Annotated in this window: 49 protein-coding genes and 1 other RNA gene (1 of these 50 running past the window's edge); 29 read left to right on the top strand and 21 right to left on the bottom strand. The window is 64.7% G+C overall.

Going from position 1 to position 56,924, the window contains the following annotated elements; translation table 11 throughout:
- Window positions 1-294: 294 nt before the first annotated feature.
- Window positions 295-1,506, bottom strand: coding sequence for a tyrosine--tRNA ligase (gene tyrS / locus XpruCFBP8353_RS17585; protein ID WP_101364372.1), 1,212 nt, complete (start codon window positions 1,504-1,506; stop codon window positions 295-297).
- A 170-nt stretch (window positions 1,507-1,676) separates the two neighbouring features.
- Between tyrS and XpruCFBP8353_RS17590 the strand changes: the two genes are divergently transcribed.
- Both XpruCFBP8353_RS17590 and XpruCFBP8353_RS17595 read left to right on the top strand, forming a co-directional pair.
- Window positions 1,677-3,095 (top strand): M23 family metallopeptidase, encoded by a 1,419-nt coding sequence (locus XpruCFBP8353_RS17590; protein ID WP_101364373.1) that lies wholly within the window; start codon window positions 1,677-1,679, stop codon window positions 3,093-3,095.
- A gap of 367 nt (window positions 3,096-3,462) precedes the next feature.
- Window positions 3,463-4,596: an anhydro-N-acetylmuramic acid kinase gene (locus XpruCFBP8353_RS17595; protein WP_101364374.1), complete on the top strand. Its 1,134-nt coding sequence runs from the start codon at window positions 3,463-3,465 to the stop codon at window positions 4,594-4,596.
- Window positions 4,597-4,637: 41 nt separating this feature from the next.
- Here the strand turns inward: XpruCFBP8353_RS17595 and XpruCFBP8353_RS17600 are convergent, their stop codons facing one another.
- The 3 genes from XpruCFBP8353_RS17600 to XpruCFBP8353_RS17610 form a co-directional block, all read right to left on the bottom strand.
- Complete coding sequence (locus XpruCFBP8353_RS17600) at window positions 4,638-4,865, bottom strand: hypothetical protein (RefSeq protein ID WP_101364375.1); 228 nt, start codon at window positions 4,863-4,865, stop codon at window positions 4,638-4,640.
- A gap of 58 nt (window positions 4,866-4,923) precedes the next feature.
- Complete coding sequence (locus XpruCFBP8353_RS17605) at window positions 4,924-6,219, bottom strand: AmpG family muropeptide MFS transporter (protein WP_162301104.1); 1,296 nt, start codon at window positions 6,217-6,219, stop codon at window positions 4,924-4,926.
- 316 nt (window positions 6,220-6,535) lie between these two features.
- Window positions 6,536-7,336 (bottom strand): exodeoxyribonuclease III, encoded by an 801-nt coding sequence (locus XpruCFBP8353_RS17610; protein WP_101364376.1) that lies wholly within the window; start codon window positions 7,334-7,336, stop codon window positions 6,536-6,538.
- Between the two features lie 118 nt (window positions 7,337-7,454).
- Here XpruCFBP8353_RS17610 and pyrE point away from each other — a divergent pair, with 118 nt between their 5' ends.
- The 9 genes from pyrE (at window position 7,455) to XpruCFBP8353_RS17660 (ending at window position 14,601) form a co-directional block, all read left to right on the top strand.
- On the top strand, window positions 7,455-8,114 hold the full coding sequence (gene pyrE, locus XpruCFBP8353_RS17615; protein ID WP_101364377.1) for an orotate phosphoribosyltransferase: 660 nt from the start codon (window positions 7,455-7,457) through the stop codon (window positions 8,112-8,114).
- Window positions 8,115-8,136: 22 nt separating this feature from the next.
- Entirely contained in the window at window positions 8,137-8,817 is a 681-nt protein-coding gene (locus tag XpruCFBP8353_RS17620; protein WP_101364378.1) for a hypothetical protein, read from the top strand.
- Window positions 8,818-8,932: 115 nt separating this feature from the next.
- Window positions 8,933-9,730 (top strand): ParA family protein, encoded by a 798-nt coding sequence (locus XpruCFBP8353_RS17625; protein ID WP_101364379.1) that lies wholly within the window; start codon window positions 8,933-8,935, stop codon window positions 9,728-9,730.
- Window positions 9,730-10,659, top strand: a complete 930-nt coding sequence (locus XpruCFBP8353_RS17630) for a ParB/RepB/Spo0J family partition protein (RefSeq protein ID WP_010374720.1) — start codon at window positions 9,730-9,732, stop codon at window positions 10,657-10,659. Before XpruCFBP8353_RS17625 ends, XpruCFBP8353_RS17630 begins: the two co-directional genes overlap by 1 nt.
- 35 nt (window positions 10,660-10,694) lie before the next feature.
- Entirely contained in the window at window positions 10,695-11,003 is a 309-nt protein-coding gene (locus tag XpruCFBP8353_RS17635) for a helix-hairpin-helix domain-containing protein (RefSeq protein WP_101364380.1), read from the top strand.
- A gap of 204 nt (window positions 11,004-11,207) precedes the next feature.
- Entirely contained in the window at window positions 11,208-12,173 is a 966-nt protein-coding gene (locus XpruCFBP8353_RS17645; RefSeq protein ID WP_101364382.1) for an SDR family NAD(P)-dependent oxidoreductase, read from the top strand.
- A 378-nt stretch (window positions 12,174-12,551) separates the two neighbouring features.
- Complete coding sequence (locus XpruCFBP8353_RS17650; protein ID WP_101364383.1) at window positions 12,552-13,274, top strand: glycosyltransferase family 2 protein; 723 nt, start codon at window positions 12,552-12,554, stop codon at window positions 13,272-13,274.
- On the top strand, window positions 13,274-13,615 hold the full coding sequence (locus tag XpruCFBP8353_RS17655; RefSeq protein ID WP_005914402.1) for a lipid-A-disaccharide synthase N-terminal domain-containing protein: 342 nt from the start codon (window positions 13,274-13,276) through the stop codon (window positions 13,613-13,615). Before XpruCFBP8353_RS17650 ends, XpruCFBP8353_RS17655 begins: the two co-directional genes overlap by 1 nt.
- A gap of 452 nt (window positions 13,616-14,067) precedes the next feature.
- Window positions 14,068-14,601 (top strand): hypothetical protein, encoded by a 534-nt coding sequence (locus tag XpruCFBP8353_RS17660; protein ID WP_101364484.1) that lies wholly within the window; start codon window positions 14,068-14,070, stop codon window positions 14,599-14,601.
- Window positions 14,602-14,711: 110 nt separating this feature from the next.
- On the opposite strand, the gene XpruCFBP8353_RS23495 is transcribed toward XpruCFBP8353_RS17660, so the two are convergent.
- The 3 genes from XpruCFBP8353_RS23495 to coaBC are packed head-to-tail and all read right to left on the bottom strand — an operon-like array spanning window position 14,712 to window position 18,812.
- Window positions 14,712-17,060, bottom strand: coding sequence for a phosphomannomutase/phosphoglucomutase (locus tag XpruCFBP8353_RS23495; RefSeq protein WP_101364384.1), 2,349 nt, complete (start codon window positions 17,058-17,060; stop codon window positions 14,712-14,714).
- Window positions 17,061-17,073: 13 nt separating this feature from the next.
- The gene (dut, locus tag XpruCFBP8353_RS17670; protein WP_101364385.1) at window positions 17,074-17,541 is read right to left on the bottom strand and encodes a dUTP diphosphatase; all 468 of its coding nucleotides are present in this window, start codon (window positions 17,539-17,541) and stop codon (window positions 17,074-17,076) included.
- Window positions 17,538-18,812 (bottom strand): bifunctional phosphopantothenoylcysteine decarboxylase/phosphopantothenate--cysteine ligase CoaBC, encoded by a 1,275-nt coding sequence (gene coaBC / locus XpruCFBP8353_RS17675; protein WP_101364386.1) that lies wholly within the window; start codon window positions 18,810-18,812, stop codon window positions 17,538-17,540. Before coaBC ends, dut begins: the two co-directional genes overlap by 4 nt.
- A gap of 96 nt (window positions 18,813-18,908) precedes the next feature.
- Between coaBC and radC the strand changes: the two genes are divergently transcribed.
- From radC to XpruCFBP8353_RS17700, 5 genes are all read left to right on the top strand, one after another.
- Entirely contained in the window at window positions 18,909-19,586 is a 678-nt protein-coding gene (gene radC, locus XpruCFBP8353_RS17680) for a RadC family protein (protein ID WP_101364387.1), read from the top strand.
- A gap of 87 nt (window positions 19,587-19,673) precedes the next feature.
- Complete coding sequence (argS, locus tag XpruCFBP8353_RS17685) at window positions 19,674-21,362, top strand: arginine--tRNA ligase (protein WP_101364388.1); 1,689 nt, start codon at window positions 19,674-19,676, stop codon at window positions 21,360-21,362.
- A 180-nt stretch (window positions 21,363-21,542) separates the two neighbouring features.
- Window positions 21,543-22,424, top strand: a complete 882-nt coding sequence (locus XpruCFBP8353_RS17690) for an SPOR domain-containing protein (RefSeq protein WP_101364389.1) — start codon at window positions 21,543-21,545, stop codon at window positions 22,422-22,424.
- A 6-nt stretch (window positions 22,425-22,430) separates the two neighbouring features.
- A complete protein-coding gene (locus tag XpruCFBP8353_RS17695) occupies window positions 22,431-22,964 on the top strand; it encodes a hypothetical protein (protein ID WP_101364390.1) in 534 nt (177 codons plus the stop codon).
- Between the two features lie 39 nt (window positions 22,965-23,003).
- Window positions 23,004-23,759 (top strand): SDR family NAD(P)-dependent oxidoreductase, encoded by a 756-nt coding sequence (locus tag XpruCFBP8353_RS17700; protein WP_101364391.1) that lies wholly within the window; start codon window positions 23,004-23,006, stop codon window positions 23,757-23,759.
- 170 nt (window positions 23,760-23,929) lie between these two features.
- Here the strand turns inward: XpruCFBP8353_RS17700 and XpruCFBP8353_RS17705 are convergent, their stop codons facing one another.
- The 4 genes from XpruCFBP8353_RS17705 to speA form a co-directional block, all read right to left on the bottom strand.
- Window positions 23,930-25,057 (bottom strand): acyltransferase family protein, encoded by a 1,128-nt coding sequence (locus XpruCFBP8353_RS17705; RefSeq protein WP_101364392.1) that lies wholly within the window; start codon window positions 25,055-25,057, stop codon window positions 23,930-23,932.
- Between the two features lie 137 nt (window positions 25,058-25,194).
- The gene (locus XpruCFBP8353_RS17710) at window positions 25,195-26,526 is read right to left on the bottom strand and encodes a glycosyltransferase (RefSeq protein WP_101364393.1); all 1,332 of its coding nucleotides are present in this window, start codon (window positions 26,524-26,526) and stop codon (window positions 25,195-25,197) included.
- Window positions 26,519-30,517, bottom strand: coding sequence for a non-ribosomal peptide synthetase (locus tag XpruCFBP8353_RS17715; protein ID WP_101364485.1), 3,999 nt, complete (start codon window positions 30,515-30,517; stop codon window positions 26,519-26,521). Before XpruCFBP8353_RS17715 ends, XpruCFBP8353_RS17710 begins: the two co-directional genes overlap by 8 nt.
- Before the next feature lie 897 nt (window positions 30,518-31,414).
- Window positions 31,415-33,301 (bottom strand): arginine decarboxylase, encoded by a 1,887-nt coding sequence (gene speA, locus XpruCFBP8353_RS17720; protein WP_101364394.1) that lies wholly within the window; start codon window positions 33,299-33,301, stop codon window positions 31,415-31,417.
- Between the two features lie 237 nt (window positions 33,302-33,538).
- Here speA and speE point away from each other — a divergent pair, with 237 nt between their 5' ends.
- Window positions 33,539-34,396: a polyamine aminopropyltransferase gene (gene speE, locus XpruCFBP8353_RS17725; RefSeq protein WP_101364395.1), complete on the top strand. Its 858-nt coding sequence runs from the start codon at window positions 33,539-33,541 to the stop codon at window positions 34,394-34,396.
- 383 nt (window positions 34,397-34,779) lie between these two features.
- Here the strand turns inward: speE and XpruCFBP8353_RS17730 are convergent, their stop codons facing one another.
- Window positions 34,780-35,391, bottom strand: coding sequence for a PH domain-containing protein (locus XpruCFBP8353_RS17730; RefSeq protein WP_101364396.1), 612 nt, complete (start codon window positions 35,389-35,391; stop codon window positions 34,780-34,782).
- Window positions 35,392-35,584: 193 nt separating this feature from the next.
- Entirely contained in the window at window positions 35,585-36,400 is an 816-nt protein-coding gene (locus XpruCFBP8353_RS17735; protein ID WP_101364397.1) for an outer membrane beta-barrel protein, read from the bottom strand.
- Between the two features lie 560 nt (window positions 36,401-36,960).
- Here XpruCFBP8353_RS17735 and XpruCFBP8353_RS17740 point away from each other — a divergent pair.
- Window positions 36,961-37,617, top strand: coding sequence for a protein kinase family protein (locus XpruCFBP8353_RS17740; protein ID WP_162301105.1), 657 nt, complete (start codon window positions 36,961-36,963; stop codon window positions 37,615-37,617).
- Between the two features lie 142 nt (window positions 37,618-37,759).
- Here the strand turns inward: XpruCFBP8353_RS17740 and XpruCFBP8353_RS17745 are convergent, their stop codons facing one another.
- Together XpruCFBP8353_RS17745 and XpruCFBP8353_RS17750 are read right to left on the bottom strand one after the other, a co-directional pair.
- Window positions 37,760-39,745, bottom strand: coding sequence for a beta-N-acetylglucosaminidase domain-containing protein (locus XpruCFBP8353_RS17745; protein ID WP_101364398.1), 1,986 nt, complete (start codon window positions 39,743-39,745; stop codon window positions 37,760-37,762).
- A gap of 500 nt (window positions 39,746-40,245) precedes the next feature.
- Window positions 40,246-40,584 carry a P-II family nitrogen regulator gene (locus XpruCFBP8353_RS17750; RefSeq protein WP_101364399.1) on the bottom strand — a complete coding sequence of 113 codons (339 nt, stop codon included), beginning with the start codon at window positions 40,582-40,584 and terminating at the stop codon, window positions 40,246-40,248.
- Between the two features lie 190 nt (window positions 40,585-40,774).
- On the opposite strand from XpruCFBP8353_RS17750, the gene ubiK reads away from it, so the two are divergent.
- The 3 genes from ubiK (at window position 40,775) to XpruCFBP8353_RS17765 (ending at window position 43,424) form a co-directional block, all read left to right on the top strand.
- Window positions 40,775-41,053, top strand: coding sequence for a ubiquinone biosynthesis accessory factor UbiK (ubiK, locus tag XpruCFBP8353_RS17755; protein WP_064632685.1), 279 nt, complete (start codon window positions 40,775-40,777; stop codon window positions 41,051-41,053).
- Window positions 41,054-41,068: 15 nt separating this feature from the next.
- Complete coding sequence (locus tag XpruCFBP8353_RS17760; RefSeq protein ID WP_101364400.1) at window positions 41,069-42,589, top strand: YifB family Mg chelatase-like AAA ATPase; 1,521 nt, start codon at window positions 41,069-41,071, stop codon at window positions 42,587-42,589.
- A 325-nt stretch (window positions 42,590-42,914) separates the two neighbouring features.
- Window positions 42,915-43,424 carry a lipocalin family protein gene (locus XpruCFBP8353_RS17765; RefSeq protein ID WP_101364401.1) on the top strand — a complete coding sequence of 170 codons (510 nt, stop codon included), beginning with the start codon at window positions 42,915-42,917 and terminating at the stop codon, window positions 43,422-43,424.
- A gap of 161 nt (window positions 43,425-43,585) precedes the next feature.
- Here XpruCFBP8353_RS17765 and XpruCFBP8353_RS24000 read toward each other — a convergent pair whose 3' ends face one another.
- The gene (locus tag XpruCFBP8353_RS24000; protein ID WP_010374782.1) at window positions 43,586-43,762 is read right to left on the bottom strand and encodes a hypothetical protein; all 177 of its coding nucleotides are present in this window, start codon (window positions 43,760-43,762) and stop codon (window positions 43,586-43,588) included.
- A gap of 380 nt (window positions 43,763-44,142) precedes the next feature.
- Here XpruCFBP8353_RS24000 and XpruCFBP8353_RS17775 point away from each other — a divergent pair, with 380 nt between their 5' ends.
- Window positions 44,143-45,705, top strand: coding sequence for an EAL domain-containing protein (locus XpruCFBP8353_RS17775; RefSeq protein ID WP_101364402.1), 1,563 nt, complete (start codon window positions 44,143-44,145; stop codon window positions 45,703-45,705).
- 64 nt (window positions 45,706-45,769) lie between these two features.
- On the opposite strand, the gene XpruCFBP8353_RS17780 is transcribed toward XpruCFBP8353_RS17775, so the two are convergent.
- Window positions 45,770-46,891: a fatty acid desaturase family protein gene (locus tag XpruCFBP8353_RS17780; RefSeq protein WP_101364403.1), complete on the bottom strand. Its 1,122-nt coding sequence runs from the start codon at window positions 46,889-46,891 to the stop codon at window positions 45,770-45,772.
- 9 nt (window positions 46,892-46,900) lie between these two features.
- Window positions 46,901-47,977, bottom strand: a complete 1,077-nt coding sequence (locus XpruCFBP8353_RS17785) for a ferredoxin reductase (RefSeq protein WP_101364404.1) — start codon at window positions 47,975-47,977, stop codon at window positions 46,901-46,903.
- Window positions 47,978-48,069: 92 nt separating this feature from the next.
- Between XpruCFBP8353_RS17785 and fabR the strand changes: the two genes are divergently transcribed.
- The 5 genes from fabR (at window position 48,070) to XpruCFBP8353_RS17820 (ending at window position 53,548) form a co-directional block, all read left to right on the top strand.
- Entirely contained in the window at window positions 48,070-48,717 is a 648-nt protein-coding gene (gene fabR, locus XpruCFBP8353_RS17790) for an HTH-type transcriptional repressor FabR (RefSeq protein WP_005989260.1), read from the top strand.
- Window positions 48,718-49,452: 735 nt separating this feature from the next.
- Window positions 49,453-49,528, top strand: a non-coding RNA gene (locus XpruCFBP8353_RS17795) — sX9 sRNA.
- Between the two features lie 610 nt (window positions 49,529-50,138).
- Window positions 50,139-51,263: a slipin family protein gene (locus XpruCFBP8353_RS17810; protein WP_101364406.1), complete on the top strand. Its 1,125-nt coding sequence runs from the start codon at window positions 50,139-50,141 to the stop codon at window positions 51,261-51,263.
- A 54-nt stretch (window positions 51,264-51,317) separates the two neighbouring features.
- The gene (locus XpruCFBP8353_RS17815) at window positions 51,318-52,541 is read left to right on the top strand and encodes an RtcB family protein (RefSeq protein ID WP_101364407.1); all 1,224 of its coding nucleotides are present in this window, start codon (window positions 51,318-51,320) and stop codon (window positions 52,539-52,541) included.
- 206 nt (window positions 52,542-52,747) lie between these two features.
- Complete coding sequence (locus tag XpruCFBP8353_RS17820) at window positions 52,748-53,548, top strand: hypothetical protein (RefSeq protein WP_101364408.1); 801 nt, start codon at window positions 52,748-52,750, stop codon at window positions 53,546-53,548.
- Between the two features lie 256 nt (window positions 53,549-53,804).
- Here XpruCFBP8353_RS17820 and XpruCFBP8353_RS17825 read toward each other — a convergent pair whose 3' ends face one another.
- The 3 genes from XpruCFBP8353_RS17825 to XpruCFBP8353_RS24005 all read right to left on the bottom strand — a co-directional run bounded on the left by XpruCFBP8353_RS17825 (window position 53,805) and on the right by XpruCFBP8353_RS24005 (window position 56,018).
- Complete coding sequence (locus XpruCFBP8353_RS17825) at window positions 53,805-54,674, bottom strand: alpha/beta hydrolase family protein (RefSeq protein WP_101364409.1); 870 nt, start codon at window positions 54,672-54,674, stop codon at window positions 53,805-53,807.
- Window positions 54,674-55,768, bottom strand: coding sequence for a DUF3182 family protein (locus tag XpruCFBP8353_RS17830; RefSeq protein ID WP_101364487.1), 1,095 nt, complete (start codon window positions 55,766-55,768; stop codon window positions 54,674-54,676). The genes XpruCFBP8353_RS17825 and XpruCFBP8353_RS17830 overlap by 1 nt, the downstream gene beginning before the upstream one ends.
- Before the next feature lie 85 nt (window positions 55,769-55,853).
- The gene (locus tag XpruCFBP8353_RS24005; RefSeq protein ID WP_165786174.1) at window positions 55,854-56,018 is read right to left on the bottom strand and encodes a hypothetical protein; all 165 of its coding nucleotides are present in this window, start codon (window positions 56,016-56,018) and stop codon (window positions 55,854-55,856) included.
- Window positions 56,019-56,428: 410 nt separating this feature from the next.
- Here XpruCFBP8353_RS24005 and XpruCFBP8353_RS17835 point away from each other — a divergent pair, with 410 nt between their 5' ends.
- Together XpruCFBP8353_RS17835 and XpruCFBP8353_RS17840 are read left to right on the top strand one after the other, a co-directional pair.
- Window positions 56,429-56,710, top strand: coding sequence for a hypothetical protein (locus XpruCFBP8353_RS17835; RefSeq protein WP_101364410.1), 282 nt, complete (start codon window positions 56,429-56,431; stop codon window positions 56,708-56,710).
- A 52-nt stretch (window positions 56,711-56,762) separates the two neighbouring features.
- On the top strand, window positions 56,763-56,924 hold the 5' portion of the coding sequence (locus tag XpruCFBP8353_RS17840) for a hypothetical protein (protein ID WP_101364411.1). 114 nt of this gene lie beyond the right edge of the window; 162 of the gene's 276 nt are visible here — the first part of the coding sequence; the start codon lies at window positions 56,763-56,765; the stop codon falls past the right edge of the window.

Genomic DNA, 56,924 nt, shown 5'->3' on the forward strand with positions numbered 1-56,924 from the left:
CATAGCCGGCTTTTTCGTTTCGTCAACACCTCAATTCCGAGGAGTTTTCGAACCCTTTCGCTCTGGTTCCGCGTTTGCGGAGTCCGTTGCGTCGGGGGAGGCGAACTATATGCCCGCGAAAGAATTTTGGGAAGCCTTTTGTGAAAAAAATTTCACGGAGTTGCCAAATGCTTGCGTTGGCACTCACTTGGTCTCGTAGGACATGCATGCAGACCGATCCGGCTGCTGCTGCACTCTATATAGAGCGTCACAACAGCGAGCCGGCGTTGCGGCTATGCAGCACCAGCCGAAGACTCAACCAGTGATCAACACCACACGGGCGAAATTGCGTTTGCCGACCTGGATGACTGCCTCGAATCCTGGAGCGAACACGCGGCCGGCGTCCTCGATCACCTCTCCGTCGATCTTGACTGCGCGCTCCTTGAGCTTGCGATTGGCCTCCGAATTGCTCGGCGTGAGTCCGGTCGCCGTCAGCAGACTGGCAATCCGCAGTCCTTCCGCCGGGACCACGACCTCCTGCAGCGGCAACAGACTGGTGTCGCCCTGCCCCGTCACCACGGCGTGCCAGCCGGCGATGGCCTGTTCGGCGGTGGCCGCATCGTGGAAACGCGTCGTCAGTTCGCGGGCCAGGCGTAATTTGACATCGCGCGGATGCAGCTCACCGGAGGCGACCTGCGCTTTCAGGCGAGCCGCTTCGGCCAAGCCGATGTCGAAGGACAACAGATCGATCCAGCGCCAGGTCAGCTCGTCGCCGATCTTCATGGTCTTGGTGACGATGTCGATGGCAGGCTCGTTGATGCCGATGTAGTTGCCTAGCGACTTGGACATCTTGGCAACGCCGTCCAGACCTTCCAGCAACGGCATGGTCAGCACGACCTGCGGTGCCTGGCCGTAATGCTCCTGCAGGCCACGGCCCATCAGCAGGTTGAACTTCTGATCGGTGCCGCCCAGCTCGACGTCGGCCTTCAAGGCCACCGAGTCGTAGCCCTGCACCAATGGATAGAGGAATTCATGGATGGCGATCGGCTGCTGGCCGGCAAAGCGCTTGGCGAAATCGTCGCGTTCGAGCATGCGCGCCACGGTGTGCTGGGCGGACAGCTTGATCATGTCGGCAGCGTTCATCTGGCCGAACCACTCGGAGTTGAAACGCACCTCGGTGCGCTCGCGATCCAGGATCTTGAAGACCTGCTCTTCGTAGGTGCGGGCATTGGCCAGCACATCGTCGCGACTGAGCGGCTTGCGGGTGGCGTTCTTGCCGCTGGGGTCGCCGATCATGCCGGTGAAGTCGCCGATCAGGAAGATGACCTGGTGACCCAGCTCCTGAAACTGCCGCATCTTGTTGAGCAACACGGTGTGGCCCAGATGCAGGTCCGGCGCCGTGGGGTCGAAGCCGGCCTTTACCCGCAGCGGCACGCCCGACTTCAGGCGGGCCTCGAGCTGCTCGAGCTTGAGAATCTCGTCGGCGCCACGGCCGATGAGAGCGAGGGATTCTTCAATAGTGGCCAACCACGGACTCCAGCGGCATTTGCCGTCAACAACGTGAATGATGTTAAACGCGGGTTAATTCCGCGCCAAGTGAAAATAATGAACAGGCTCAATGGTTTGACGCGCTGTTACAGGCTGTCTATGGTACCGGCGATTGGGCTCGCACTTCGAGCCAGCGAGGAAATCCAACGATGCAGAACTCAGAGCAGGGCCGTGCACGCAAGCGGCGCTTCCAAGAACGCCTCCACGTCCTCCACGACACTGCCCTGCATCGCAAGCTCAAAGCGCATCTACCGGCGGCATTCAATGACCGTTGGACGCGCCGTCACTGGATCCACGCCAGCCTGTTCGCGACCATCGGCGCAATGGTGGCGACGATCGTGCCAGGCTTTTCCAACGCCATCGATACCCCCCTCTCCAGCCATTCCACGCTGGCGTTGCCGCTGCCGCCACTGGTGCCCAGCCGCAAGCAGTTGGCGCCGAGCACGGAGTGGGAAATCCTGCAGGTCAAGCCGGGGCAGACGCTGAGCACGTTGTTCGGGGAGCTGGGGATCCCGACCGCGGTGATGTATCAGGTGCTGGCGCATCCTGGCACCAAGGAGGCGTTGACCAAGCTGCGTCCGGGGACCGAGATTGCGTTCGACATGCCGACGCCCGGTGAGTTGCGGGCCCTGCGCTTCGATCGCGACGACAGTCATCGGGTGGAATTGCGCCTGCTGGGCGACAGCGTGCGCGAGAAGGTGACCGAGCGCGCGACGACCACGCGGACCGTGGTGGCCAGCGGTGAAATCAGCAGTTCGCTATACGCATCGGCCGGTAAGTCGGGACTGTCGCCGGCCGCGGTGGCAATCATGACCGACGAGATCTTCAAGTACGACATCGACTTCGACAAGGATCTGCAGCCGGGCGACCGCTTCAGCGTGGTGATGGACGAAACCTGGCGCGAAGGTGAGCGGATCAGCACCGGCGACATCCTGGCTGCGACGTTCACCACCGGCGGGAAAACCTATACCGGCTTCCGCTTCGAGCGCGCCGGCAAGCCGGCCGAGTATTACGACATCACCGGCAGGCCGTTGAAGAAGAGTTTCATCCGCATGCCGGTGGCCTATAGCCGGATCAGCTCCACGTTCGGTGCGCGCATGCATCCGGTGCTGGGCACCATGCGCATGCACAAGGGCGTGGACTACGCGGCCGCCTCGGGTACGCCGATCATGGCGGCCGGCGATGCGCGGGTGGTGTTTGTCGGCACCCAGCGCGGTTACGGCAACGTGGTGATCCTGGATCACGGCAAGAACTACAGCACGCTCTACGGGCACATGTCGCGCTTCGGCAAGATCAAGGCCGGACAGCACATCAACCAGGGCACGGTGATCGGCTATGTCGGCATGACCGGCATGGCAACCGGTCCGCATCTGCATTACGAATTCCGCGTGGCCGGGCAGCAGCGCAACCCGATGTCGGTGACGATGCCGCCACCGGAGCCATTGCAGGGCGCCGAACTGGCGGCCTTCCGGGCACAGACGGCGCCAGCCATGGCCCGCATCGAAGGTATGGAGAAGCTGATCTACGCCGATGCGGGCAAGCCTGCCAAGAGCAAGCCGCGCGGATGAGGGCTTGCGGCTGGATAACTGCGCTAGCCTTTGAAGCGGTTGGACAGCGCAGGTCCGCAGAAGCCGACATCGCATGCGGTGATGCCGTGCAGGATTTTGCTGCACCCCACTCTGCGCAGTGACGTCCGCGACTTCACACACCCGGCGTTCGGCCTGCCCTGTCGCCGCGTATGCCGTGGACACGATCCTCAGAAATGTCTGCGGCTTGCGGGCAAGCTCGAAGCCTCCCTGCTCGTCGGCAGCGCACGTAGCGAAGTTACCGGTGCAGCGATGATTTCCCGCTGCACATCTGCTGCGAGAGGCAAGACCAGTTGACGGACCTGGCCCAGCTGCACAAGCTGGCCGACCGTGCATATCTGGCTTCGGCATGCCTGCCCTGGAACACCTTGATTCCCTTCTTTATCTGGGCCTGATGTCAGGCACCAGCGCCGACGGTATCGATGCCGCACTAGTGCGCTTTGCCGACGACACGCACCGCCGCTGCGAATTGGTGGCCGGGACGACGATGGCGTGGGAGCCGCAGTTGCGCGAGACCTTGGTGGCACTCGGCCAGGGCGCCGAGACCGTGGCCATCGATGCGCTGGGCCGATTGGATGCACAGGTGGGGTTGGCATTCGCGGCGGCGGCCAATCAGTTGATCCGCGACAGTGGCGTGGAGCGCCGACAGATTCGCGCGATCGGCTCGCATGGGCAGACCATCCGCCACCGGCCCAAGGCCGACCCGGCGTTCACCTGGCAGATCGGCGATGCCAGCCGAATTGCCGAGCACACCGGCATCACCACGGTGGCCGATTTCCGCCGTCGCGACGTGGCGGCCGGCGGCCAGGGTGCGCCGCTGATGCCTGCCTTCCATCTGGCCATGCTGGGCGCAGGCGACGAAGACCGCGCCGTGCTCAATCTGGGCGGAATCGGCAACCTGACCTTGATTCCACGCAATGGCGCGGTGCGGGGATTCGATACCGGCCCGGCCAATGCGCTGCTGGATAGCTGGTGCCAACGCCATCACGGTACGCGGTTCGATGCCGAGGGTGCGTTTGCCGCCACCGGGCGCGTCGATGCGGCGGTACTGCAGGCGCTGTTGGCGGACCCATGGTTTGCGTTGCCACCGCCCAAGAGCACCGGGCGCGAGCAATTCCATCTGGACTGGGCCCTTCAGGCAATGGGCAGCGCGAGGTTGGATGCAGCCGATGTGCAGGCGACCTTGCTCGAACTCACCGCAGCCAGCGTGGCCGATGCGCTGCTGCGGCTGCAGCCAACCACGCGCCGCGTGCTGGTGTGCGGCGGCGGCGTGCGCAACCCGGTGCTATTGGCGCGACTAGCGGCGCGACTGCCGGGTGTGGTGGTGGAATCCAGCGCGCGACACGGGCTGGACCCGGATTATCTGGAGGCAATGGGCTTTGCATGGCTGGCAGCCGAGCTGCTGGCCGGACGCGCAGCCAATCTGCCATCGGTGACCGGAGCAGCCGGGTCCCGGCTGTTGGGAGCGATCTATCCGGCGTGAGCCGGTTAGTCCCTTTTGGCCTGGACGGAGCTGCTGCAGCGCTACGGGTTATTTCCCGCCGGCAGCGCCTTGAGCGCGGCAATCGCTTCGGCCAGCGCATCGACCTCCGGGTGATGCAGGCCGCCGGTCACTTCGTATTCGCTGGCGAACAGGCCTTGTTCGAGCAGATGCATGACGGTCTGGTGCTGGGTCCAGCCACGTGCGACGGAAATGCGGCGGATACGGTCCACCACCAGCGGATCGATGTCACGCAATACCAGATCGGTCATGCCCTGCCTCGTGCAATGCGCTGCCCCGCTGGCATCATCGGCAACCTTTGCGGACGTTTCAATCCGGCCGCCGGTCGTGCGCCAACAGCCGCGGCCACAACCAGGCCAGCAGCATTAAGGTGGGAATGACGGTCAGGGCGCTGAGGATGAAGAAGGTGCTGTAGGAGGTCGCATTAATCACGGACCCGGAGACGGCGCCAGCGAACTTGCCCGGCACATTGGCCAGCGAGACCAGCAACGCATACTGGGTGGCCGTGAAGTTGCGGTCGGTCAGCGAGGACATGAAGGCCACCAGCACCGAGGCGGCAAACCCCTGGAACAGGTTGTCGGCGCTGAGCGCCGCATAGAACGCCCAAAGCTTGCCGGGGTTGTGCGCCATCAGCAGGAACGCCAGGTTGGACAAAGCCACCCCCAACGCGGCCACCAGCAGCATGCGGCGGAATCCGAATGCGGCGACTGCGGCACCGCCAGCGAAAGCACCGACGATGCCCATCCAGACGCCGAACAGTTTGGAGACCGTGGCGATATCGGCTTTGGTGAAGCCCGAATCCAGATAGAACGGCCCCGCCATGACGCCGATCACCTGGTCGGGAAACCTGTACAGGCCCACGAACAGCAGCAGCGCGATGCCCAGCGCCAGCCCATTGCTGGAGAAAAAACTGGAAATCGGTTGCCAGAAGGCACCTACGACATCAATGCGACGCACCACGGTCGCCTCGGGACGGTCGGGCTCGCGGCATAGCAAGGTGGTGACGATCGGCACCAGCATCAGTGCGGCCATGCCCACGTACGCCCATGTCCAACCAAGGTATTCGGCCATGTACAGCGCGCCCGCGCCGCCCAGGATCAGCCCGATGCGGTAGCCCAACGTGTAGGTCGCCGCCAACGCAGCCTGCGCGGCATCCGGGGCGACTTCAATGCGGTAGGCATCCACGACCGAGTCCTGGGTGGCACCCCAGAACGAAGCGAACAGCACCCAGCCGACCAGGCCGGCCACACTCAGATCCGGGCGTGAAAATGCCAGCGCGAACAGACCGATGGTGACGCCGATCTGCGCCACCAGCAGCCACGAGCGACGGCGACCCAGAAACGCCGTAAGCGGGAACGCATAACGGTCGATCAGCGGCGCCCACAGGAACTTGAGCAGATAGAAGAAGCTGGCCAGGCTGATGAAGCCGATGTCTTGCAGGTCCAGCCCTGCGTCGCGCAATCGGACGGACAAGGTCTGCGAGGCGATCAGCAGGAACGGTAACCCGCTGCCGAAGCCGAGCAGCGCCATGGTCGCCGCCGATGGCGTGGCGAAGGCGCGCTGGATGCCGCGCCAGCCTTTATAGGTGGGTGCGGGCTTGGTCATGCGTCAAACCGGTGAGAGCGAACGCCAGTGGCTGAGGCGGACAAGGCAGACGGCACCACTGCATGCAGCGCGCCGTCGACCACAACCATCGCCGCCGACGTCATGTCTTCGACGGTGTGTGCGGCACGGCGGCGACGCACGGCCCCGAAGAGGAACGCCTTGCTCGCCATTGACAGGCCGCGTGATGGCGACCGAGGGCCACCGCGCACGCTGTAGTGCCCGAGGCGGAGCCGGGTGACGATGCTGCCAGGAAGGCTCTCGCCCTGTTCATTAAAACCTTGGCGCGCTGTTGCGCAGACCACAGCCTTCGCCTGCCTCACTGCGCGTAATCCACGATGTACGGCGCGTGGTCGGAGAAGCGTTCTTCGCGGTAGATCGAGCAGGCCTTCAAGGTGTCGCGCAGGCCGGGGGTGACCAGTTGGTAGTCGATGCGCCAACCGACATTGTTGGTGCGCGCGGCGCCGCGGTTGCTCCACCAGGTGTAGTCCTGGCCTTGCGGATGCAGCACGCGGTAGCTATCGACCCAGCCGCGGCCTTCGGCGGGGTTAGCGTCATCTGGCGCATCGGCGCACAGGCCGTTGAGCCAGTCGCGCTCGGATGGCAGGCAGCCGGAGTTCTTCTGGTTGGATTTCCAGTTCTTGATGTCCAATGCGGTGCGCACGATGTTCCAGTCGCCGCACAGCACGTACTGGCGGCCACTGGCCAGCCACTCGTCCAGGATCGGCCGTAGCCATTCCATGACCTGGAACTTGTAGCCCTGGCGCAACTCGCCCGAAGAACCGGAGGGGATATAGAAAGACACCACGCTGAGGTTGCCGAAGCGCGCTTCGATATAGCGGCCTTCTTCGTCGAACTCGGGCCAGCCCAGCGCGGTCCGCACCTCATCGGGCTCGTGCCTGCTGTAGATCGCCACACCGCTGTAGCCCTTCTTGGTGCTGGCGTCGCGGAACCAGGCCTTGTAGCCGGTGGGCAGGAAGTCCGGTCCGGCCAGTTGGTGCTCCTGGGCCTTGGTCTCCTGCACGCACAGCACATCGGCGTCCTGAGCGGCGAACCAGGCGAAGAAACCCTTGCTGGCGGCCGAGCGCAAGCCGTTGGCGTTAAAACTGATGATGCGCATAGGCCGGGAATGGGGAGTCAGGAATGGGGAATCGTAAAGCCTACCCCAGCGCAGCGGCGAAGGCTGCCAAGGCGCGATGCGTTTACCATTCCCGATTCTCCATTCCCCATTCCCGTCAATGACCGACCACCGCACCCGTTTCCTGCAGCTGGCCCTGGGCGCCGATGCCTTGCGCTTTGGCGAGTTCACGCTCAAGTCCGGGCGGCTCAGTCCGTACTTCTTCAATGCCGGGCGCTTCGATTCCGGCGCCAAGACCGCGCAGCTGGCGCAGTGCTATGCCGATGCGATCGATGCGGCCGGGGTGGACTTCGACCTGCTGTTCGGCCCGGCCTACAAGGGCATCCCCTTGGCGACCGCGCTGGCGTGCGCCTACGCCGGGCGCGGGCGCGACCTGCCGCTGGCGTTCAACCGCAAGGAAGCCAAGGACCATGGCGAAGGCGGCACCCTGATCGGCGCGCCGCTGGCCGGGCGCAAGGTGTTGATCGTCGATGACGTGATCACCGCCGGCACCGCGATCCGCGAGGCGCTGGGCATCATCCGTGGCGCCGGAGGCATCCCGTCCGGGATCGTGGTGGCGCTGGACCGGCAGGAAATCGCCTCCGAGCAGGACCGCCGCTCGGCCGCGCAAGCGGTAGCGGCCGAGGCCGGCATTTCGGTGATTGCGGTGGCCAACCTGGGCGACCTGCTTGCTTTTGCGGCAGGAAACGCCGACCTTGTGGACTTCCGGGAACCGCTGTTGGCCTATCGTGGCCGCTACGGAACCGACACCACAGGCTGATGGCAGGCGACAGGGGGCTGCGATGATGCCGATACACACACGCTTGGCGTTATCCGCCGCCGTTGCGGCGGCTGTCGCTGCAACATTCGCCGTGGCCGCACCGGCCAGTGCACAAGACAAGACGGCGGCCAAGAAGCTGTATTGCTGGAACCAGAACGGCGCCCGTGTGTGCAGCGATACGCTGCCGCCGGAGGCGGTGAACCAGGCGCGCGACGAATTCAACGTCAAGAGCGGCATGCGCAGCGCCGAGGTGCAGCGCGCGATGAGCAGCGACGAGCGCGCTGCCGCCGCGGCCAGCGAGCAGCAACGCCAGGCCGATCTTGCCGCCGAGCAGATGCGCCAGCGCACCGACCAGGCCATGTTGATGTCGTATCAGAGCGAGGACGACCTGCGCCGGGTCTTTAACGAGCGCATCGCCATCGTCGACAACAACATCCACACTGCGCGCTTCAACGTGACCAGCCTGCGTGAAGGGCTTGCCAGCATGTTGCGCGCCGCCGGCGACCGTGAGCTGGCCGGCCAGGCCGTGGCCGACAAGCTGGCAGCCGACATCCAGCAACGCCATCGCGATTTGATGGCGCAGTTGCGTCTGCAGATCAGCTTCGAGCAGCAACGGGTGGCGCTGGATGGCGAAATCGCCGACATCCTGCAGCGCTACCGGGCCATGAAGGAGCCACCCGGCGGCGCCTCGCCCACCGGCTGAACCGCACGGGCGGCATTCCCGCTCGCCCGATGCGCCGCTGCGGGCGGCATTTCCCGATCCGACGCCCTGCCCGCATAATGGCCGGTCTTACTCTTCGCCCACGAGGCTCTCCCGCATGGCCCGGATCATCGCCATTGCCAACCAGAAAGGCGGCGTCGGCAAGACCACGACCGCAGTCAATCTGGCGGCCGGCCTGGCGCGCGCGCCCAAGCGTGTGTTGCTGGTGGATCTGGACTCGCAGGGCAACGCCACCATGGGCAGCGGCATCGACAAGCGCGATGTGGCCGCCTCCACCTGCGACTTGCTGCTGGGCGAAAACACCGCCGCCGAGATCCGGGTGACCGCACCGGAAGGCTTCGACCTGCTGCCGGGCAACATCGATCTGACCGCTGCCGAGATCCAGTTGATGGACCAGGGCGAGCGCGAGCAGCGGCTCAAGCGCGCACTGACGCCGATCCGCGACGAATACGACTTCATCCTGATCGACTGCCCGCCGGCGTTGTCGCTGCTCACGCTCAATGCATTGACCGCGGCCGATTCGATCATCGTGCCGATGCAGTGCGAGTACTACGCGCTGGAAGGGCTGACCGCGCTGCTGGAAACCATCGAAGCGCTGCGCGCCAATCTCAATCCGGGGCTGGAAATCGAAGGCGTGCTGCGCACCATGTTCGATATCCGCAACAACCTGGCCAATGCGGTGTCGGCGGAGCTGACCGAGCATTTCGGCGACAAGGTGTTCCGCACCATCGTGCCGCGCAATGTGCGCCTGGCCGAGGCGCCCAGCCATGGCCAGAGCATCGTTGGTTACGACCGCACCTCGCGTGGCGGGGTGGCTTACCTTGGGCTGGCCGGCGAGATCGTGCGCCGCCAGAACGACCGCAACAAGGCCGTCCGGCCGGTGGAGACCGTCTGATGAACAAGCCGATGCCCGCAAAGAAGCGTGGCCTGGGCCGTGGCCTGGAAGCGCTGTTGGGACCCAAGGGCGCGGCCGCCGCCGCAGCGCCAAGCGCCGCCAGCGAAGACGCGTTGCAGCCGGGCGACAGCTTGCGCCAGTTGCCGGTGACCCAGTTGCAGCCGGGCAAGTACCAGCCGCGTCGGGAGATGGACGAGGTCAAGCTGGCCGAGCTGGCGGAGTCGATCAAGGCGCAGGGCGTGATCCAGCCGATCGTGGCGCGCGCGTTGGCGCCCGGGCAGTTCGAGATCGTGGCCGGCGAACGCCGCTGGCGCGCCTCGCAGCTGGCCGGGCTGACCGAGGTGCCGGTGGTGGTGCGCGAGCTGGACGATCGCACCGTCATCGCAATGGCGCTGATCGAAAACATCCAGCGCGAAGACCTCAATCCGCTGGAAGAAGCGCAGGCGCTACAGCGGCTGATCGACGAATTTTCGCTGACCCACGCCGAAGCCGCCGGCGCAGTGGGGCGTTCGCGTGCGTCGGTCTCCAACCTGCTGCGGTTGCTGGAATTGCCGGTGGCGATCCGCGTGCTGCTGGAAACCCGCCGCCTGGAAATGGGCCATGCGCGTGCGCTGCTCACGCTGGCGCCGGAATTGGCCAGCAAGCTGGCGCAGGAAGCGGCCGACCAGGGCTGGTCGGTGCGCGAAGTCGAACACCGTGCGCAGCAGTTCGCCGCCGGCAAGGTGCCCGGCTCGCTGCGCAAGGGCAAACCGGCGCCGGTAGCCCCACAGGCCGATATCGCCTCGCTGGAAACCGAACTGTCCGAGTCGCTGGGCACCAAGGTGGTGTTCAATCACGGCCGCGGCGGCAAGGGCAAGCTGGTGATCCATTACACCGATCTGGACACGCTGGACGGCGTGCTCGAACGCCTACGTCTGCAGCGCAGCTGATCGCTGTTGCGCATCCAACTGGATCCTCGCCGGCCATGAATCCCGCCAAGGTGGACCGCCAGCATCTGCTGCAGCTGACCGACCTGCCCAACGTCGGGCCGGCCTGCGAAAAGGATCTACGTCTGATCGGCATCCGCGTGCCTGCGCAGCTACGCGGTCGCGATGCCTACGACATGCATGCACAGCTGTGCCTGCGCACCGGCGTACTGCACGACCCGTGCGTGATCGATGTGTTCCTGTCGATCGTGCGCTTCATGGAAGGCGAGGCGGCGCAGCCGTGGTGGAATTTCAGCGCCGAACGCAAGGCCAAGCTCGCCAGCGAAGCACCGCTCGCCCTGCGGTGAACGAAGACGCATGACGCGCTGTAGCCTTTATTCTGAGCACCGCATGAGCGGCGACCACCGCCAATCGCATCTGGCGCGCTGCGCACCGCAGGCGCATCAACGGCATCAAAACGCCGACGCCGCAGGCGGCCCTGTCTGCGGCGCGCCGCACCTGCAGATCCGTTGGGCCGGCCTTTTGTTTGCGTATTTCCCAGGACCACAGCCATGACCATTCTCGTCACCGGCGCTGCCGGTTTCATCGGTGCTTACACGTGCCGCGCGCTGGCGGCACGCGGCGAGGCGGTGGTTGGGTTGGACAACTACAACAGCTACTACGATCCGCAGCTCAAGCACGACCGCGTGGCGGCGCTGTGCCCCGGCATCGATATCCGCACGCTGGACCTCACCGATCGCGATGGCCTGGCCGCATTGTTCGATGAGATCCAGCCCACCCGCGTGGTGCATCTGGCTGCGCAGGCAGGTGTGCGGTATTCGCTGGAAAACCCGTCTGCCTATGTCGACAGCAACCTGGTTGGCTTCGTCAACATGCTCGAACTGTGCCGACACCGGGGCGTGCAGCACCTGGTATATGCGTCCAGCAGCTCGGTGTACGGCGATTCGGCCACGCCGCCGTTTTCCGAAGACCAGCGTGTGGATCAGCCGCGCTCGTTGTACGCGGCGACCAAGGCGGCCAATGAGCTGATGGGGTACACCTACGCGCAGCTGTACGGTCTGCGCGCGACCGGGCTGCGCTTCTTTACCGTGTACGGGCCGTGGGGCCGCCCGGACATGGCACCGTTGATCTTCAGCCGCGCGGTGCTGGCGGGGCGGCCGATCGAGGTGTTCAACCACGGCAAGATGCAGCGCGATTTCACCTTCGTCGACGACATCGTGTCCGGCGTGCTGGGCGCGCTGGACACGCCCAGCAGCGAGCCGGTGCCGCACCGGGTGTTCAACCTGGGCAACCACACGCCGGTGGAGCTGGAATATTTCATCGACGTGATCGCGCAGGCCGCCGACCGCCCAGCCGAGAAGGTCTACCGGCCGATGCAGCCGGGCGACATGATCCGCACCATGGCCGACACACAGCGCGCGCAGGCGGCGTTCGGGTTCGACCCGGCTACCCCGGTCGAGCGTGGATTGCCGCAGGTAGTGGCCTGGTGCCGGCAGTATTTCGGCGAGCGCGCCTAGCGCTTGTTGGGGGTTGCTGGGACAGGCAGGTCTGCGATTGAGGGCGCGCAGCGGGAGTTTTGCGGCTGCCGTGCGCTGCCGGCTCAAAGGCGTGGCGTCGCATGGACCTCACGGCCATTGCCGCCCGGACAGCCCCTGTGCGCGAGGCGACAATGCAGCGTGCGGTGCAAGATTCCTGCGCTACTGCGCTGAAGAGATCTGGCATGCCTCCTGGTCCGTATGCGGGTCGCCGCCTTCCTGTGCCCGCCGTGCGTGCTACAGGCCGCTTTCCCGCCCCTGCAGTGCGCATAACGCGTGCATGCTTCATGCCTGACTCAGAGAGTCAGGGCACAATGCGCGATCTTTTTCGTTCAGCCTTCATCCGGCCACCCCGCATCTATGAGCCAACCTCAGCTGTCCGTCGTCGTCCCGGTGTTCAACGAGCGCGATAACGTCGCCATGCTGGTGGGCGAAATCGTCAGCGCCTTGCGCGGCGTGGTGGGCTTCGAAATCGTCTATGTCGACGACCATTCGCGCGACGACACGCTCGCAGTGCTGCAGGGTCTGAAGAGCACCACGCCGGAACTGCGCGTGCTGCATCACATGACCCAGAGCGGCCAGAGCACGGCGGTGCGCAGCGGGGTGAAGGCCGCACGCGCCAGCTGGATCGCCACGCTCGATGGCGACGGCCAGAACGACCCGGCCGATATCCCCAAGCTGCTGATCGCGCGCAGCCAGGCCGAGGCGCAGGTGAAGCTGTTCGCCGGCTGGCGGGTCAATCGCCAGGATTCCGGCTCCAAGCGCTGGGCCAGCAAGTGGGCCAACGCGATCCGCTCGCGCATGCTGCGCGACAACACGCCCGATACCGGCTGCGGCATCAAACTGTTCGAGCGCGAGGCGTTTTTGGACCTTCCCTATTTCGACCACATGCACCGCTACCTGCCGGCACTGATGCAGCGCGCCGGCTGGCGCACGGTAAGCGTGCCGGTCAATCACCGCCATCGCACCGCTGGCGTCTCCAAGTACAACAATCTCAATCGCGCGTTGGTGGGCATCCGCGACCTGCGCGGTGTGGCGTGGCTGATCACCCGCAGCAAGCGCACCGTGGTGCAGGAACGCTGATGGACCCGTCCTTTCTCGATCAACAACTGACCTGGCTGTACTGGACCGGCATCCATGTCACCGGTTGGAAGCTGATTGGCTATGTCGGCGCGCTGATGTTCGGCGGCCGCTGGCTGGTGCAGTTCGTCGCTTCCAAGCGCGCCGGCAAGCCGGTGATTCCACGCCTGTTCTGGTACATGAGCGTGGTCGGCAGCCTGATGACGCTGAGCTATTTCGTGTTTTCGGCCAAGCAGGATTCGGTCGGTGTGCTGCAGAACCTGTTCCCGGCGTTTACCGCGTTTTACAGCCTGTATCTGGATGTGAAGCATCGCGGATGGAAGCGGGACCGCGCGGGCCACTGAGGCCGGGATTGGGGATTGGGGACTTCAATCTTTGATCCGTAGCGTCTGGTTAGGACGTTTGTTTGGTGATCGATCGGTGTTGATGGGTGCCTTGGCGTGTTGAGGCAATCCGGGTGCGTGTGTCGATGCGTGGCGCATCGCTAAGCACTTCTCTGGCGATTGATCGTCGTTGACGATTGCCTTGGCGCGTGAATGCGATCCGGGTGCATATGCCATGCATCGCATCTCCGCGACTCGGGTTTTTTGCGTTGTGATCAATCGTGGTTGACGAGCGCCTGAGCACGTTGACGTGATCCGCAGGCGTCGGCAGACGCGCTACGTAGCACCCAGATGCTTGACGATAGCGCTGAGGATTCATGCCTGTTTCCGGACACGCCGCTGCGCGCCTAGCCGACGCGATGATGGGGTGCCCGCCGATGTTGGCCCTGTCGTGTTGCGGCCAGGCTGTGGTCATGTCCAGCGCGTCCTTTCATCGCCCGATGTCGATGCCAACGCGTGAGACAGCGTATTGGCATCTGCGGCTGCCCACGCATCAGAACGTGCCGTTGTTCGCGGACTGGCGCTGCGCCCGCGCAGCAGCTGCCAGCTTGGCGCTGCCACGGCAGTGGCCAAGTGCGCAATTGCTCTGCTGGGTGCTGCTGCCGGACGCATGGTGTGGGTTGCTGCAGGCACCGAGCAAGGCGGTGTTGCTGCAATTGGCCGCGACCGCGCGGCTGATGGCGGCCGATGCAGTCAATCGCGCACGCGGACGTGGCGGAACAGTGTGGCAGCCGCAGATGCAGATTTCGGCGCTACCGCTGCAGGGCGATCATCGACAATTCGCCCGCACATTGGTCGCACTCCCGCTGCGTGCGGGGCTAGCCGAGCAGATCGGCGGGTATCCGTACTGGGACGCAGTGTGGTTGTTGCCTGAAGATCACACTGCCGCACCAATCCACGCGCCACACGCCCCTGCAGAGCTCAGCGGCATCGATGGAACACGGTGAGGACACTTTATGCCGGGCCGGTATCGGTTGACAGGCAAGTGCGCCCCGCGCCGGTCCAGCTGCGCTGCCTCTCACCAGGCAGCGCAGCTGGCGGGCCCCTCATCTGGCAATCAGAACGCCAAGGGGTGCGCAGGCAATAACGCCTGCAGTTCTTCGCGGAACAGCGTGCGAATCCGCTGCAATGCGGCCTCGCTATCGGCTTCGAAACGAAGCACCAGGATCGGCGTGGTGTTGGACGCGCGTACCAGGCCCCAGCCGTCGATGAAATCCGCCCTCAGGCCATCAATGGTCGACAGCCGTGCCGATTCGAACGGCGATTCTTCGCCGGTCTGCGCACGCTCGACAAAACGCGCAACCAGCGCATGCGCATCGCCCTCCACCGGCACCTTGATCTCCGGCGTGGAGACACTTTCGGGCAAGGCGTCCAACACCTCGGACGGGGTCTCCTCGCGCTGGGCGAGAATTTCCAGCAAGCGTGCGGCCGCGTAGATACCGTCATCGAAGCCGTACCAGCGTTCCTTGAAGAAGAAGTGCCCGCTCATCTCGCCGGCCAGTTCGGCGTCGGTCTCGCGCATTTTGGACTTGATCAGCGAATGTCCGGTCTTCCACATCAACGGGCTGCCGCCATTGCGCAACACGTAGTCGGACAGCTTGCCAGTGCACTTCACGTCATAGATGACCAACGCGCCGGGATTGCGCTGCAGCACATCGGCGGCAAACAGCATCAGCAGGCGGTCGGGGAACACCACCGTGCCTTCCTTGGTCACCACGCCCAGGCGATCGGCGTCGCCATCGAAAGCTACGCCGATATCTGCATCGAAGCGTTGCACCATCCTCACCAGATCGTCGAGGTTGTGCGGTTCGCTCGGGTCGGGGTGATGGTTGGGAAAAGTGCCGTCGATATCGCAATACAACGGCACCACTTCGGCGCCGATCGCTTCCAGCAGGCGCGGCGCGATCTCGCCGGCCACGCCGTTGCCGGCGTCCACCACCACCTTGATCGGTCGATCAAGCTGCACGTCGTCGGCAATGCGCTGGATGTAAGCATCGCTGAGGTCGCGCTGCTCCAGCTCGCCGGGCGTGCCGGCGATATGCAGGCGGCCTTCGTTGATGCGCTGGTGCAATTCGGCAATGGCGTCGCCGGACAACGTCTCGCCACCAACCACGATCTTGAAGCCGTTGTAGTCCGGCGGATTGTGGCTGCCAGTCACCGCCACGCAGCTGCCGGCGCGCAGCTCGTAGGCGCCGAAGTACACCACCGGTGTCGGCGCCAAGCCGATGTCGGTGACATTGCAGCCAGCGCGGCGAAGGCCTTCGATCAGGCCATTCGTCAACTCCGGCCCGGACAGCCGGCCGTCGCGGCCGACCACCACATCGCGCAGGCCCTGCGCCTGCATCACACTGCCGATGGCCTGGCCGATCAAGGCGGCAACGCCGGGGTTGAGGTCTTTGCCGACCACGCCGCGGATGTCGTAGGCGCGGAACATCTCGGTGGCGATCTGCACCGCCGGCACCAACACCGGCGGCGCTGCGGGCGAGGTGTCGGCGTCCAGCGCGCGCGCTTCACTGGCAATACTGGCGTCGTGCTGCAGGCTCTGACTGAAGGTGGGTTCGTCGGCGCTGGATAGGCTGGCAACCCGGCGTCGTGGCAAGGCCACCTGCCCCCGGCTGGCCAGCACCAGCAGCACCGCAATGAGTAGCAGCAACGCCGCGACAATGGCGCAACCGACGGCACCCAGTCCCAATGGGCCGCTACCGCCTTGCGGCACCGCTGCGGCCACGCGCAGGCCGCTGGTACCGAGCGGTTTGGCCAGCGTTTCGGCCGCATCGGACAAACCGGCATCCCCCTGCTGGGCCACGTTGTAGCTGCCCTGACGCAGTGCCAGATAGGCGCTGCCGGGCACCGCAATCGCGTCCATCGGGCCGGTCAGGCGCAATAGCGGCAAGCGTGCATACGCCACCGCCGGCTGCCCGCCCAGGCGCACTGCGGCAGCCACGCCCAAACGAACCTGTTTGGCGTCGCGCACCACGCGGACCTGCGCATGGTCGGCCACCTGCGCCGATTCGAGCAGGCTCAGACGCGCGTAACCGAAATCCTTCGGGTTGGCATAGGCCGCGGCAAGGTCTCCAGGCAACAGCTGCACATCCTCGGTGCCCTTGAAGCGCTCGCGGATCGCTGAGGCGGCCGCCAGCGCGTCGCCGCCGGCCAGCGCAGCGACGACCGGCGGCTGCTTGAGCACGGCGTCGAGCTGACTGGCCTGCGTGGCCATCGCCTGGCCGACGTCCTGCACTGCGCGGTCGCGCGCCTGCTCCAGGTCCTGCGCCACCGCGTCTTGGCGCCACTGCGCATAACTGTTCCAGCCGAACCACGCGGCCAGCAGCAGCAATACGCCCCCCAACACCGGACCACTCGTACGCACGCTCGACATCGACTGCCTGCGCTCGTTCGCCTTGCTCATGTGATTTCCCCCGTCAGCGCACGCCGGTGTGGCCGAATCCACCCGCTCCCCGCGCGCTGTCCACGAAAGTATCCACCACTTGCAAGCCCACGCGCACGATCGGCAGGATCACCAGCTGCGCGATGCGGTCGCCCGGCTCGATGGTGAAGGCCTCTCGACCGCGATTCCAGGTGCTGATCAGCAGCGGCCCCTGGTAATCCGCATCGATGAGGCCGGTACCGTTGCCGAGCACGATGCCGTGGCGATGACCCAGCCCCGAGCGCGGCAGGATCACCGCGCACAGCTGCGGATCGGATAGATGGATCGCGATACCGCTGGGGATCAGGGCCGCATCGCCCGGCTGCAGCGTCATCGGCGCTTCCAGCGCGGCACGCAGATCCATGCCTGCGCTGGATTCGGTGGCATAGGCCGGCAGCGGCCACAGATCGCCGAAGCGCGGGTCGAGCAACTTCACCTGCAAGGACTGGGTCGGGGTGCTCATGCCTGCAATCTCTCCGCAATCAGGGCCAGCAGTTGGTCGGCCAATTCGGTCTTGCTGCTACTGGGAAACGCGCGTTCACCGCCCTGCCAATAGGCAGTGGCCGCGTTGTTGTCACTTTCGAAGCCGCCGCCTTCGATCCCCACCTGGTTGGCGATGATCAGATCCAGCCGCTTGGCCGCCAGCTTGCTACGCGCGTAATGCTCCACGTCGTGCGTTTCGGCAGCAAAACCGACCACCAGTTTCAATGCGCCGGTCTGCGCGGCAACCTCGGACAGAATGTCCGGGGTGCGCACCAGTTCCAACGTCAGCGTTTCGCCTGTCTTCTTGATCTTCTGCGACACCACCCGCTTGGGGGTGTAGTCGGCCACGGCAGCGGCGCCGATGTAGATGTCGGCCGGGAATGCACCCAGCACCGCCTCACGCATCTGCGCGGCCGAGCGCACATCAATGCGCTGCACGCCGGGTGGCGTGGTCTGGTGTACCGGCCCGCTGATCAGCGCCACATCGGCGCCCTGCCTGGCAGCTGCGGCGGCCAGGGCGTAGCCCATCTTGCCGCTGCTGCGGTTGCCGACGTAGCGCACCGGGTCCAGGTCTTCGAAGGTGGGGCCGGCGCTGATCACGATGCGCAGGCCCTCCAGCTGCGCGCTGCTGGGCACGAACACCGGCGCAGCGGTGCTTTTGGCAGCGGCCGGTGCAGCGTTTGCGACAGCACCGCCGCCAACCAGCGCGGCAATGATCGCCGCCGGCTCGGCCAGCCGCCCGGGGCCGGATTCGCCTTCGGCCAGCGGGCCGTCGTCCGGGCCCACCACCGTCACTCCGCGCGTGCGCAAGGTGGCGATGTTGGCCTGGGTGGCCGGATGCAGCCACATACGGTGGTTCATCGCTGGGGCTACGATCAGCGGCGCGGTCGTGGCCAGGCACAGCGTGGTGACCAGATCGTCGGCCAGGCCGTGCGCCAGACGCGCCAGCAGGTCGGCGGTGGCCGGGGCGACGATCACCCGATCGGCCCAGCGCGCCAGTTCGATATGGCCCATCGCCTGCTCGGCGGCGCTGTCCCACAGCGTGGTACGGGTGGGTTGCCCGGACAGTGCCTGGAAGCTGAGCGGGGTGACGAATTGCTGCGCGCCGCTGGTCATGGCGACCTGCACCTGCGCACCGGCGTCGCGCAGGCGACGGACCAGTTCGAGCGATTTGTAAGCGGCAATGCCTCCGCCAACGCACAGCAGCAAACGCTGTCCGTCCAGGGGGCGGGCCTGAGTGGAGCCGATCACGTCGGAGTCGTCCTACGGTTACAAGGACAACTAGATTAGCCGATGCCCCCGTCCGGCCTGATAGGCGTGAGCGATGAGCACCGGCAATCTCGCCATATGCACATACACGACTGGCCCACGAATGAACGCCCGCGCGAGAAACTTCTGGCGCGTGGGGCCACTGCCTTGTCCGATGCCGAGCTGCTGGCGATCTTCGTCGGCTCCGGCCTGCGCGGCCAGGACGCAGTACAAACCGCGCGCGACCTGTTGCACCAGCACGGCCCACTGCGCCTGCTGCTGGACCGCCCGGCCAAGACGCTGGCCCGCCTGCCGGGGCTGGGCCCGGCCTCGGCTTGCAAGCTCGCCGCGGCGCTGGAATTGGCCCACCGCCACCTGATGAGCGCGCTGGAGCGCGGCGAGGCGCTCAGCGACCCGCCCAGCGTCGGCCGCTACTTCTCGCAGCGGCTGCGCGCGCGGGCCTACGAAGTGTTCGCGGCGCTGTTCCTGGACAACCGCCACCGCGCCATCGCGTTCGAGGAACTGTTCACCGGCACCATCGACGGCGCCGACATCCACCCGCGCGAAGTGGTGCGACGGGCGCTACTGCACAACGCAGCGGCGGTGATCGTCGGACACAACCATCCGTCCGGCAATCCGGAGCCGTCCGAGGCCGACCGCGCAGTCACCAAACGGCTGCTGGAGAGCCTGGAGCTGGTCGACATCCGTCTGCTGGACCATTTCGTCATCGGCGATGGCCGGCCGGTGTCGTTAGCCGAGCGCGGCTGGCTGGAATGAGCAGTGGTGCGCCGACCTGAACCATCTGCCGGACCGTGTGCCGCGCGGTCGGGTAAAATCGCTGGTTTGGTTCCAAGCAGATCCCACGTGAAAGCCCTACTCCGCGCACTGATCGGCCAAGGCATCGAAGCCTTGCGCGCCAACGGCACCCTGCCCGCCGACACCCTGCCGCCGGATTTTGTGGTCGAGCGACCCAAGACACGCGAGCACGGCGACTTCGCCACCAACGCCGCAATGCTGCTGGCCAAACCCGCGCGCAGCAATCCGCGCGCCCTGGCGCAGGCGCTGGTGGCCGCATTGCCGGCCAGTGAGGACGTGGCCAAGGTGGAGATCGCCGGGCCCGGCTTCATCAATTTCCATCTGGCGCCCACCGCGTATCAGCGCGAGGTGGCCCACGTGATCAAGCAGGGCAACGACTACGGTCGCGGTCTGGCCGGCAACGGCCGCTCGGTCGGCGTGGAATACGTCTCGGCCAATCCCACCGGCCCGCTGCATGTCGGCCACGGCCGCGCTGCGGCGATCGGCGACAGCCTGGCGCGCGTGCTCGATGCCAACGGCTGGAACGTCAAGCGCGAGTTCTATTACAACGATGCCGGCGTGCAGATCGAGAACCTGGCGCTGTCGGTGCAGGCACGCGCGCAGGGGCTCACCCCCGACAGCGAGGGCTGGCCGGAGAACGGCTACCGCGGCGACTACATCGCCGATGTGGCCGCGGCCTATCTGGCCGGCGATACCGTCGACCTGGAAGGCCACCTGGTCTCGGGCACCAAGGACCCGGCCGATCTCGAATCGATCCGCCGCTTTGCGGTGGCGTATCTGCGCAACGAGCAGAACCACGACCTGGCCGCGTTCCGCGTCGACTTCGATATCTATTTCCTGGAAAGCTCGCTGTACAAGGACGGCAAGGTCGAAGAAGCGGTGCAGAAGCTGATCGCGTCCGGCCACACCTACGAGGAAGGCGGTGCGTTGTGGCTGAAGTCCACCGACTTCGGCGACGACAAGGACCGTGTCATGCGCAAGTCCGACGGCACCTATACCTACTTCGTGCCGGACGTGGCCTATCACCTGACCAAGTGGCAGCGCGGCTACGAGCGCGCCATCACCGAACTGGGCGCCGACCACCACGGCTCGCTGACGCGCGTGCGTGCCGGCCTGCAGGCGATGGAGCTGGGTATCCCGCAGGGCTGGCCGGAATACGTGCTGCACCAGATGGTCACGGTGATGCGCGGCGGCGAGGAAGTGAAACTGTCCAAGCGTGCCGGCAGCTACGTCACCCTGCGCGACCTCATCGAAGAAACCAGCGCCGATGCGGTGCGCTGGTTCCTGATCGCGCGCAAGCCCGATTCGCAGCTCACTTTCGATATCGACCTGGCGCGCGCGCAGAGCAACGACAACCCGGTGTTCTACGTGCAGTACGCGCATGCACGGGTGTGCAGCGTGCTGCGCCAGGCGCAGGAAAAAGGCTTCAAGTACGAGCAGGCCAACGGTCTTGCCCAGCTCGCTCGGCTGGACGACGAGCACTCGCTCAACGTGATGCTGGAGCTGTCGCGCTATACGGAAGTGGTGGAAATCGCCGGCCAAACGCTGGAGCCGTACCAGATCGCCCAATACCTGCGTGAATTGGCGCACGCATTCCACACGTGGTATCACAACAGCAAAGTCCTGGTGGACGATGCCGCCGAGCGCGATGCCAAGCTCACGCTGGCGGTCGCCACCCAACAGGTGCTGGCCAATGGCCTGGAACTGCTCGGCGTCAGCGCTCCGGAAAAGATGTAATCGGGCGGTAGCTGTCGGACGCCATCGCAGGCAGCTGGCGCGGCGCATGGCACCGCGGTCAACGCCGGCCTGCAACCTCGGGCGCCGATGGCGCTCACCGGGCAATGAGCGCCGCAGCGTTCATTGCCTCAGCAAGTCGGGCCAGCTGGCCCGCAACGACATGATTCGGAGAAGTGGTAGATGGCAGCACGACGCGGTAAGAGTCAGGCCCGACGCAACACCAGCAATGGCACCCCCGGTTGGGTGTGGCTGGTGGCTGGCGCCGCGATTGCGGCAGTGATCTTCCTGGCCGCACCCAACCTGTTCAAAAAGGACGGCGACGGCTTCCTGCGCGTGGGCCCGCGTGCCAACCCGGATGCGCAGCCCGAGCCGGTGGCCGATGCCGACGTGGACACGCCGGCCGAATTGCCCAAGCCCAGCGTGCAGCCGCCCAAGCCGCAGGCCAAGCCCGGCGATGCGCAGACCCAGTACGACTTCTACACCTTGCTGCCCGGCAAGGAAGTGCAGATGTCCGATGCCGAACTGGCTGCCAGCGCGCGCGCCGAAGAAGCCGCGCGGGCGCGGGCGGCGCTGGAAGGCAAGCCGGTTGCGCCTGCACCCGGCGCCAGCGTTGCGGCCGCTACACCGGCCGCCAGCGTACCGATGCCGTTGAAGGAAACCACCGCCAGCGCACCCAAGCCGCTGCCTGAAACCGCGCCTGCACGTCCGGCCGCCACCCCGGCCCCGGCCAGTACCGCCGCGCTCACAGCGCCGGCCGCCGCTGCACCCAAGCCCACCGCAACCGCCGCCGCTGCGGCAGCGACGACGGCTGCCCCGGCGGTTGCCGACAACACCCGCTACATCCTTCAGGCTGGCTCGTTCGGCGCCTCGGGCGATGCCGAATCGACCAAGGCCAAGCTGGCGATGATGGGGTTGGCCGCACGCGTGGAATCGGCCGACATCAGCGGCAAGACGGTCTACCGCGTGCGCATGGGCCCCTACGGCAGCGCCAGCGAACTGGCTGAAGCCAAGCAAAAACTCACCGGCAGTGGCCTGTCCGCCATCGCGATCAAGGCGCAGTAAACGCGCGTGATACGGCGCATCGCTGGTGTGTTGCTGAGTGTGCTGGCGTGGGCCGGCCCGGCGCATGCCACCGATCAGCTTCCCGACATTATCCAGATCGACGACCAGCAGGCGACGCTGCTGGCCGAGCCGTTGTCGGGGCCGCTGGACGACCCAGCCACCTGGAAGCGCTTCGTGGCGCACGCCGGCAGCGCGCTGGGCAACTGCAGCGCCAACTGGCGCGGTTATCGCGCCGACTGGCGGCTGGACGGGCAACAGTTGTTGCTCGATCGCGTGGTCCTGGGTGCCTGCAACAATGCGCCGCCCACCCTGCCACTGGATGTGCTGTTCCCCGGCCAACCAGCGCCAGTGCCCGCTGTCTGGGTGGATGGCGAATTGATCGTCGAGCTGCCCGCCACGGCGACGACTGCGGCGCACGCATCGATCACATATGTGTTGCTGCGGCTGCGCCGTGGCCAAGTCGTCTCGCGCGAGACCTTGACCGAAGAGAAACTGCGTGCGCGGCGCAACGCAACGGTCAGCCCGCGACCTGTTCCCTGAATCTGGTTCTACGAATTCCCCTGTCCCCTGGAGTCCCCCATGTCCAAGACCGTCCTGATCACTGGTGCCACCTCCGGTTTCGGCAGCGCCGCCGTGCGCCGCTTCGCCGCAGCTGGCTGGAAGGTCATCGCCACCGGTCGGCGCGCCGAGCGCCTGCAGGCGCTGGCCGCTGAACTGCCGGCCGGGCAGGTGCATACCGCCGCGTTCGACATGCGCGATGCGCACGCCTTGTCGGCCGCGATCGACGCACTGCCGGTCGCATTCGCCGACATCGACGTGCTGGTCAACAACGCCGGCCTGGCGCTGGGCACCGCGCCCGCGCAGCAGGCGGACCTGGCGCAGTGGCAGCAGATGATCGACACCAATGTCACCGCGCTGGTCATGCTCACCCATCGCCTGCTGCCGGCATTGATCGCGCGCCGCGGTGCCATCATCAACATTGCCTCGGTCGCGGCGACCTACCCGTACACCGGCGGCAACGTCTACGGCGGCACCAAGGCCTTCGTGCAACAGTTTTCGCTGGGCCTGCGCGCGGACCTGCATGGCACCGGCGTGCGCGTGACTTCGATCGAACCCGGCATGGCCGAGACCGAATTTACGTTGGTGCGCACCGGCGGCAACCAGGCCGCCTCGGACACGCTGTACCGCGGCGCCACCCCGATGACGGCAGACGATATCGCCGAACAGATCTTCTACGTCGCCAGCCTACCGGCGCACTTGAACATCAACCGTTTGGAAATCATGCCGGTCACGCAGTCGTTCGCCGGGTTTCAGGTGGCACGCGACGCGCAGTGAAACATCGCGCCTGAGAAGCAGCTGGAAGTTGCAAGCGCGCAGCGTGCTAGAGACGTGGTGCACTGCGCTGCGTAAGCCCTCCGTTGCATCCAACGGAGCATCGAAAAGCCGCGCAGTGCGCGGCTTTTCGTTTCAACTCCCGCCCGTGCGTTGGATGAACTGCAGATCGCTCACGCCAGCTCGGCATCGCTGCGCACAGCTGCACGTCGCCGTAGCAGAACGCCACGCAACTGCAGGAACGGGCGTTCCACCGCGTAATGCAGCAATGCGCCTGCCACCAGCGCCACCGCGCCATACACCGCAAATGCCAGCACGCCTTTGCCATCCAGCGAGGCGCCAAACCAGCCCTGGGTCACATGGAACATCGCCTTGTGCGTCAGATATACGCTATAGGAAACAGCGGCCAACCAGGCGGCGCCCGGCACGCGTAGACGGCCAAGTGCGCTGTCGGTCGCGGTGCCTGCCACGACCAACAACGCCAGTCCCAGCGAAAGGACCGGCCAGCCCACTGCGTTGCCGAGCAGACCGGTGCGTTCGCGAAACAACCACATGGCCAGCACCAGTACGGCCACGCCGGCCAGCGCCCACGTGTTGCCGCGCTGCTGCAACCGCTGCCATGCCTGCGGGCGAAAGACGTTCAACATTGCCAGGACGACTCCGGCCAGCAAGCCGTCCAGTCGGTTCCAGGTGGGGTAATAGATATCTTCGACAAACCAGTTGCGCTGCTGGCCGCCGACGATCTGATCCAGCGCCGTGTTGTGCAGCCACACGCTCGTGCGCAATGCGATACCGGCGAGCACCACCGCCACGCACGCCGCGACCACGCGCCCGGCCGATGGACGCCGCAACAACAACGTCGCCAGCAACGGAAACACCAGATAAAAATGCTCTTCCACACATAGCGACCACGCGTGCGAGAACGCGGCCTGCTGGCCGTAATCGACGAACAGATTCAGGGTGAAGGTGACGAACATCCACCATGGCGCCAGCCCCGGCGACTCGCGGAAACCGGGCCACACCATGTAGATCGCCAACACCACCAAAAACGCCGGCAGGATGCGGAACGCGCGGCGCAGGTAGAAATCGGTGAAGTCCAGCGGCTTGCCGCGCGACAGCGGGGTCAGCACTTGGGTGCCGATCAGGAAGCCGCTCAGCACGAAGAACAGGTCCACCCCCATCCAGCCGTAGCGCGACAGCCACTCCCAGTCCGGCCCCAGCCCGCCGACCACAAACGAATGGAACAGCATCACCCAGACGATGGCGATGCCACGCAACAGGTCCAGAGCGGGATAGCGCATACGGGCGAGATCAACCGAGGGAGCCCGATTGTGCCGCATGCCGGCAGCGCGCAGTGCGTCGCTGCCAACGACGCACTGCCGCACCACGCTGCAGTGCGCGTATCAAACGCTGCGTTGGATGCGCAGCGTCGCCACGCTTATGCGATGGCGTGCTGCGCGGTCCGTGCCGTCGCTGCGGGCGTCACTGCCGTCGGTCGAAGCAGTTGCCAGGCTTCCAGCTGATCGACCGCATTGCGCACGCCGTCTTCCTCGCGAATCCGTTGACCGAGTGCGTGCGCGGCCGCACGCATGGCCGGCGTACTCGCCTGCTGGATCGCAGCGGCCAGGGTTTGCGGCTGCAATCCGGCACGCGCGAGCGCTGGCGGCGCAACGCCGCGCTGGGCCAGGCAATACGCCCAGAACGGCTGGTCGTAACCAAAGGGCAGCACCACCGAGGGAATCCCCGCCGCCAACGCGGCACCGCTGGTGCCGGCGCCGCCGTGATGCACTGCCACCGACACGCGCGGGAACAGCCAATCGTGCGGTGCCTGTTCCAGATGGAAGAAGCGCTCGGCGTCATCAGCGGCAGCGGCGTCCCCGGCCCCCAGACCGCCCCAGCCGCTGGCCAGCAACGCGCGCTGCCCGGTCAGTCGCACTGCTGCCTTGACCGTGGCAGTGAGCTGCGCGACGGCGCTGCTGGTCATGCTGCCGAAGCCGATATACAGCGGCGGCGGCCCGGCTTGCAAAAACGCCTGCAGCGCGGCCGGCGGTTGCCACTGCGACGGTGGCAGCTGCCAGAAGCCGCACACCTGTGCGCCTTCCGGCCAGTCTGGCGGGCGCGGGCACACATGCGCGCTATAGCCGTAGATCACGCGTAGCGCGCTGCGATCCGGACCGACCCACGGATACCCCGGCAGCCCCAATGCCGGACGCACGATGTCGTTGAAGGCCGGCCGCATCAGCTGCCAGCCGACAAAGCGCATCAGGCGATGCAGTGCCACGCTGACCCTTCCAGGCAGACGCAGGTTGGGCGTCAGCATCAACGGCAGGTGGCGCGACTCGGTGAGCGGCTGCAACTGCGCAAACGCCACCGGCACGCCATACGCCTCGCCCAGACTATGTACGAGGAAACTGGCACTGCCCACGCCCAGGATCAAGCCGGCATCGACACACGCCGCGCGGCCCTGCGCGGGCCAATCGCGCGCCCACTCCAGCAACTTCTTGCGCAAGATGCCAGAAGCACCGCGCATCTCGGCAACGTCCGGATGGTCTTTCAACAGCTGCTGGAGATCGCCGCTGAGCGGGAAGAATGCCAGGCCGTTGGCACGGATCAACGTCTCGAAGTTCGCACTGGTCAGCACCCGCACCGGGTAACCGCGCTGCTGCAGGCCAAGGGCCAGCGCAATGATCGGGCGCACGTCCCCATGCGTGCCAAGGGTGGCGATCACCACCGGGCGCTGGCCTGCCGAATCGGCGCTGGACTCAGGCATATTCGGTCACTCCGTCGCTGGCGACCGCACTACGGCCGGCATGCTCTACAGCCCGCGCAGTCCGCGCAGCCTCTGCGGTGGCAGAGTGCAGCAATGTGCTGAGCGCAGCCGAATGCGTCGACGAGAGCATCGAATGGTGGTCACTGTCTAGAACATGCAGTTGCAAGTTGCGCACGTACGGGTGCCACGCCTGGGGACGGTAATCCACCCACAGTGCATCGTCGCCGCCGGAGCTCATGCGCACGCTCGCTTCGACAAACACCACATCCTGGTCCAGCTGCTTGGGCCGATGACGCCGCGCCAGGTGCAGATGATGCTGGGTGAGCCCGCCCAGATCGTCCAGCAAGGTGGGACGTTGCTCGAGCAACTGGCGCACTGCAGGCAACTCGGTCAGCCCGTAGTGATCGCACAACACGCTGGCAAGCTCGGCGACCGTGGTCGGCATCGGTTGGTTCGGCGCCAGGGTCAGCCCCAATGCGTGTACCGAGGCGCGCACATTGTCAGCCTCCGGCAGCAAGGCGGCCCGTTCCAGATGCGGATAGCTGTCCAGCATTGCCAGCAACTGGACCTCTTCGCCGAGTGCATGCAACTCGGCAGTGATGGCATGCGCAATCAGACCGCCCAACGACCAGCCAATCAGCCGATACGGTCCATGCGGCTGCACCGTGCGCATACGCGCCAAGTAATCGCGGGCGATCGCCTCGATACTTTCCGGGCGATGCTCCGGGTCGCTCAAGGCCGGCGATTGCAAGGCATACACCGGCCAGTGCGGATCCAGCTGGCCGAGCAAGGTGAGATACGACCAGCCCAGGCCGATGACCGGGTGGATGCAGAACAGCGGCGTGGTGCCGGCCGTGCCTGCACGCAGCGGCAGCAGCACGCTCAGCGGGTCATTGGGCGTGTGTGCGCTGCGCTTGATCACCTCGGCCAGGCCGGCGATCGTCGGCGCATGGAACAACGTGCCTAGTGGCAGTTCCACACCAAACATCTGTGGGAAACGCGCGGCCATTTCCGCCGCACGCAGCGAATCGCCACCGAGCTCGAAGAAGTTGTCGTCAACGCCCACCACTTCGATGCCCAGCACCTCCTGCAGCATCGTTGCCAACTGGCGTTCAAGCGCATCGCGCGGCGCCAGGTGCGCGCGTTGCGGCAATGCGCCGGGCGCCGGCAATGCACGCCGATCCAGCTTACCGTTGGGGGTCAACGGCAACGCTTCCAGCGGCACCCACAGGGTAGGAATCATCGATGCTGGCAGGCGCTGCTGCAGATGCGCGCGCAGCAGCTCGACCGATGGCGTGTTGCCATGCTTGCCCACCACATAGGCCAGCAGTTGCACAGCATGATCGCCATCGCTGTGGCCCACCACGACCGCCTGCGCCACCTGCGAATGCAGCAGCAAGGCGCTTTCGATTTCGGCAGGCTCCACCCGATGTCCGCGGATCTTCAGCTGCGCATCGGCACGCCCGATGAATTCCAGCAGGCCGTCGGGACGATGACGCACGCGGTCGCCAGTGCGGTACATGCTGCTGCCATCGTCTGCGAACGGGTCGCGCATGAAACGCTCGCTGGTCAGCTGGCGCTTGCCGCGATAGCCCTTGGCCACGCCCGCGCCGCCGATATACAACTCGCCGATTGCGCCGGTCGGCAGCGGTTGCCGCTGCGCATCGAGCACATAGACGCGCGTATTGAGCAGCGGCCTGCCGATCGGCGGTGCGGCGGCATCGGTCAGCTGCAACGGCATGATGGTCGACCAGATCGTGGTTTCGGTCGGCCCATACAACTGGGTCAGGCGGCCCACCCGGCTCAGCAATTGCGTGGCCAGTTCCGGCACCAATGCCTCGCCACCGATCAAGGCGTGGATGCGATCCAGCACCAGATCCTCATTGGCCAGCAGGATGCGCCACAGCGATGGCGTGGCCTGCACCACGCTGATCTGTTCGTCCGCGATCAGGCGCGACAGGCTGCGCGGATCGTGGCTGATGCCGGCCGGTGCGATGACCACACGTGCGCCCACCAGCAACGGCAGGTACAACTCCAGCCCGGCGATATCGAAGGTAATGGTGGTGACTGCCAGCACCCGATCGCGTGGACGCAATGCCAGCTCGTGCTCCATCGCATGCAGGAAATTGAACAGGTTGCGATGGCTGATTTCCACGCCCTTGGGCGCGCCGGTGGAGCCGGAGGTGTACAGCACGTAGGCGGTGCCGTCGGGCGTGGCGAGCGGTGCGATCGCCTCCGGCAACACGGCCGGGCGCGGATCCAGCCAGACCATGCCGCCGAGCAGATAACGCTCGCACAGTGCCGGTTCGCAGACCAGGCCGATGGCACCGGAATCGTTGAGCATCTGACGATTGCGCGCGGCTGGGCTCTCCGGATCCAGCGGCAGATACGCTGCACCACTCCACATCACTGCCAGCAACGCCACCAGCAATTGTTCGCTGCGCGGCAACGCCACCGCGACCACATCGCCAGGTCCTACGCCATCGGCCACCCACTGCGCGGCGATGCGCGAGGCAAGCTCGCACAGCGTGGCGTAATCAAGCGTGCGGTTGTCGTATTGCGCCACCACCGCCGCAGGCATCAACTCGGCGCGTTGCAGCATGCCGTGCAACAACGTGGCCGGTTCCGGCAACGGCGCTGCGGTGTTGTTCCAGGCGTGCAGCAAACGCCGGCGTTCGCTATCGCCGAGTACATCGACCTGGCCAAGCGCGCATTCCGGATCGGCCAGCACTGCATCGGCCAGATGGGTCAGACGGCGGCAGTGTTCGGCCAGCTCCTCGCTGTCGTACAAGGCCGGGTTGGCATCCAGATCGAAACGCAGGGCAGAGCCATCGCCGCGTTCGTAGCAGAAGATGGTCAGGTCGTCGGCCGGGCCATTGGAAAGGTTGTGCGGCACCGCGTACGCCTCGCCGAAGCGCAAGGTGTAGTCGAAGGCCTCGATGTTCACCGCCAGGCGCGCAAACTTCTGCTCCATCCCGAACATGCCCAGATCGCGGCGCACGTCCTCGAAGCGATATTGCTGATGGCGCAGGGCATGCCGGACCACCGACGACACCTGCGCGAACAAGGTATGGATCGGCTGCTGCGGGTCCATTTTCAGCCGCAGCGAAATCACGTTGGCCACCAGGCCGGCGGTCTGCCGATAGCGCGCATTGATGCGGCCGGTCACCGGCATCGCCAGCACCAGATCCTCGGCGCCTGTGCAGCGGTAGTAGTAGGCCGCAATCAGCGAAATCAGCATCTGCGGCAGGCTGGCGCCGTATTGCTTGCCCAGCGCGCGCAGACGCACCACCTGTTTCGGCGAGAACTGCCCGGTACCACGCAACAACCCGGTGGACAGATGATTACCCGGCCGCGCCAGCGTCGCCGGCGGCGGCAGATCGGCCAGCTGCTGCATCCAGTACTCTCGGTCGCGCTGGAACCGATCGGAGTCGCGATAGTGCTGTTCCATTTCGAGCAGCGACAGTGCACTGCCGTACTGCGCAGGCTCGGGCTCGACGTCAGCCACATAGGCGTTATAGAGCACAGCCATGCGCTGCATCATGATCGACGCGCAATAGCCGTCCATCACCAGATGGCTCACGCATTGCACCCATATATGATGATCTTCGCCAAGACGGAACACTGCGCACTGCCATAGCGGCCCGTTCTGTAGATCTTCCGGCTTGCGGATTTCTTCGTCGATCCAATGTTCGGCGGCGTTACGCGGAGCAGGGTCCGAGCTGACGTCGAAGTACGGAATCGTGCCGTTGTAAGCGGGCAGGACCACCTGCGAAGGCACGCCTTCATGCTCGACGATACAGAGTCTCAGCGTATCGAACTCGTGCGTCAGCTGCATGCTGGCGCGGATCAGCACCTGCGGGTTCAGTGGGCCGAACATTTCCAATACTTCGGCCAACATCAAGGTGTTGTCGGTGTGCAACTTGTTGGCCACCCAAAGGCCACGTTGCGCTTTGGTCAGGGGAAAAACGGGAGAGGCGTCAGCGTGCATGGCGTGCATCCTTCTGGTGTGGCGCGCAGTCCGTCGACACCTCTCAACCGTCATGCGGTCAATGGACGCCGAATCAGCACCTGGCTTAAGAAAACGAGGGGGTAAGAAACACCGCCGACTACCGGCAATGACCGGCAATACGCGATGGAAACGCACGATGAAGACGCACAGCACAGCGACTCGCACAATCGAACAACGATGTGCAGGTAACTAATTGGAGCACTTGTATCCCGACAAGTTAAACGAACACTAACAATTCGCGCGGGACCGAAACCGTGCAAAAATCACGAAAATCGCGTGATAGCTAAATATTTTTTACCGAAGTGTGATTTGAACTGGTGTTCTGGATGCATACATCCGCTCCAATTCGGCGCCGCATCTGGCGCAGGTCGGCTCCACGCCGTGCACGCGGCCTGGTCGGCGATAAGCACTGATTTCCAGGCAAATACACGTACGCAACGGTATATCCGACGCCACGTTGAATAAGACCATTTCCCAATAAACGTTGCTGGAATTGCGTTATTGGGAAATCACTTTATGAGAGAAATGCGCTTTCAACGTGTCAGCGCTTATCAGCGAGCACGATCACGCAATCGTCGTCTGCGTGTCATCGACGTGCAACACAACACGTGACCGAACGTGAGGCAGACCGATCGCAAGGCGAAGGTCGGGTGGGTTTCTTCGATGCAACGACGTCCATCGGCAGAAGCGAGCCAGACCGCAGTCGACCGAAAGACACGACGGCGGGACCACGCAGTGACGACTGAGCGGCCCACATCCGCCAGGCAGGCGATACAGCTGCCCTACGTTCCAGCGGCATTCGCGGCAGTGACACGTGACAGCTGTGCCACGCACTGCACCACCGTCGCTGCGGCACAGGCCGCAGCGCATGCGAGATCAGCCCAACGGTTCGTCGGATAGATAGGTGTAGCCGGTCAAGCCGGCCTCCAGCGCAGCGCTGAGTTCCTGCGCGCGCTCGGGCGACAGGTGCGCGGCAGCGATGCGCTCGGCATAGGTGGCACGCAGCGTGGCCAGTTGGTAGCCCACGTAATCCAGCATCACGTCGGTGGTATCGCCGCGACGCTGCTGCACGATGCGATAGCCATCGCCATCCACCGCCACTTCCACCGCATCGGTATCACCGAACAGGTTATGGATATCACCGAGGATTTCCTGGTAGGCACCCACCAGGAAGAAGCCGATGCGATAGCTCTCACCGGCGTTCAAGCTGTGCAGCGGCAACGAGCTGTCCAGGCTTTCGTTCTCGACATAGGTCTTGACCATGCCGTCGGAATCGCAGGTCATGTCGGCGATGATGCCGCGCCGCTGCGGCGCTTCGTTCAAGCGTTCGATCGGCACGATCGGGAACACCTGATCGATCGCCCACACGTCCGGGATCGACTCGAACACGCTGAAGTTGACAAAGTACTTGTCCACCAGCCGCTCGTTGAGCTCGTCCAGCACCGGGCGATGGCTCTTCTCGTCGAAGCTCAGCCGCGCACGCACGCCGTGGGCAATGGCATAGAACAAATCGTCGATGCGTGCACGGTGGGTCAGGTCGATCTGGCCCAGTGCATAGGCGCTCAAGCCTTCGGCATGGAAGTGCTGCGCTTCCTGGAACAGTTCCACTGCCGGGCGCACGTCGAGCTCGTCATGGATCTCGCGCAGGTGGCGGATCGCCGCCGGTTCGTCGGCGTGCGCGTCCGGCACGCGGCCTTCGGGCGCCTGCTCCACTTCCGAGACGTTGGCGATCAGCACCGCGTGGTGCGCGGTCATCGCGCGCCCGCATTCGGTGACGATGCGCGGCGGCGGCAGGCCGTGTTCTTCGCAGGCGCTGGCCAGCGGCTGCACGATGTTGCTGGCGTACGAATGCAGGCCGTAGTTGATCGAGCAATAGCTGCGTGAGCGCGTGCCTTCGTAATCGATGCCCAGGCCGCCACCGACATCCACGTGGCTGATCTTCGCGCCCAGGCGCGAGAGCTCCACGAAATAGCGCGTGGCCTCGCGCATGCCGTTGGCGATGTCGCGCACGTTGGAGATCTGCGAGCCCATATGGAAATGCAGCAGATTCAGGCTGTCGGCGTACTCGGTGTCACGCAGCGTTTTCCACAGGTCCAGCACCTGGCGCGGCGAGAGACCGAACTTGGCCTTGTCGCCGCCGCTGTTCTGCCACTTGCCCGCGCCGAGCGAGGCCAGGCGCATGCGCACGCCCAGGCCCGGCCTGACGTCCAGCGCGCGCGCCTCTTCCAACACCAAGGTCAGCTCGGAAGGCTTTTCGATGACGATGAAGGTCTGCAGGCCCAACTTGCGGCCGATCAGTGCCAGGCGGATGTATTCGCGGTCCTTGTAGCCGTTGCAGACGATCAGCCCGCCCGGACGCGACAGCGCCAGCACCGCCATCAGCTCCGGCTTGCTGCCCGCTTCCAGGCCGAAACCGTCGCCATGATGGCTGGCCAGGGTGCCGGCCACGCCGCGGTGCTGGTTCACCTTGATCGGATACACGGCCGTGTAGCCGCCGGCGTAATCCCATTCGGACTGCGCCTGCGCGAACGCTGCCTGCAGCTTGCCCAGGCGCTGGCCCAGGATGTCCGGGAAGCGCACCAGTAGCGGCAGCTTGGCGCCGGCCGCGCGCGCGGCATCCACCACCTCGGGCAGCGACACCGCCGGGCCATCGGCAGTCGGGGTGACCACCACGTGTCCGGCAGCGTTCACATCGAAATACCCATCGGCCCAATGCGGGATCGAGTAGGTCTTGCGGGCTTGGTCGAGGGACCAATCGCTCATTTCGTTGTCTCGGCTGGGGCAAAAAGGGCGTGAAGTGTAACGCCTGGCACGCGCAGGGTCCGTTACAATCCGCGCCGACTTCACACCCTGCTCCTGACCGGATCGGGGTCGAGCAAGGGTCAGCCGCTGCGCAGTGTGCGCTGCACGAGGCGACGCCCGACCCTCATCCGGCGCCACGCGCCACCTTCTCCCGCCGGGAGCAGGAACAGCCCGCTTCTTCTAGATTAGGACGTCCGCATGAGCACCAACGACAACTGGTACATCGAACACTTCCAGCCGACCGGTTCGGCCATCGGCTTTCGCATCAGCGGCAAGCTGGACGAGGTGCAGTCTCCATTCCAGAAGATCGAGATCTACCAGACCACCGACTGGGGCAAGCTGATGCTCATCGATGGCGCGGTGATGCTGACCAGCCGCGACAATTTCTTCTACCACGAGATGATCAGCCACCCGGCGCTGTTCACCCACGCCGCGCCCAAGCGCGTGGTGATCATCGGCGGCGGCGACTGCGGCACCCTGCGCGAGGTGCTCAAGCACCCGGGCGTGGAAAGCGCCACCCAGTGCGATATCGACGAGCAGGTCACCCGCATGTCGGAGACGTATTTCCCCGAGCTGTGCGATTCCAACCACGATGCGCGCGCCGAGCTGCTGTTCGACGACGGCGTGGCCTACATGGCCAATTGCCCGGCCGGCAGCGTGGATATCGTGATCGTCGATTCCACCGACCCGGTGGGCCCGGCCGAAGGCCTGTTCAACAAGGCCTTCTACGAGAGCTGCTTCAAGGCGCTGAAGGACGACGGCATCCTGGTGCAGCAGTCCGAATCGCCGCTGGCGCTGCTGGCGCTGATCAACGAAATGCGCACCGAAATGGGCAAGGCCGGCTTCCAGTCGTTCAAGACCCTGCCGTTCCCGCAGCCGTGCTACCCCACCGGCTGGTGGAGCGTGACCATGGCCAGCAAGCAGGCCAACGCCGACTTCGCCTTCCGCCAGGCCGATGCCCAGTCCAAGGGCTTTGAGACGCTCTACTACACCGCCCACCTGCACACCGGCGTGCTGGTGGCGCCGCCGTTCGTGGCCAAGGCGCTGGGCGAGTAAGCGCGACAAGCCAACCGCCGCCGGCCGGACCGGGCGGTGCTCGCACTCGCAGCGCAGGCATGGTCGCGGGTGATTCGTGGCACCGGCCGTGCCCGCCTGGCAGTGCGTAACAGGTGTTTGGCAGCTGCTTTTTGCGTGACACCGCCTGCGTGCCTACAGTGCGCGGGCCGATGCGCTAGCGCACCGTTTCGGCCTGTCCTGATCGCGCAACGGCGGTCGCGTGTGAGGTCAGAGGGCGGCCAGCGGCCCTCCGGAGCGGCAATCAATCGACAACGCAGCCGTACGATGGACGCGTCAGTGATTCGCGACCGTTGCTGCGTCACCGATGGCGATCTATCGCGCGGCGCGTTCAAAGCCGACCAACGCGCGCTGTGCCAAGTGGCCTATAACCGCCCCAGCACTTCGGTTTTCTTGGCGTCGAATTCGTCCTGCGTGATCAGCCCCGCATCCAGCAATTGCTTGAGCTTGCTCAGCACCTGTATCGGATCGTCGGTGGCAGGGGCAGGCGTGGGCTGAGATGGCACCGCCGTGCCGGGCGCACCCGGTGCATGCACCACCACGCCGCCGGCGGCCGCACGCAGCTTGTCGATCTCCAGCTGCTGGCGTTTTTCGTAGGCGGATTCTTCCACCTGCTGCGCATAGGCATACACGCGCCGCGCCTGTTTCTTGGGGAGGCTGTCGATGGATGCGTAGGCGCCTTGCGTGGTGCGGCACATGATGGTGGCCCCGAGCATCTGTTCGCTCATGTGCACATCGAGCACCTCGCGCCAGGGGAAATCGCGGAACGTCATGCCGAACAATTTCGGGTAGACCACGATGAACCTGCGGTTGGTCAGCACCACCGCGTCCGGCGACAGGTTCATCACCATCTTCTTCTGCACGGCGATGTACTCGACCTGCTCGTCGCGGGTCAGCAGCTCGGTGACCTTGGGCAGGATCTTGCCCACTGCCGCCGGATCCTGCTCGTCTGTCAAAAACTGCGCCAATGCGTCCATCTGCCCTCGCCTACGGCTGAATCATTGCGTTGAGCGCGACACTACAACACCCCGCATGGATGGCTGCGCAATGCCGATACCTGTCTGCGGCGCAGCTTCAAACGGGGTTGCTGTCTGCTGCATCGCGGCTGCCATGCGGCCTGCTGCAGCAGGGCGAGCGCTGCCGCCCGCCCGTCGTTGCCGTTGACCCACATCAGAAGCGGATTTCGGCTCCGAAGCTCAGCACTTCCGCACGGTGGATCGTGAGGTCTTCGTAGTCGTCGTAATACGCGTCAGCGTAGACGTAATTCGTGTAAAGCGCGCTCAAGCTGACGTGCTTGCCGATATCCACACCGAGACCGGCGCCCACGTACGCGCCATAAACGCGTTCGTTGTAGTCCTCACCCTTCGCCGTGCCGCCCCAGTAGCCCAGCCGCACGAGCGCAAATACCGGGACATCGCCAAAGTTGAAGCGTGCCGTTCCACCGATGCTGCCAAAGTCCACGTTTGGAATGACAACGAAGCCGTCCGCGTCCCTGGAACCATCCACTTTCCCGGTTGCGGCTTCGATGCCGATCAATGTGACTGGACCTGCGCGCCAGCGGTAGCCGACGTTGAAGCCCTGCATATCCTGCTTGCCGTTTTCAAACACCTTGGCTTTGCCACTCTGCACACCAAGGAACATGCCGCTCTTGAGGCGTTGCTCTTCTTCGCGCGGCGGCGGCGGTACGTAGGCAGGCGCGGCAGGGACTGCCTGCGCCGACGTCTGCTCGGTCACCGTGCCGAATCCGCCAGGCTCGCCGAGCTGGCTGGCGCCACTTCCACCGACAACGGCCGGTGCTCCGCCGATGCCCGCTTGCGCGGGGCGCGCCGACTGCGCAGCCGGCGCGGTGATGCCCTGCGTGCCGGTCTGCTGCTGCTTTTGCTGTTGACGGTAACTGTCCCAGCCGCGCGACAACGATTGCGCCGAGGCCTGAGCCGCGACGCCGAACGCCGTGCAAGCCAACAGCAGTGTTGCGGTCCTTTTCATCGCATCCCCCTCAATGAGTCGTACTCCATCGTTCCCGCATCCTTGCGCACGCAGGGGTCACCTGACGGCGTCTGGAAGTGGCGCAGTTGCTGTCGAAATTCGGGGGCTTTCCCGGCATCACCGGATGTCGTACGACATCGATCCAGGCGCCGCCCAAAGAGCGTGCCCGTGCTAACGCGTGATGCAGCCCCCTTGACCGCAGCCGGCACAGTGTCTGGAGTCTCAGTAGCTGTCAAGAAGTGATGTGACCATTGCCGCGCAGCCACCGGCCCGAGGTGCCTAAGCGCTGACTAGGAGCCAGGCATCGCTGGCGATAGGACAACGCTACTTACCGCTGGCGTTGCCCGCATCAGTCGCCGGCGCGCAGCCATAAAGCGGAAAAAAATTCCGCCAAGCGCCTGATCAACAAAGCCGTTCCACCTCCAGAACATTACATTTATTAAATAAATGTAATTTCAGTACTCGCAAGTTCTAAAATTATCCAGGCCGATCCCCCCTCGATTATCGTGAACCTGTGCAACGCGTGACATCTCCGCGCCGCCAGGGTCCGGAGAACTGCCATGCATTACCAGCCGCTGGATGTGTCCAGCCTGCACCTCGTCACTCCCGTTCTGCTCAAGCAAGGCACCCGGCTGCTCGAGCCCGACGTCTACCGCACCCACATGGATGGGCAGCTGGCGGTGGTCAAGGACTACGGCCGCTATCGCCGCACGCTGTTGGCGCCCATCGCGCGGTTGATGGTGCGCCACGAGGCCAGGATGCTGCGGCAGCTGCAGGGCTGGCGGCATGCACCGGCCTTGCTCGGCACGCTAGGCGGCCTGGCGTTGGGCATGGAATGCATTCCCGGCGACACGCTCAGCACCAGCACCGTCGTGGGCCAGGACGTCTTCCAGCAATTGCAGCAGGCGCTGCGCCGGTTGCATGCGCTCGGCATCACCCATAACGATCTGCATGGCACCAATGTGGTGGTCAGTGCGGGCGTGCCGGTCCTGATCGATTTCACCTCCGCGTGGCGATTCCCGCGCTGGCTGCAGCGCGGTAGGCTGGCACGTCAGCTGCAACGGAGCGACGTGGCCAACTTTCACAAAATGCGCCAGCGCCTTGCCGGCATCGCGCCGACTGCCGACGAATCCGCACGCAGTGCCGAACCGCGCTGGGTACATGCGATTCGCAGCGGCTGGAAGCGGCTGTATCGGCGCTTGAAAAGTATTGTGTGATCAGCGCTGCTGACGAAAAGCAGCTGAACACATTGCGTCATGCCACCTGCTGCGCTGCAGATGGCAATGGCGCTGCCGTGTTTGCATGCACAGCTACGCCAATGGTCGCCCAGGCGCGCAGCTGTGTCTGCGTACTACCCCATCACTTTGCTGCTGCCGGATCGGCGACTGCCGGCTCGCGATAGGCGATCAAGCGCGGCGCCTGCGCGATGAAGCGGTCGAGCACGCCGTCGGCGATCTTGACCGGGCCACCAAAGCGGGTCGCGCCGGGAATCGACGGAACCGCAGCAGAGACCGCGGCGCGTGCAGCCGCCTCGGCGAACAATGCGGGCGCTTCGGTGTCGCCGCGATTTGCCGCATCCAGCCCGGCTGCCGTCTTCTGCAACGCGCCGCCCCAGCCTTCCATCGCGATCAGCCAGGGGCGCGATTGCTCGGCAAAGCCCTGGTCAGCCACGCCCTCGCGAATGATCTGCGGCGCCGCAGCCATCTCGTCGGCAGTGCGCGCCAATTCGGCAATCGCCTGCGTGCGCGCTGCAGCATCGCCGAGTGCGATCGCTTCGCGCACATGATCGAGCACGGCCTTCAAACGTGGCGCCTGTTCCTGCCACGGCTGGCTACCGAAGGTGGGCGCCAAGTGCTGGGTATCGAAGAAGGTCAGCAATGCCGCGGTGACTCGCGCATCGCCGCCGGCCAGATCACGCGCTGCCGCATGCCAGGTGCGTTGCGCGTCGTAGTCGTTGTCGTTCCAGGCGAACGCGGTCAGTCCCATCACTGCAACGCGGCTGGGAACTTCCTGGTTCATCGGGTTGGACACGATGCCGGACAGCTCGGCCGACAGGCCGGCCTCGCGCCGCGCATACGGCGCCATCAGCAAGCGCCCGGCAGAGGTTTCGAAATCATTGACCGGGTAGTTGTCCCACAGCAGCGTCTTGCGGCCGAATGCCTTGGTGGCAGCACGCGCGTCGGGGATGGAAATGGCCGGCGGCACCACGTCGGTACCGGTCCACTGCACCACGATCTTCGGGTCCAGGTGCTTGCGCAGCGCTTCCTTGTACGGGCTCTCTTTGGCGTCGTAATACTCGGTCGGCACCATGATCAATTCCGACCTAGCGTCGTGGCGGGCGACCAGATCGGCCTGCACCAGATTGAGCAGATGCGACTGCGCGATGCCCGCCGCCTGCGCGCCGGACTCACCGAAGGTGGTCTTGTCGCGCTCGCAATTCCACTTGGTGTATTCGATGTCGTCCAACGCCACATAGAAGCTGCGCACGCCCAACGCGCGGAATGCATCGAACTTGCGCAGCAGCGCCTTTGCATCGGCCGGATCGGAGAAGCAAACCGTGGGGCCGGGCGAAATCGCGTAGACGAAATCGACATGATTGCGCTTGGCGGTGGCGGCCAATTTGCCCAGCGCCTGCAACGTCGCTTTCGGGTACGGATCGCGCCAGCGATCGCGCGCGTAGGGGTCGTCCTTCGGGCTATAGATGAAAGTGTTGGCCTTGGTGCGGGCGAGGAAATCGATGTGCTTGCTGCGGTCGCTCATCGACCACGGGGCGCCATAGAAGCCTTCGATCGTGCCGCGGATCGGCATGGCCGGGTAATCCTGGATCGTCAGCGCCGGGATCGCTGGTCGCTCGACCAGCTGACGCAGCGTCTGCGCCGCATGGAACAGGCCATCACCGTCGTGGCCGGCCAGCGTGATCAGGCTACCGCGGTCCAGCGCAACGCTAGCCAGCGTATAGCCCTCCTTGTGGGTGTCCTGCGTCGCCTTGCTACGCGTCAATGCATCGCGCACCACTGCCGCATCGCCGGTGCCGAGCACGACGTGCGGGCGGTCCAGCGTGGCAGGCAAGCGCGTAGCGGTCGCAATCTTGGTGACACCGGCGCTGCCGAGAATGCTGCGCACCAGCGCGACGGTGGCCTTGTCCGCGCCAGGTGCGACCACCAGCACCACTGAACGGCCCAAGGTGACCGTCGCGCCGTCTAGGGTGATCGATACCGGCGTCGGATAGATCGCTGGCTGGGTGACCGGTTCGGTCGCCACCTGCGCCAATGCCGGTGCAGCCATGCCCAGCGCCACCACTACCGAAAACAGGCGCACGCCCGGCTTGCTGTTGCGTCGCTTCATGTCGAACTCCGGTATTGGAATGGTATTACGCATTAGAGTAGGCAAGTCGCGGGGCGGCGACAAGCGCGGCCGGGATTGCCAACCGGCCAGCACTCAAGAGTGCCGTATCATCACTTCAGCCTGCCTCTCCATGGCAATCCACGGACGCTCGGCTGCGATACTCGGCGGTATTGAAATGGTATGAAATGCGGACGGCAACTGTGGTGCCTGACTGCGGCGGCTTGGCCCGTCCGCACCCAACCGTGCATCAGCGTCAGTGATGCGCTGCGCAGCCAACGCAGTCAGCGCGCGCGGCGCGCGGACGCAAGGCCTGAGCGGCCCGAGATCCCTGCGATCGGTGCAATGCCTGCAATACGCCTGATCCAGCGCCGCCAGTGGCATTACTGCCTCAGCAATACGCGGCCTCGGAAGCGCAGTTGCGCGGGCAGAGGGGGTAAAACCCCTCATCACCTGCAGCGCGCACCTCGCCCCTGGCACGCAGCGACCTCAACGTCGCGACCTTACAGTGCGTCGCTATCCAGTTCGCCGGTGCGGATGCGCACCACCGTGCCCAGGTCGTATACGAACACCTTGCCGTCTCCGATCTTGCCGGTGCCGGCCGCCGCGACGATCGCCTCGACCACGCTTTCGGCCTGGTCGTCGGTCACTGCCACCTCGATCTTCACCTTGGGCAGGAAATCGACCACGTATTCGGCGCCGCGATACAGCTCGGTGTGGCCCTTCTGACGTCCGAAGCCCTTGACCTCGGTCACCGTGATGCCCGCCACCCCACAGCCGGCGAGCGCTTCGCGCACATCGTCGAGCTTGAACGGTTTGACGATGGCCATGATCATTTTCATCGGTGCAGTACCAAGGGCATGACGGGGCGCGCAGCATACCGTGGACGGGGGCAACACTCATCCAACCGCGCACTGCCGTCACCGCAGACGACAGCCGAATGGGACTATTCTTACCGCCTGCCGACTGCCTTGCCGATGTCCCGCGTGTCCCGGCCTGCACTAGGCTTCCTACGGACCTGCGGAGAACACCATGATCGATTTCAATCAGCTCGACGACCTCGCACGCCGCCTCAGCGACCTAGTGCCGCCGGGCCTGCGCCAATCGCGCGAAGAACTGCAGAGCACTTTCAAGGGCGCGCTGCAGGCCGGGCTGGGCAAGCTGGACCTGGTCACCCGCGAAGAATTCGACGTGCAGCGCGCGGTGCTGTTGCGTACCCGCGAAAAACTCGACGCGCTGGAGCAGACCGTCGCCGCACTGGAGGCGCGCGCGCCCGGCACGCCGCCCGCTGCGCCGCCCACCACCCCCTGAGTTAGGCCACCCACCATGAGTCTGGCGCTGGTGCATAGCCGTGCCCGCGTGGGGGTGCATGCGCCTGAGGTTCGGGTGGAAGTGCATCTGTCCGGCGGTCTTCCCTCTACCCAGATCGTGGGCCTGCCCGAAGCGGCAGTGCGCGAATCACGCGAGCGCGTACGTGCTGCCCTACTGTGCGCACAGTTCGAATTTCCCGCCCGGCGCATCACCATCAATCTGGCGCCGGCCGATTTACCGAAAGAAGGCGGCCGGTTCGATTTACCGATCGCACTCGGCATCCTGGCTGCCAGCGGGCAGATCGACCGCCAGGCTCTGGCCGATTACGAATTCCTCGGCGAGCTTGCGCTCACCGGCGAGCTGCGCGGCGTCGATGGCGTGCTGCCCGCGGCGCTGGCGGCCGCGCAAGCAGGGCGACGGCTGATCGTGCCGCTGGCCAACGGCGCCGAAGCCGCAATTGCCGGGCACGTCGAAGCCTTCACCGCGCGCACGCTGCTCGACGTCTGCGCCACGCTCAACGGCAGCCAGAAAGCGCCTGCCGCCGAGTTGGCGGTGCAGGCGCTCGGCGCCCGCGCCCTGCCCGACATGGCCGATGTGCGCGGGCAACCGCACGCCCGCCGCGCGCTGGAGATCGCCGCTGCCGGTGGGCATCATCTCCTTCTGGTCGGCAGCCCAGGCTGCGGCAAGACCTTGCTGGCCTCGCGCTTGCCAGGCCTATTGCCCGAAGCCAGCGAAGCCGAAGCACTGGAAACTGCGGCCATTACGTCCATCAGCGGCCGCGGGCTGGATCTGGCCCGCTGGCGGCAGCGGCCATATCGGGCTCCGCACCACACTGCCAGTGCAGTCGCGCTGGTGGGCGGTGGCGCGCATCCGCGCCCCGGCGAGATTTCGCTGGCGCACAACGGCGTCTTGTTCTTGGACGAATTGCCCGAGTGGCAACGACAAACCCTGGAAGTGCTGCGCGAGCCCCTGGAGTCGGGTCTGGTCACGATCTCACGCGCGGCGCGCAGCGTGGATTTCCCGGCACGCTTCCAACTGGTCGCAGCCATGAACCCGTGCCCGTGCGGCTGGGCGGGCGATGGCAGCGGGCGCTGCCGCTGCAGCAGCGACAGCATCCGCCGCTACCGCAGCCGCATCTCCGGCCCGTTGCTGGACCGCATCGATCTGCATGTCGAAGTGCCACGCCTACCGCCGCAGGCGCTGCGCAGCGGCAACCTTGGCGAGGACAGCGCCAGCGTGCGTGGCCGCGTGGTCGCCGCACGGCAGCGCCAGCTTGCGCGCGGAGCGCTGCCCAATGCGCAACTGGATCAGCCCGACACCGACCGGCATTGCCGTCTGCAACACGACGATCAAGTGCTGCTTGAGCGCGCCATCGAACACCTGCAGCTGTCCGCACGCTCGATGCATCGCATCCTGCGCGTGGCACGCACCATCGCCGATCTCGACAACAGCGCGGACATCGCCACGCGCCATCTGACCGAAGCGATCGGCTATCGCAAACTGGATCGCGCACTGAGTGCGGCCAGCGCGGCATAGCGTGTTCGGCATGGCACTTTGAGGCGCGTCATTCGCAAGCAATGCGCGCACTTGCCGGCCAGGCACTGCGAAGCGTCCATATTGTTAGGAAGCTACGTATATGTGGGGGCGCTATGATTTGCCGCCGCGATGGTCATCGCGTGCCAATGGATCAGCGGCGCGGACTTGGGCAGCAATGGCCACATTGTGCCAAACGCCAGTGCGCACAGCATCGATGTCCTCGCACACACCGCCGCTCCCGGCACGGCCGCATGCCTGACATCCCAACGTGTATTTCATGGCGATGCACGTACAACAGGCGCCACTCCATCGTGCAGAGGCCTGTATGAGCCACCACCCCGAACTCGCCACTGTCCCCTCGCTGGATCTGAATCGCTATCTGGGCACGTGGTACGAAATCGCCCGCCTGCCGATCCGCTTCGAGGATGCGGACTGCACCGATGTATCGGCGCACTACACTCTGGAAGACGACGGCAATGTGCGTGTGCAAAATCGCTGCCTCACTGCAGAAGGCGAGCTGGAAGAAGCGATCGGCCAGGCACACGCGATCGACGACACGCACAGCCGGCTGGAGGTGACCTTCTTGCCAGAGGGCCTGCGCTGGATCCCCTTCACCAAGGGCGATTACTGGGTGATGCGCATCGACGCCGCTTACACCGCTGCACTGGTCGGCAGCCCCGATCGAAAGTACCTGTGGCTGCTGGCACGGTTGCCGCAGCTGGACGAAAACATTGCGCAGGCCTATCTGGCGCACGCACGCGAACAAGGCTTCGACCTGGCACCGCTAATCCACACACCGCACACTGGGCGACTGACCGAGCAACCGCTTCCGTAACCCGGGAGCCGTCCTCGGGACTCGGGACTCGGGACCGAGAGTCTCGACCTGCACATCCCGTATGCATCGGTCCACAGGCATGATCGCCATGCATGCTGCAGGCGATCACGCGCAGGGCACGCCGTAGGTCGACCAGCGTGCCGCTAGCACGTCGCCTGCGGTCAGCCGTTGAGCGTGCCCAGATCCTTGGCGGCCGCCTGGGCGCCTTCCAGGCTGTCGAAGGCCACGCCGGTATCGCCGACCACGTACTTGGTCAGTTCCCCGTCGCGGGTGGTTTCCTGCATCTTGAAAATCGGCACTGCATCGGTGCCGCCGACGCGTTCTTTCTGCGTTGTCATGGGTGATTCCTCCAGTGAAAGCGCCTTGCATGGGACCGGATTGTCCCGCCGCTCCCGTCCGGGAGCGCAGACGATCCGACCCTAACGCGGCATCGGGTGGAGGCGCGTGAATCCGCAGGCGACCCCGACTGCAATGATGCGGCGCAAGGCAATTGACAAAAATCACAGCGGGTTCGCTCCACAAACGCGCGCAACGCACGCGTGTGTCGTACATTCGCGACGTGCAGCCTCATCAGTCAATGCCGTGCGTCACCAATCGCTGCGTGCGACGCGTTCGCACGCACGGCGAGCCTGCGCTGGCCGTTGGCTACCGCACGCATTGCTCGCAGCGCCTCGGAGGCCGTGCGTGAACCGGCCGCACCGTCGATGCGGGTGGTGAGGTGAAACGCCAACGCATCATCAGTGTGACCGTGCTGCTGGTGTTGCTCTGCGCAACGCTCCCGGTCGGCTTGTCCTACTACTTGGCCTGGCGGCTGGCGTTGACGCGCGAAGAGGGCAGGCTGAGCCAGCTGGCCGCGCTGGCGATCCGCCGCACCGAAGCCGCCTTCGACGAGGCACATGGCGCACTGCTGAACATGGCCGCCTCGCGGCTGCCGCCATGCTCGCCAGCGCATCTGGCGCAGATGCGCGCATTGGTGCTGACCGGCCATTACATCGTCGAGCTGGGGCGCTTCCAGCAAGGTCGTCTTAGCTGTACCTCATGGGGGCAACTGCGCGACAGCATTCCGCAGTCCACCGCCGATTTTGTGGTCAAGCGCGGTATCGCAGTGACCACGCGGCTACTGCCGTTGGCCAATCCGCAGCGTCCGCTGATGGCACTGCAACTGGGCGACTACAACGTCCTGATCAACCCCGACACGTTGGCCGACATCAATATTCCGCCCGGCCTGCAACTGGCGATCGGCACACCGGACGGGCAGCTTCTCAGCAGTACCGGCACCGCCGCCGAACGATTGTTGATCGAGCCAGCCGACGAACGTGCACCGGACGACCGCGTGCTGTCGCAGGTACTGTTCGGACGCGACCGCCGTGGCGACTGGACGGCGGTGGTCACCGAACCGGTGGCCTACCTGCGCGGTCCGCTGGCGGCGGCACGGTTGCAACTGGTGCCGGTGGGCATCGCGGTGGCGCTGCTGCTGGTCGGTGCGGTGCTGTGGGTGTCGCGGCGGCGGCTGTCGCCACTGGCGCGGCTGGAAATCGCGGTGCAGCGTGGCGAGTTCATCGTTCACTACCAACCGATCATTGCGCTCGACAGCGGGGCCTGCGTCGGCGCCGAAGCGTTGGTGCGCTGGCAGCAACCCGACGGCGTGCTGGTGCCGCCGGATGCCTTCATTCCGCTGGCCGAAGAAAGCGGTCTGATCCTGCCGATCACCGACCTGGTGGTCGCCGAAGTCATCCGCGAACTCGGCCCCACTCTGGCCGCCGACCCGGCGCTGCACGTGGCCATCAATGTCTCGGCCGAAGACATCAAGAGCGGCCGCGTGCAGAGCGTGCTAGAGCATGCGTTGCGTGGCACCGGCATAGACAGCGGCCAGCTGTGGGTGGAGGCGACCGAACGCAGCCTGATGGACATCGACGCGGCGCGCACCACCATCACCCGTCTGCGTGGCGCCGGGCACACGGTGTCGATCGACGACTTCGGCACCGGCTATTCGAGCCTGCAGTATCTGCAAGGTCTGCCGCTGGATGCGTTGAAGATTGATAAGTCGTTCGTGGACACCATCGGCACCCACTCGGCCACCAGCGCAGTGACCGCGCACATCATCGAGATGGCCAAAACGCTGCAGCTACGAACCATCGCCGAAGGCGTCGAGCGGCAAGAGCAGCTCGATTATCTGCGCGCCCATGGCGTGGATCTGGCGCAAGGCTGGCTGTTCTCGCGCGCGTTGCCGGCCACTGGTTTCATCGCCTATCACGCACAGGCACGCAGTACGGCGCATTGACCGTAGCAACAAAAAAGGCCGCCAATGGCGGCCTTTCGATGTCGATCACGCGTTGGACATCCGATTACGCGCTCTGCAATGCACCGCTGCTGTGGCGCACCGGCTTGGGCCGGCTCGGGAAGGCATGGCGCACGATCCGCCACATCACCTGACCGAACTGCCGCGGCAGCGAGCCGGTGTTGTAATGCTGACCGTAGCGCGCACAGACCTGTTTCACTTCGACCGCGATCTGCGCATAGCGATTGGCCGGCAGGTCCGGGTAGAAGTGATGCTCGATCTGGTGGCTCAGGTTACCCGACAGCACGTTCATCAGCTTGCCGCCAGTAAGGTTCGACGAACCGCGCAGCTGGCGCAGATACCAGTGACCGCGCGATTCGTTGCGGATGGAGTCTTTCGGGAACACTTCGGCATCGGCGGTGAAGTGGCCGCAGAAGATGATCACGAAGGTCCAGATGCTGCGCAGCACGTTGGCAGCAAGATTGCCCAGCAGCACGGTCAGGAAGAACGGGCCGGCCAGCAGCGGAAACACGATGTAGTCCTTGAGCATCTGGCGCCCCATCTTGCGGCCGACCGGCAGGAACGAGGCGCGCAATTCGGCCGCCTTCATCTTGCCGGCGAACCAGCGGCCCAGACGCAGGTCCTGGATCGCCACGCCCCATTCGAACAGCAGCGCAAATACCACCGCGATGAAGGGCTGCAGCAGGTAGAACGGGCGCCAGCGCTGTTCGGGGAAGATGCGCAGCAGGCCATAGCCGATGTCATCGTCCATGCCGCGCACATTGGTGTAGGTGTGGTGCTTGAAATTGTGCGTCTTGCGCCAGTTGTCGCCGGTGGCAACGATGTCCCACTCGTAGGTATTGCCGTTGAGCTGCGGGTCGCCCATCCAGTCGTACTGGCCGTGCATGACGTTATGGCCCAGCTCCATGTTCTCCAGGATCTTGGACAGGGTCAGCAACACCACACCGGCAATCCACGCCGGAATCAGCACACTGTGCACGAACGCACCCAGGAACAGCAGCGCACGACCGGCCACGCCGGTCCAGCGCACGGCAGCCACGATACGACGGATGTAGCGCGCATCGGCGGCGCCGACCTGGCGCTGCACGCGGGCGCGGATGGCATCGAGCTCGTCGCCGAAGGACTGCAGTTCGGCAGCGGACAGGGCGCGGTTATGGACTCGGCTCATGAAGATTCCTTACAGATCCAGGATCAGGTCAGTGCTCGGGGCACTGATGCACAGGCGGACCTGTGCGGTGGGTTCGTTGCTGCGCTCACCGGTGAGCAGGTGGCGCGTGGTACCGGACTGGCGCGCGCAGGCGCAGGTGTTGCAGATGCCCATGCGGCAACCGTGTTTGGGCCGCAGGCCTTGCGCTTCCAGCCCCTCCAGCAGCGACTGACCGCGCGGCAAGGTGAGCGTACGGCCGCTGCGTGACAGCTGGACCTGTACCTGCCCTGCTTCGCTTTCGTCCAGTGCCGGCACGCTGAAGGCTTCGGCCTGAAATGCGGCCACGCGTCCTTGCAGACGTTCGCGCGCGGCTTGCACAAAACCGCCCGGGCCGCAGACCATCACATGGCGCTGGTCCAGCACGGCAATCTGATCCAGCGGATAAGTGTCGATGCGTGCGGCCGGCGTCTCGCCTTCGCGGGTGGTCAGCAACTGCACGCGCAGGCGCGGATGCGCAGCGGCCAGCGCGGCGAATTCGTCGACAAAACAGGCTTCGTCGCGCTGGCGCACCCAGTACAGCAGGTCCACGTCCATCGGCATGCCAGCGTGTGCCGCGGCCTGCAGCAACGCGCGCATCGGCGTGATGCCCGAACCGGCCGCCAGCAACAGTAACGGTGTCGGCGTCGTCGGCAACAGCATGTCGCCGAAGGCAGGGTCCAGCGACACCACCGTGCCCAATGCCGCATCGTGCGCCAGATAACGGCTCACCTGCCCGCCCTCGATCGCCTTGACGGTGATCGCCAGGCGGCCATCGGCCAGCACGGTCGGGCTGTAGCTGCGCAGCAGGCGGCGACCGTCGATCTCCACGCCCAGGCTCACATGCTGACCGGCCTGCAAGCCACGCCAATGGCCGTTGGGCTGCAACACCAGGGTCACCGCGTCGCGGCTGGCTGGGGTGCGTTCGACCAGGCGTGCCATCGGCTGTTCCAGCGTCCACAACGGGTTGATCCGGGTTGCCCAGAAATCGAACAGGTGCGGCGACACCAGCCGGCGCGCCAGACGCGCCGGCAGCGGGGACTTGGACTTGGGAGGAGATGCCAGGTTCATGGGCTGCACTATACGCATGCATGCACAGCCGTGTATACACTTGTATATTGCCAGAGGGGCTATGATTCAGGCCCACGCCCGGCTGCACCCTCATGACCTCCATCGCCCTGCCTTCCCACGACGCGCCGCCGTCCCGCAAGCCGGCGATTTCACGCGAGGATCTCATTGCTGCGGCGCTGTCGTTGATCGGACCCCACCGCAGCCTGTCCACGCTGAGCCTGCGCGAAGTGGCACGCGAGGCCGGCATTGCGCCGAACAGCTTCTACCGCCAGTTCCGCGACATGGATGAGCTCGCCGTGGCCTTGATCGATCTGGCCGGCCGCTCGCTGCGCACCATCATCGGGCAGGCCCGCCAGCGCGCCACCTCCACCGACCGCAGCGTCATCCGCGTCTCGGTCGAGGCCTTCATGGAACAGCTGCGCGCCGACGACAAGCTGCTGCACGTGCTGCTGCGCGAAGGCGCGGTGGGCTCGGACGCCTTCAAGCAGGCGGTGGAGCGCGAGCTGACCTATTTCGAAGACGAACTGCGCGTGGACCTGATCCGCCTGGCCGCCGCCGACAACGCCAAGCTGCACGCGCCCGCTCTGGTGTCCAAGGCGATTACCCGTCTGGTGTTTGCGATGGGGGCGGTGGCGATGGATTCTCCGCCGGAGAAAGATCCCGAATTGATCGAGCAGATCTCACAGATGCTGCGCATGATCCTCACTGGCGCGCGCACCCTGGGCACACACGGCGGCTGATTGTTCGCGTCGATGGTGGCGCTCACGTGAGTCATCGGGCTCGTGTGCGCACGGGCGGAGCTGACCCGGCACACAGTGCATTGCCAGACAGCCACTCGCTGCCCTCGACATGCTTTATCTCCACTGCCTGAAACCAGCGCATCGCCGGGCAATGCCTCTTCTATCCGTCCCCGCAGCGCATCGCAACCGATACACACACTGCATTCTCTTTCGACTGCCCGAAAGATAATCCGAAAATAATTGCATAAAGTGCTTGCGCAATCAAAAAGACGCAGGTAATGTTCGCGCCCTCGGCAGGCACGCCTGCACTTTCGCAGAATCAAACGCATGCACCTGCTCAATTCCGCCACATTCAATCGACTGCCCAGCGCACACCGCGCGGCATCGTTTGTGCGCACGAAGAAAGCAGCCGTGCGCATCACCCGCTTCGACTGATGTCCTGACAAGGAGATCGGTCACCCGATCTCCGAGGCAAGCGAACGCCCTCGGATGCTGCATCCGGGGGCGTTTTCGTTGTGCGTTCGCATCGCCTTTTGTGGATGATCTTCCGGGCACCCGGGCATGGATTGCCCGACAACATGGATGTTGCACACGACCAGGCGCGAGAGCGCTGTGCCCAGGTGTCGGGCACGGGTGGCGCGTGGTCATGCACATACAAAAATGACCATTTGAATAAGAGCGACCAATAAACTAATGCGCAGCCGTCAGGCCGGCGCGGCCGGTGCTCGAATCGGTATGTACTACTCGTACACTGCGGTTCCTGCGTGCCGTCCACGCCTGCCTGACAACTGCTCGCTACGTTGTATTCGCCGCTCTAACGGTAATCAGAAACACTGCGGAAGATATTCAGCGGCCTGGAGTTTATTCCAGCTGGTGCGCGCGGCTGTGCCGTGGCGTATACCGAACTCTTTCTCAGGGTTTCTCGTTACGGGTATCGGCTCCTGGAGGAGCAGCGGCGAAAGCCGAAGGCCTGGTTCGATTCCGGAATACTCACCACTGGATAGCTCAGTTGGGTAGAGCAACAGATTTGTAATCTGTCTGTCGCGGGTTCGAATCCCGCTCCATGCATGACCTTCTCGGTCATTCCTCGGGACGCAAGTCCCTTTACGGAAACGCCCATGCCGCAGGCAGACAGGCAAGCCATCGCCTGACTGTCTGCAGCAGCGGCGCCCCTGCCGGGCCCTTGCCCTGGACGCGCGTGCTGCGCCGTTCGCTACCGCTGCGCAAGACATCGCACCGCGGCAGTCACGCACTTGCAGGCGCCAACAGCGCATTGCGCCCCGCACGGCCGCCGTCACCGGCGTTTCCACCTTTCAACGCCGCGTTGCATCGGCACACGTTTCGCCAGCAGTCCGATCCGGGCGGCGGGACGGCTGCATTCCCGGATCGGACCACCAGAGCCAAACCTAAGGAGAAATGCCATGTTCTGGACCAAGAGGGTCGTGATCGGTGACGGCGAGCGCGGCCTGGTGTATCGCAACCGTCGCTTCGAGTGCGTGCTTGTTCCCGGTGTGTATCGCCTGTTCGATCCATTGGGTCGCACTGAAGTCAGCGTTCACGCCATCACGCAAGGCGCCTATGAAGGCCCCGACGCGGAGATGCTGATCGACACGCTCGGCAGTACCCTGCCGCAGCATTTCGTGCTGGCCGATATCGGTACCGGACAGGTCGGCTTGCTGATCCGCAACGGCAAGCTCGCCGACGTCTTGCCACCGGGCGCGCGCATGCTGTACTGGCGTGGCCCTGCGGCGATCGAGGTGCAAAGCCTGCCACTGGGCGATGGGCTGCAGGTGCCCACCGATGTGCAGCGCAGGCTGCGTCAGCTCGGCACCCTGTCGCGGGTGGCGGTCTGCATGGACGTGCCCGCCGAGTCGCAAGGGCTGGTGTTCGTCGACGGCAAGCTGGTCGCACCGTTCGGACCGGGGGCGTATGCGTTCTGGAATTTCCAGAAGAACATCGCCACCGAAGTGATCGATCTGCGTGTGCAGTCGGTCGAGGTATCCGGGCAGGAGCTGTTGACGCGCGACAAGGTGTCGTTGCGGGTCAACCTGGCCGCCAGCATGCGCGTCACCGATGCCGTGGCAATGCGTACACGCGTGGCCAAGGCCGGCGATTATCTCTACCGCGAGTTGCAGTACGGCTTGCGGCGTGCGGTCTCGGCCAAGACGCTGGACGAGTTGTTGGGCGACAAGGCCTCGCTGGATGCGGATATCTTCGGATATGTGCGTGGCAGCGTGAGCGGCTTCGGCATCGAGGTGCTGGGCGTCGGCGTCAAGGACGTGATCCTGCCGGGCGAGATGCGCGAGATCCTCAATGCAGTGGTGCAGGCGGAAAAGCAGGCGCAAGCCAACGTCATCCGCCGGCGCGAAGAGGCCAACGCCACCCGTTCGTTGCTCAACACCGCCAAGCTGATCGAAGACAGCCCGGTGCTGATGCGTTTGAAGGAGCTGGAGGCGCTGGAAAAGGTCACCGAAAAGATCGACAAGCTCACCGTGTTCGGCGGCCTGGATGGCGTGCTGAAGCAGTTGGTGACGATCAGGCAATAAAGGCTGCGCGTGGCGGAAGGATCTGCCACGCCCTGCCGCAAGGGAATGACAACAATGGGTACTTCACAACACTTTGAATTTCTGCATGCACAAGGCAGCACCACCCCGATCAAGGGCTGGGTGCGCGGCGTGCCACTGGAAGAGCAGGCGCATGCGCAGCTGCGCAATATCGCAGCGGTGCCGTTTGTCGGTCCGTGGGTCGCGGTGATGCCCGACGTGCATCTGGGTAAGGGCGCGACCGTGGGCTCGGTGATTCCGACCCGTGGCGCCATCATCCCGGCGGCGGTGGGCGTGGACATCGGCTGCGGCATGGCCGCGGTGCGCACCACGCTGCGTGCCAACGACCTGCCCGATAATCTGGCGCAGTTGCGCTCCAGCATCGAGCGGAGCGTGCCGGTGGGCAACGGTCGTGGCGGCGAGCACCGCAAGTTGCCGGACAGCATCGAAACCCGCATCGCGCAGTCGGGGTTGGTGCAACGTCTGGACGCGATCAAGCAGCAACACAAGCGCATCCGCACCGACAAGCTGGAATGCCAGATCGGCACGCTGGGCGGCGGCAATCACTTCATCGAGATCTGTCTTGACGAAACCGATGCGGTATGGGTGATGCTGCATAGCGGTTCGCGTGGTACCGGCAACCTGATCGGCACATACTTCATCGAGCGCGCGCGTGAGCAATTGGCGCATCGTGTGTTGGGCTTTCATCTGCCCGACAAGGATCTGGCCTTCTTCATGCAGGGCGAGCCCTTGTTCGACGAGTACGTCCAAGCGGTGTCGTGGGCGCAGGATTACGCCCGCGAAAATCGCGAGGCGATGATGGCGCGTGTGCTGGCCGAGATGCGTCATCGCTTGCCGAAGTTCCAGCTGGAAAAGCTCGCAGTCAATTGCCACCACAACTACGTGCAGAAGGAGACGCACGCTGGCGAGGAACTGTTGATGACCCGTAAGGGCGCGGTGAGCGCACGGACCGGCGAGTTGGGGATCATTCCTGGCAGCATGGGCACACGCAGCTACATCGTGCGCGGGCTGGGCAACGCCGACAGTTTCCACAGCTGCAGCCACGGCGCAGGGCGTGTGATGAGCAGAACTGCTGCACGTGCGCAGATCACGCTGGCACAGCACCGCGAGGCCACCGCGCATGTGGAATGCCGTAAGGATGCGGCAGTGATCGACGAGTCGCCTGCGGCGTACAAGTCGATCGATGCGGTCATGGCCGCGCAGCAGGATCTGGTTGAGGTGCTGCACACCTTGCGCCAGGTGGTGTGCATCAAGGGGTAGAAAAAGGGCCGCACTAGCGGCCCTTTTTTCTTGCACACGCCTCGCGTACAGGAGTCAGCAACCTCATCCGCAATGCGATGCACAGTTCAGTCATGTCGCGATGACACTCACATCAAAGCACGCACGTTTCACTCTTTCGACGCCATCGTTGCGCCTCGTTCGCGACCTGATCTACAGGGCGCATCCATCAACAATCCGGAGGCGGTATGAGCAATCTCAATGAGCAGGAACGCAAAGAAGAAGCAAAGGATTTGAACCGCGACCCGATCTCCGGTGCACCCGGGGCGCATCCGGTTGGCGTGAGCGTTGGTGGCATCGCCGGTGGTGCAGCAGCAGGCGCGCTCGCAGGCACGGTATTCGGCCCGCTTGGTACCTTGATCGGTGCGGCAGCCGGTGTGGTCGCAGGCGCTGCAGCCGGTAAGGGCGTGGCTGAACGTCTCGACCCGACGGTAGAGACCGAATACTGGCGCCAGGAACATCGCAATCGTCCTTACTACAAGGAAGGCACCGATTACGATCGCGACTATGCAACCGTCTATGGATTCGGTTTGCAGGCTCGCGAAACCCGCCCCACCAGCACCTGGGAAGAAACCGAAGCCACACTGGCTGGCGAATGGCCGCGTAACCGCGGTCAATCGCGCCTGGAATGGGACCGAGCCCGTCTTGCCGCACGCGATGCGTGGGACCGTGCAGACCGCACCCACACGGTCTACCGCGACAGCGACACGCATTACGCAGGCCGCTTCGACAGCGCCAGCTACCGCGATACCGACTATTCCTATGACGACTATCGCCCGGCCTATCGCTATGGCGTGCAGGCGCGCCAGCAGCACGCCGGCCGCCAGTGGGATGACCACCTGGATCGCGATCTGGGCGAAGGCTGGGACCGCTTCAAGGCCAATTCGCGCCTGAGCTGGGAAAAGGCCAGGCATGCAGTGCGTGAGGCATTCGACTCTGCGCATCACGATGCAACGGCGCGTCGCAATCCGACCGACCCGCGTGTTTAATCGCTCGTAGCGGCTTGGCAGAACGCGCCGCCGTCGCGCGATACGTTGCATCAGAACGGGCCCGCTTGGGCCTGTTCTGCGCTGTGGTGTGGAGCGATGCACGCTGAAGCGTCCGTTCGCCTGCACCCGGAGCGCTTCTGCACAGGCATGCATTTGAGGCTAATCAACCCAACAAGCCTTCGATGCGCGCCTGGGCTCCATCACGCACAGAGGCGACGCATGCGTGGCCACACTCCCTCCATGCGCCACGATGCAACTAATCCGAGGTCTTCTCCACCGCGCGAATGTCGCCACGAAATACCGGGGCGGCCTGCTCCATTTGGGTCGCAGCAGCGCCTTGCTGATCCTTGAGCAATTGCTTGCGCGTCGCCACCACCTCCCTGGCCAGTGCGATGCGACGCCCGACGACCATTTCGGTCAGCCAGTCGATCAACGCACGCGTGTACCGTTGCTGATGTTCCTTGATGCGCAGCGCATGGTCGGCGCCAGCAATCACGCGCGATGTGAGCGAACGCGCCTGCACGAACGCGGCCGCATAGTTGTGCAACACCGGCTGCGGCACGATCACATCGTGCTCGGCTTCCACCAACAACACATCGCCCTTGTAGTCGGCACAAGCGGCCAAGGCGATGTTGTCTTCCGGACGCAGGCGCTGCTGACGATAGGCCATCAGATCCGGGTCGGCATTGAGGCTGACCTTGGGCTGGTCCCAATGCGCATCCTTGTAGAGTGCGGGCGAACGCAACGCCAGCCATTCCACCGGGCGCTCGCGCGTGAGCAATGCCGACAGATAACCGCCGTAACTCAGGCCGACCACCGCGATCGACTGCGCATCCACATACGGCAAGCTCGCTAACTGATCGTAAGCGGCCTTGATGTCGTCCAGGTTCTGCGCGCGCGTCACGGTCTGGCGCATCGATGCGTAGCCTTCATGGCCGCGCAGGTCGAAGGTCATGCAGATGCAGCCCAGGCCAGCAGCCTCGCGTGCGCGCACCAAACTGTGGTGTTGACTGCCACCCCAGCCGTGCACGAACAGGACGGCAGGCATGCCCGAGGGCGTCAGCAAGGTGCCACTCAGTGCATCCTCGCCGACAGGAATATCGATACTGGAAAGTTTGGCTTCCATTACGTCGCAGAGACCCTCCTGTATTTGTAACACGGCCCCGGCCCGGGTTGCGTTGCGCGGTAGTAGATCTGCGCATCGGCCGGCGGCTCGCCCTCATAGATTTCATGAGTGGACGCAGTGACCCATTGCAATGCAGGATCTTGCTGAAACGCGGCAATTGCAGCGAGTTCGGCCGGTGTGGCGCCGCCAATCCGCCAGGATTGTTCAAGCACGCCACACACCTGCACGTTGCCAGCATCTTTGCCGCTAACCACATCATAGTTGCGGCGGGAGATCTGCAACTCAGGATAGGCAGCGGCGATGAATCGATCGTATCTGCACGCCTGTTCGACCACCCGCTGCTCAAGCGGCGGCAATGCGGTGGCCATCAATGCCTCCAGCGATCCGCGGTACACGCGCAGCGCCGAGCCGCCGTAGACAGCGGTGCCATCCACGCTGGGCACGCTGCATTGGGTGCCGTAGTACGCGATCTGGATGCCGGCGACGCATAGCTCGCCCACGCTATGCGTCAGCGGCTGCAGGATGTTGCGCTCCAGCACCGCGCCATGCGTGTCTAGATAGGTGTCGGGCAGGCTGTCCAACACCTGCATGAGCTGCAATGGGTCGGCAATGCGCCACTGTTCGTTACCGCCCACGCCGGTCGGCAACTTCAAGCGCACACCTCCACCGCCAGACAGCGCCGCGAACGCATGTATCGCATTCTGGCGAGAAAAAATGGTATAGCCCGGCAATGTGGCGGAAATCAATGAGGTGGCCAGCGCCTGATCCCAGCCTTCGATGCGTGCTGCATCGTTGCTGATCAACGGGTGACCAATCACCTTGGTGGCCAGAAACGCATACGGCACGATCCCGCCGAGCAAATCGCCAGCGCCATGAATACCGAGTCCGCGTGCTTGCGCAAGGGTAAGCGTGTCGTCGGGGACGTGAAAGCTGCCGGCTTCGATGCGACCATCAACGGCAACGCCGGCATCGCGCACACCCAGCAAGCGGGCGATCTCGCTGCACACCCACGCATGTGTCGCACGCTCATGACCATGCTTGGGCACACGGCGCGTGGCGTGCCCAAGCACTTGTCGAAAGTGCGTCTGTGCCATGACCTCTCCCTGCGGCATGGCCGCGTCGTTGCTGGCCTCGGTCACCGCTGAGGAACGGGTCTAAAAATGCGTTGGCGTGAGCGTCTTATTTCAGTGCCAGATACAGGCCCAGCACGATGAGGAACACCACGATCAAACTGATGGCGATGCGCCCACCACGCAGCTCCAACAAGGCGTGCCACCACACGCGCGCTTCAGGTGTGCCAACGGCATGCTGTGGCTTACGGTCACTGGTCTCGCTGTCCTGCATCCTGAGTGCTCTCGCTCCATTACGTCATCGTCCACCATAATGATCAGACGTTACACAAGTGTGGAGCGGTTCAGAATCTTCCGTGAAATGCGGCATTTCGCACGCAAATTTGCCTGATTCGATGGCAATGTATGCTTTGTTCTGCAGGGTATAGCGCGCTGCGGTCGCAATAGCGGAGCGATACGAAGCCGCTGCCTTTCGTTCGTTGAAGCAGCTGCGGACGTGTCATATCGTGCGCGCTGACGACATGCACGTGTCTGCATGCATCGCGTGTAGAACACCGAAGCAGTCTGACCAATTAAGTGTGCGTCGCCCTGTAGCGCTGCTATGGTCGGGTTCGATGATCATTCGTTGACATACCTGCAGTTACTCTGCAGGTCAAGTTTGTTTACCCCGGAACACGTCAAGTCATGAGCAGAGATCCATCCGTCATCGATGTACAGGCCGAAATCGCGCATTGGCAGGCGCGGCATGCTCAGGGCAACCTTGGCGCAGGCAAGTTCAGCGAGTTGTCCCCGGTGGTGAAGATGGCCTGCGATATCTACCTGCAGGCACCGCGTTCGAGCGATCAGGAACGTCTGCGCCTGTTCCGGGACCGCTTGGAGCACCACTTCATTTCATCCAGCACACAGTCCAACTACGAACAGTTGGCAACCGATTGCTGGCAGCGTTTGGGCACACGCAATCGTTGAGCTCGCAGTCTCGAGCAGTACGAGTAGGACCTGTTTTTCATCGGAGATCATCATGAAAACCCCGTATCAAGTGCAGCAGGAGCTGGAACGATTGGAGCGGCTGGTTCCGCACATCGTCAGCGACCAGGGCGACCGCGCGGAGGAAATCCTTGGCTTCCACATCGCCAGTCTGCTGGGGAGCGCACCGGCCAGCGAACACATGTTGATTCGCGAG

Origin of the sequence: Xanthomonas prunicola (genome assembly GCF_002846205.1) — a bacterium.
Lineage (GTDB): Bacteria > Pseudomonadota > Gammaproteobacteria > Xanthomonadales > Xanthomonadaceae > Xanthomonas > Xanthomonas prunicola.

Bases quoted from the DNA above. Each gene is read 5' to 3' on its own strand.
- ubiK (WP_064632685.1), top strand. From the start codon at position 40,775: ATGATCGATTTCAATCAGCTCGACGACCTCGCACGCCGCCTCAGCGAC.
- XpruCFBP8353_RS17730 (WP_101364396.1), bottom strand. From the start codon at position 35,391: ATGGACGCATTGGCGCAGTTTTTGACAGACGAGCAGGATCCGGCGGCA.
- XpruCFBP8353_RS17830 (WP_101364487.1), bottom strand. From the start codon at position 55,768: ATGGCACAGACGCACTTTCGACAAGTGCTTGGGCACGCCACGCGCCGT.
- XpruCFBP8353_RS17600 (WP_101364375.1), bottom strand. From the start codon at position 4,865: ATGACCGATCTGGTATTGCGTGACATCGATCCGCTGGTGGTGGACCGT.
- XpruCFBP8353_RS17650 (WP_101364383.1), top strand. From the start codon at position 12,552: ATGAGCCAACCTCAGCTGTCCGTCGTCGTCCCGGTGTTCAACGAGCGC.
- XpruCFBP8353_RS17620 (WP_101364378.1), top strand. From the start codon at position 8,137: ATGATGCCGATACACACACGCTTGGCGTTATCCGCCGCCGTTGCGGCG.
- XpruCFBP8353_RS24005 (WP_165786174.1), bottom strand. From the start codon at position 56,018: ATGCAGGACAGCGAGACCAGTGACCGTAAGCCACAGCATGCCGTTGGC.
- XpruCFBP8353_RS17710 (WP_101364393.1), bottom strand. From the start codon at position 26,526: ATGCCTGAGTCCAGCGCCGATTCGGCAGGCCAGCGCCCGGTGGTGATC.
- XpruCFBP8353_RS17760 (WP_101364400.1), top strand. From the start codon at position 41,069: ATGAGTCTGGCGCTGGTGCATAGCCGTGCCCGCGTGGGGGTGCATGCG.
- XpruCFBP8353_RS17825 (WP_101364409.1), bottom strand. From the start codon at position 54,674: ATGGAAGCCAAACTTTCCAGTATCGATATTCCTGTCGGCGAGGATGCA.
- XpruCFBP8353_RS17740 (WP_162301105.1), top strand. From the start codon at position 36,961: ATGCATTACCAGCCGCTGGATGTGTCCAGCCTGCACCTCGTCACTCCC.
- fabR (WP_005989260.1), top strand. From the start codon at position 48,070: ATGACCTCCATCGCCCTGCCTTCCCACGACGCGCCGCCGTCCCGCAAG.
- XpruCFBP8353_RS17625 (WP_101364379.1), top strand. From the start codon at position 8,933: ATGGCCCGGATCATCGCCATTGCCAACCAGAAAGGCGGCGTCGGCAAG.
- XpruCFBP8353_RS17605 (WP_162301104.1), bottom strand. From the start codon at position 6,219: ATGACCAAGCCCGCACCCACCTATAAAGGCTGGCGCGGCATCCAGCGC.
- XpruCFBP8353_RS17745 (WP_101364398.1), bottom strand. From the start codon at position 39,745: ATGAAGCGACGCAACAGCAAGCCGGGCGTGCGCCTGTTTTCGGTAGTG.
- XpruCFBP8353_RS17820 (WP_101364408.1), top strand. From the start codon at position 52,748: ATGAGCAATCTCAATGAGCAGGAACGCAAAGAAGAAGCAAAGGATTTG.
- speA (WP_101364394.1), bottom strand. From the start codon at position 33,301: ATGAGCGATTGGTCCCTCGACCAAGCCCGCAAGACCTACTCGATCCCG.
- dut (WP_101364385.1), bottom strand. From the start codon at position 17,541: ATGAGCACCCCGACCCAGTCCTTGCAGGTGAAGTTGCTCGACCCGCGC.
- XpruCFBP8353_RS17630 (WP_010374720.1), top strand. From the start codon at position 9,730: ATGAACAAGCCGATGCCCGCAAAGAAGCGTGGCCTGGGCCGTGGCCTG.
- XpruCFBP8353_RS17735 (WP_101364397.1), bottom strand. From the start codon at position 36,400: ATGAAAAGGACCGCAACACTGCTGTTGGCTTGCACGGCGTTCGGCGTC.
- XpruCFBP8353_RS17750 (WP_101364399.1), bottom strand. From the start codon at position 40,584: ATGAAAATGATCATGGCCATCGTCAAACCGTTCAAGCTCGACGATGTG.
- XpruCFBP8353_RS17835 (WP_101364410.1), top strand. From the start codon at position 56,429: ATGAGCAGAGATCCATCCGTCATCGATGTACAGGCCGAAATCGCGCAT.
- XpruCFBP8353_RS17590 (WP_101364373.1), top strand. From the start codon at position 1,677: ATGCAGAACTCAGAGCAGGGCCGTGCACGCAAGCGGCGCTTCCAAGAA.
- XpruCFBP8353_RS17815 (WP_101364407.1), top strand. From the start codon at position 51,318: ATGGGTACTTCACAACACTTTGAATTTCTGCATGCACAAGGCAGCACC.
- radC (WP_101364387.1), top strand. From the start codon at position 18,909: ATGCACATACACGACTGGCCCACGAATGAACGCCCGCGCGAGAAACTT.
- XpruCFBP8353_RS17660 (WP_101364484.1), top strand. From the start codon at position 14,068: ATGTCCAGCGCGTCCTTTCATCGCCCGATGTCGATGCCAACGCGTGAG.
- XpruCFBP8353_RS17645 (WP_101364382.1), top strand. From the start codon at position 11,208: ATGACCATTCTCGTCACCGGCGCTGCCGGTTTCATCGGTGCTTACACG.
- XpruCFBP8353_RS17765 (WP_101364401.1), top strand. From the start codon at position 42,915: ATGAGCCACCACCCCGAACTCGCCACTGTCCCCTCGCTGGATCTGAAT.
- XpruCFBP8353_RS17690 (WP_101364389.1), top strand. From the start codon at position 21,543: ATGGCAGCACGACGCGGTAAGAGTCAGGCCCGACGCAACACCAGCAAT.
- XpruCFBP8353_RS23495 (WP_101364384.1), bottom strand. From the start codon at position 17,060: ATGAGCAAGGCGAACGAGCGCAGGCAGTCGATGTCGAGCGTGCGTACG.
- XpruCFBP8353_RS17595 (WP_101364374.1), top strand. From the start codon at position 3,463: ATGCCTGCCCTGGAACACCTTGATTCCCTTCTTTATCTGGGCCTGATG.
- XpruCFBP8353_RS17610 (WP_101364376.1), bottom strand. From the start codon at position 7,336: ATGCGCATCATCAGTTTTAACGCCAACGGCTTGCGCTCGGCCGCCAGC.
- XpruCFBP8353_RS17785 (WP_101364404.1), bottom strand. From the start codon at position 47,977: ATGAACCTGGCATCTCCTCCCAAGTCCAAGTCCCCGCTGCCGGCGCGT.
- XpruCFBP8353_RS17700 (WP_101364391.1), top strand. From the start codon at position 23,004: ATGTCCAAGACCGTCCTGATCACTGGTGCCACCTCCGGTTTCGGCAGC.
- pyrE (WP_101364377.1), top strand. From the start codon at position 7,455: ATGACCGACCACCGCACCCGTTTCCTGCAGCTGGCCCTGGGCGCCGAT.
- XpruCFBP8353_RS17635 (WP_101364380.1), top strand. From the start codon at position 10,695: ATGAATCCCGCCAAGGTGGACCGCCAGCATCTGCTGCAGCTGACCGAC.
- XpruCFBP8353_RS17810 (WP_101364406.1), top strand. From the start codon at position 50,139: ATGTTCTGGACCAAGAGGGTCGTGATCGGTGACGGCGAGCGCGGCCTG.
- speE (WP_101364395.1), top strand. From the start codon at position 33,539: ATGAGCACCAACGACAACTGGTACATCGAACACTTCCAGCCGACCGGT.
- XpruCFBP8353_RS24000 (WP_010374782.1), bottom strand. From the start codon at position 43,762: ATGACAACGCAGAAAGAACGCGTCGGCGGCACCGATGCAGTGCCGATT.
- XpruCFBP8353_RS17780 (WP_101364403.1), bottom strand. From the start codon at position 46,891: ATGAGCCGAGTCCATAACCGCGCCCTGTCCGCTGCCGAACTGCAGTCC.
- XpruCFBP8353_RS17655 (WP_005914402.1), top strand. From the start codon at position 13,274: ATGGACCCGTCCTTTCTCGATCAACAACTGACCTGGCTGTACTGGACC.
- XpruCFBP8353_RS17715 (WP_101364485.1), bottom strand. From the start codon at position 30,517: ATGCACGCTGACGCCTCTCCCGTTTTTCCCCTGACCAAAGCGCAACGT.
- XpruCFBP8353_RS17705 (WP_101364392.1), bottom strand. From the start codon at position 25,057: ATGCGCTATCCCGCTCTGGACCTGTTGCGTGGCATCGCCATCGTCTGG.